This is a genomic window from Clostridium sp. AM25-23AC, from assembly GCF_003435125.1.
GTDB classification, from domain to species: domain Bacteria; phylum Bacillota; class Clostridia; order Lachnospirales; family Lachnospiraceae; genus Pilosibacter; species Pilosibacter fragilis.
In genome coordinates, this window is sequence record NZ_QWGI01000001.1 from 57,672 (window position 1) to 102,914 (window position 45,243).

Sequence of the window (45,243 nt, forward strand, 5' to 3'; positions counted from 1 at the left end):
TGGATTCGGATCCGTCTCCTGCAGCCACAGTTCTTCGTATGTCCGTTTTTCAGGTGTGAATCTTCTACGGTGCATGTATTCCCGCAGTCACACTGACACCGCCAATAGGTTTTCGGTTTCCCTGAAATCTTCACTTTTTCAATTACCACGAGACTTCCGTATCGTTTTCCGATCATACATTTTTTCATTCAAAAAAGCCGTCCATGACATAATGTGTATTATGTCATGGACGGCTTGTCTTAGACGATCCTTCATCGTTCTTATATGAAATTTTCATACTTTTTACGCTTTCTAAAGTTAATTTAAAAAAGTATCCGATCTGCGAGTCTGCTTCCAGGACCGCATGTTTTTTTGAAAATCACTCGTCTAATCTGCCTGCAAAAGCTGCTCGCAAGATTTTTTCAAGATTCATGCATTCCACGAATACATTTCTCAATTCCAAAATTCCAGAAATTCTTGTATTTCCGACGAAATCCGACTTTTTCTCCAGGCAAGAAGGACCTCTGTTGTAAAATCGGCATCACAGACCTCACATGATTTCAGCTTATCCGAAAGTTCCAGCATCGAAGTCGGCAGGATCGCGATCCCCATTCCCCGTTCCGCCATCGTGATCGCGGTCCTTGCATCCTCACAGGCAAGGTAGATATCGCAGACAAGTCCCGCCTCCTCAAACTTCGAGGCGATATATTTCTGAAACCGGTGGGACAGGATCAGGGGCTGTTCCGAGAGCTCCTGCAGATGGAGCGATGTGCGTCCTTTTAAAAGAGGGAACTCCGGAACTGCCATGGCGAGAAGGCGTTCCTCCGCCAGAGTTCTCGTCTCACAGCCCCTTAACGTAATTGGCGTGCGCAGGGTCGTGAGGTCAAGGATCCGGTTCTCAAGCTGATCCCTCATCGTGAATGTGGATCCCTCGTGGATATCAAAATGGATATTGGGATGGCTTTTTGCAAAACGCATCAGGTAATGGGACATCATGGACACGGTGGACGGAGTCATTCCGATATGGATCGTCGCCGCCTGACTTGATTTTATGACCTCACGCTTCGTTACCTCCGAGAGCATCAGGATCTTTCCCGCCTGTTCGTAGAGCGTTTTTCCTGCCTCCGTCAGTGTGATATGCTTCATGCCGCGGATAAAAAGCGGCACCTGAAGTTCCTCCTCCAATATTTTCATCTGGTAGCTTAGCGGCGGCTGTGTCATATGAAGCTCTCTCGCCGCACCGCTGATGGTTCTGGCGTCAACGATGGCCCGGAAGTATTCCAACTGTCTGATCTCCATCATCTCTCCTGTCTGACCGGCGATCTGCGGACCTCCACTCTCGCAGCGGTGCGAATTGTGGAGTCCGGATCCCGGATCGTAAAAATCATAGTCTGAATGCAAAGAATCTTCTTGTATTATATAAATTTTATTTTATTTCTATACAAAAACAATAATTTACATATATTATAGGGGATGCTATACTTGAAACGCAAGAGAAAATTTAGAAAGGATCGAATCGAATCTACCATGCATATGAAACGGATTGATTTTGAAAACGGAACCATAACGGGCAATATCCTCGGAGCCGCGCTCCCCATGCTGATTGCCCAGATCTTAAACCTTCTATATAATATCGTGGACCGCATCTACATCGCGCGGATCCCGGAGATCGGAACAGCCGCTCTCGGCGCGGTCGGCTTATGCTTTCCGATCATTGTCATCATCACAGCCTTCAGCAATCTCTTTGGAACCGGCGGTGCACCGCTCTTCTCGATCTTCCGCGGGAAAAAGGACCCTGACACAGCAAGGCGCATTATGAACACTTCTTTTACAATGCTCTGTGTCTGCGCGGTGATCCTGATGGCGGTCGGCTTCCTCTTCGCCCGCCCGATCCTGATCCTCTTCGGCGCTTCCGCTGAGGCCATCGTTTACGCCTATCCGTATATGATGCTCTATCTGATCGGAACCCTGCCGTCGATGATCGCGGTCGGCATGAACCCGTTTATCAACGCCCAGGGCTACTCCAGCATCGGCATGTTATCCGTCGCGATCGGTGCCGGAACGAACCTTGTGCTTGATCCGCTCTTTATTTTTGCCCTCGGACTCGGCGTCCGCGGCGCAGCCATCGCCACCGTGATCTCCCAGTGCCTATCTGCCGCCTTCGTCGTGTTTTTCCTCACGAAAAAATCCGAGTTGAAGCTGCGGTTCCTTCATAAGAATGAGATCCCGGAATGTACCGGACACGCGAAAAATATCCTCAGCCTCGGTGCAGCCGGATTTATCATGCAGCTCACCAACAGCCTCGTAACGATCTGCTGCAACAATATTCTTTCCGTCGCCGGCGGTGATATCTATATCTCCGTCATGACCATCATCTCCAGTGTGCGCCAGCTTGTTGAGACTCCGATCCACGCCATGGTAGAGGGAACCTCCCCAATCCTGAGCTACAACTACGGTGCCCGCAGACCGGGACGCGTGCGGAAATCCATTCTGATCATGAGTCTCCTCGTTTTCGGTTACACGGCCGTCATGTGGAGCATGATCATCCTCATCCCGGAAACGCTGATCCGTATTTTCAGCTCGGACGCGGCGCTGATCCAGGATGCAGTTCCGGCGCTGAACATGTATTTTGCGGCTTTTATCTTTATGGACCTCCAGTACATCGGTCAGGCGGTATTTAAATCCCTGAACAAGAAGGTCTTTGCGATCTTCTTCTCCCTGCTCCGCAAGGTATTCATCGTTGTACCGCTGACCTACTTTCTCCCCTACGCCATGCATATGGGAACCGACGGCGTATTCCTCGCTGAGCCGGTCTCCAATGTCATCGGCGGAACCGCCTGCATTCTCACGATGCTGATCACGATCATGCCTGAGCTGAAACGGATCGAGGTTGAGAACCGCAGGGCGGCATAAAAACTTAAAGCGTTTTTTGCAAAAAAATAGAAGCTCTCCTCTGAGCTTCTATTTTTTTCTGATCTTCGCCACAAAGAATCCCTCAAACAGGTCATCCGGTCCCACGAGGAGCGTCCCCGGCATCGCGTTCGGAAGTAACGGAAGTTCCTTCGTCCACTCTTCCCCGATCGGTACAAGCTCTCCGCCTGCACTCTTTAACACGCGCTTTAAGAGGACTTCGTTCTCCTCTTTTAAGATCGAGCAGGTGGAGTAGACCATCTCATGTCCGGATTTTAAAAGCTTCAGCGCCTTTTTTAACAGTTCTTCCTGGGTTCTCGCGGATCTTTCCACAAGTTCCTTTGAGATCTTTGTCCGGCAGACGCCGTCCCGCACTTCTACGGTTCCGCTTCCGCTGCAGGGCGCGTCTAAGAGGATCCGGTCGAAGGAAAAGAAATCGTCAAGCTTTCTTGCGTCCTCCACCATCACGTAGGTTCCGGATGCCCCCTGCTTTTCCAGATTGTATTTTAACTTTTCCGACCGCGCCTTATTCTTCTCGCAGGCCGTGATCTGCGCCTGATTTCCCGTCATCGCCGCCATCTGGGTCGTCTTTCCGCCCGGAGCGGCAGCCATATCGAGGACGGACTCTCCCGCCTTTGGACCGAGAAACAGCGGCGGCAGCATGGAGGAAAGGCTCTGGAGATAGATTCCGCCTTCCTTATAGATCGGAAGTTCCTGGATCTCCGGCTCCCTTGCACCCTCGATGATCATCGCGTCCTCATACCATGATACATTTTTAAACGCGATCCCGGCACCGGTAAGTGCCTGCTCCACCGAGTTCCGGTCCGCCTTTAGGGGATTGACCCGGAGTGTCACCGGGCGTCTCGCCTGATATCCCGCGAGGATCTTCGCGAAAGCTTCCTCTCCATACTGTTTTTTCAACATCTCTTCCAGAAATCCCGGAATCATCTGTTCCATAACCTGCTCCTTATCGATCTTTTCTTATCTCTTATCACAATTCACAAAAATATGTAACGATTCAGTACCTTCACAGTTACGCGCAGACCTGCTGAGCAGTTACCTTTCTGCACTTTAACACTTAAAGTTAAAGACATTGAGTCCTGTCTCCTCATCTTTTACACGATCCACAACTCCGTCAATCACCGTAATCACCATCTCGCAGGTCGCTCCGATAATGCCATGACTTAAATGCCCGCCGTACACATTGCCCTTCGCGTCGGCTGCCGCCGCGTGGATGTGGCTGTAATACTTGCCGTCCATCGTGTTGATGGTTCCTGTGAAGGAGACAATCTCAAACATTCCCTCGAAATCATTTCCCATAAACTGACGCCTTTCCAGATCATAAATTCCTACGGTCATGGAAGAAAATGTACCTAATGCGCTGACGCTCGCAAGCTTCACATCCTCAAGCATCGCGATGCGCTTCATCTTCTCAAGAACGTCCTCACCCTGATCGATCCTTGCTACGATCGTATTTCCAAATCTACGGTATTCCATCATTACCTCCTTCTATGCGCACCTACACCTCCCTGCCAACAAACCTTCGCCCTGCTGCAGAATTGTGTTCTCCGGTGTGCAAAACAACATTCATTTTTTATTGTCTGATTTCTATTATAAGACAAATTTTGTATACACGCAACACTCACAGAGCTTACAACTTCTATCTGAAACTCACCTCTGAAACTCTTATCGAATTCCACAATCAGCTTCTACCCGGCACACATGCTGCAAAAGAACCATATCCCCGGCATTACACTCTCTTATAATCCGGTGCCACCGCGCACCCGATTCCCATTCCGCCCGGTCCGATATGGCAGGATACGCCGAGGGACAGATTATCATAGAGAAGCGGAACGCCCGGAAATGCCTCCCTGATCTCCTCGACCCATGCCGCATTCTCCTCGTCCGTTCCGCTGGAGGCCGCCAGAAGGTGAAGGGCGCCGTCATTTAACGCGTCCTGAAAGTTATCCCGGATCTCTGCCTGCATGGCCTCGATGGCCGCCTTCTTTGCTTTTACGATCCCGTGACATTTCTTAAAGGAGTCCAGCTTTCCTGTCTGCAGCTTCAGGATCGGCTTAATATGAAACACAGATCCCAACGCCGCTGCCGCCGGTGTCACTCTTCCGCCTTTCTTTAAGCACTCCAGCGTCTGGAGCGCGATATAGATCATCATCCGGTCTCCCGCCCTTTCAAGAAGATCACGGATCTGTTCCGCCTCATATCCTTTTTTGATCATATCCAAGGTATCTAATACCATCTGGTGGAGCGGAGCCGCAACCTGTCCGTCATCGACAACGAGAACGCGCCCCTCATACGCTTCATCCTTCGCCAACATCATCGCTGTCTCGTAGGAACCGCTGAGACCGCTGCTGATCGGTAAATAGAGGATCTTCTCAAACTGCTCCAGCGCCTTATCCCAGATTTCCATCACCGCAGTCGGGGATGGCTGGGACGTCGTAATATCCGCTCCGGCCGCCAGCTTCTCAAAAAAAAGTTCGCGGGACAGGGTCACGCTCTCGTAATAGCACTCCCCATCGATGTAAAACGGCATCGGCAGGACAAAAATCCCAAGCTTTTCCGCCTCTTCCTGACTGATACTGCTGTGACTGTCTGTTACGATTCCAATCTTTTTCATATAGGTATTTCCTCTTTCATTCTCTGATCCGACGCAGCCGGATTTCTGTAAAATCAAATCATTTTTGTCTAAAATATTTTGAACATCTAAATATCGTAACATTTTCATTCTTTCCAGTCAATAGGGTGGACGCAAAAAATGACAGATTGTCACTATTGTAAATCGTAAACAACTGAAAACACGCTTCGCGAGTTTCCCCTTGTTATCGCGACAGTCGCCAAGGTCTCGCGCAAGCGCGGACTTTGGCTCGTTGTTCGCGTAAATAAAAGGCGCTGTGTCACATCTTATTTTCCATGACACAGCGCTCAAAATTTTTCCTGGTATTTCCCTTGCAGTTTTATGTAAACTGCATATTCATACAGCCGGGAATCTCTTCCTGCATATATGATACTTATTTGGTAACTGTTCAGTAGGTCTGCGCACTTGCTGCGCTGACCGTAAGAAAACATAGGCTGGAAGGCAAAAATCCCATCAGCGAAGCTGATCTGGAATGGATTTTTGCACGTAACTATGAAGGTACTGAATAGTTACCTTATTTGTAATTTACGATCTTTCCGAAATCAGCCTTTAAGGATGCGCCGCCGACAAGTCCTCCGTCGATATCCGGCTGTGCGAAGAGCTCAGCAGCATTTCCGGCGTTTACAGATCCACCGTACTGGATGCGGATCGCTTCCTTTGTTGCCTCGTCGTAGATCTCACCGATGCACGCACGGATCGCTCCGCAGACTTCCTCAGCCTGCTCTGTGGTAGCTGTCTTTCCGGTTCCGATCGCCCAGATCGGCTCGTAAGCGATCACAGCAGTCTTTGCCTGATCTGCTGTCACGTTCTGGAACGCGATCTTCACCTGTTTGCGGATCCAATCCAGAGTGATTCCCTGTTCTCTCTGAGTAAGAGTCTCACCGCAGCAGATGATCGGGGTCAGTCCATGCTCGAATGCCTTTAAGACTTTCTTATTGACAGTCTCATCTGTCTCAGCAAAGTACTCTCTTCTCTCGGAATGTCCGATGATCACATATTTTACGCCGGCATCTGTCAGCATGTTCGGGGAGATCTCGCCTGTGTATGCGCCCTTCTCCTCGAAATACATATTCTCAGCACCAACCTCAATGTTTGTTCCCTCGCATGCCTTTACGACAGGAATGATGTCGATAGCCGGTACGCAGAATACAACGTCCGCTTCCTCCGTCTTAACAAGCGGCTTTAATGTCTCAACGAGTGCCACTGCCTCGGACGGAGTCATGTTCATTTTCCAGTTTCCAGCGATAATTTTCTTTCTTGCCATGATTATCTACCCCCATATATACCAATTTTATATCACAAAATCCGGGACGGGATCGCCGTCCCGGATCTGGAATCTCGGACACTATAATATTTACAGCCAGGAAAGTAAATGCGTACATTTGCTCCCCACCGTGCATCTTCTTGTTTTTATTTCATAAAAACAAGAAGCCGGGGGCGCGCCCCCTATGCCTGAAAAGACCTGAAAAGGCTTATGCAAGCGAGCTTGCAGCGCCTTTTCATGCCTTTTCAGGCGCACTGTGTACTGGTTTCATTCATTATTTGTCATCCGCTGCGGCAACGCCCGGAAGCTCTTTTCCTTCCAGGAACTCTAAGGATGCGCCGCCGCCTGTGGAGATATGGCTCATCTTGTCACCGAAGCCGAGCTGGTTGACTGCTGCCGCGGAATCACCGCCGCCGATGATCGTTGTAGCATCTGTCTCAGCAAGTGCTTTCGCAACCGCGATCGTACCTGCAGCGAGAGTCGGGTTCTCGAATACACCCATCGGTCCGTTCCATACAACCGTCTTTGCGTTCTTTACAGCTTCTGTGTAGAGCTTGCAGGTCTCCGGTCCGATATCAACGCCCTCTTTGTCTGCCGGGATCGCATCTACGGAAACGTACTCAACCTCAACCGGTGCGTCGATCGGGTTCGGGAACTCAGCAACAACGGTTGTATCAACCGGAAGGAGAAGCTTCTTTCCAAGCTTTTCTGCCTTCTCCATCATCTCCTTGCAGTAGTCGATCTTTGTATCGTCAACTAAGGACTTACCGATCTCCTTGCCCTGTGCCTTTAAGAAGGTATAAGCCATACCACCGCCGATGATGAGGGTATCACACTTCTCAAGCAGGTTGGAGATCACATTTAACTTATCAGCAACCTTTGCACCGCCGAGGATCGCTACGAACGGACGAACCGGATTCTCAACCGCGTTTCCAAGGAACGCGATCTCTTTCTCCATCAGGTAGCCGACTACGTTGGAGCCGCCCTTTGCGGAGATGAATTTTGTAACACCTGCTACGGAAGCGTGTGCTCTGTGGGAGGAACCGAACGCGTCGCATACATAATCGTCTGCGAGATCCGCGAGCTCTTTGCTGAACTTCTCGCCGTTCTTTGTCTCCTCAGCGCCGCGGAAACGTGTATTCTGAAGAAGGACTACGTCCCCTTCTTTCATAGCATCCACTGCCTTTGTTGCAGCTTCGCCGGTTACATTGTAATCAGAAACGAATACAACTTCCTTGCCAAGCTTTGCGGAAAGGCTCTTTGCAACCGGTGCAAGGGATTCTCCCTCGTTCGGTCCGTTTTTAACTTTTCCGAGGTGGGAGCAAAGAATTACCTTGCCGCCATCGTTGATCAGCTTCTGGATCGTCGGGAGAGCCGCGTTGATACGTGTCTCATCTGTGATCTCGCCGTTCTTAAGCGGTACATTGAAATCGCAGCGGACTAAAACTCTTTTACCTTTTACGTTGATATCATCAACTGTTTTCTTATTTAAAGACATGTCGGAATTCCTCCTTGATATTTTCTGACAGACATCTGCCTGTCTTCCGCCCCACGGCAGCCGCCGGAGTCTTTCGCGGGAGGCGGGCTTTCGCGCGCTTTCCGTGTAAAAAAGAATGTGCCTTGGCACATTCTCGCGCCTCGTGCGGTCGCTTGCGACAGTCTACATCTTCGCGCGAGTGCGCATCTTTGGCACGTCAGTGCCTTTTTATGCAACAGGGAATTCCTCGTAATTTCCTGTTACATAAAAAAGGGATCCGGTCCTCAACAGACCGGACCCCTCAGTGAGTCTAATTTGTCACAATTTCTGTGGACCGATTAAGCATTTAACAGTTTTCCGAAGTGCTTAATTGTACGAACCATCTGGCTTGTGTAGGAGTTCTCGTTATCGTACCAGGATACAACCTGAACCTCAGATGTGTTCTCGTCGATCGGGAGAACCATTGTCTGTGTTGCATCGAAGAGAGAACCGTATCTCATACCAACGATATCGCTGGAAACGATCTCATCTGTGTTGTAGCCGAAGGACTCGTTGGAAGCTGCTTTCATTGCTGCGTTGATGGATTCCTTTGTCGGCTGGCCCTTAACAACAGCTGTTAAGATCGTTGTGGAACCTGTCGGTGTAGGAACACGCTGAGCAGAACCGATGAGCTTGCCGTTTAATTCCGGAATTACAAGGCCGATTGCCTTTGCAGCGCCTGTGCTGTTCGGAACAATGTTGATCGCTGCTGCACGGCTTCTTCTCTTATCGCCCTTTCTCTGCGGTCCGTCAAGTGTCATCTGGTCGCCTGTGTAAGCGTGGATCGTGCACATGATACCGGACTGGATCGGGTAAGAGTCGTTTAATGCCTTTGCCATCGGAGCGAGGCAGTTTGTTGTACAGGAAGCAGCGGAGATGATGTGGTCATCTTTGCTTAATGTCTCGTGGTTTACGTTGTAAACGATCGTCGGAAGATCGTTTCCTGCCGGAGCGGAAATGATAACGTGCTTAGCGCCTGCATCGATATGAGCCTGTGCTTTTGCTTTGGATGTGTAGAAGCCTGTGCACTCAAGAACAACGTCTACACCGATCTCGCCCCACGGAAGCTCAGCTGCGTTTGCTTTCGCGTAGATCTTGATCTCTTTGCCATCAACAGTGATAGAATCCTCACCGTAGGATACTGTATCCGCAAGAGCATATCTGCCCTGTGTGGAATCATATTTTAAAAGGTGTGCGAGCATCTCCGGAGAAGTTAAGTCGTTGATCGCAACGATCTCGAATCCTTCTGCGCCAAACATCTGTCTGAATGCAAGACGGCCAATACGGCCAAAACCATTAATCGCAACTTTAACTGCCATTTTTCTTTTCCTCCTAGAAAATGATGTGTGGTCGTTTCATAACCATTCAGCATGTCCGCACGTTTCACGGAACATAAAGGATACTCTGAAACGCCAAACAGTTATGATTGTTAAATATTAATCAACCTTGGTTTTATTGTACATAATTCTGCCAGAAATAGCAAGTCCTTTTTACAAACTTTTCCCAATATGAATCGAAGATTTTCTCCTTTTTTCGGCAAAAGCCGGGAATCCCTCTTTTTTTCGTCATCTTTCCTCTTGAAACTCCTTCTTTTTTTTTTTATACTAAGGCATAAATATCAATACCCTGTATTCCACTATGGAGGACACGTTTCATGATGCAGAAATTTCGAAAACTATCCCTGGAGAGCCAGTTGTTTTTCAGCTTTATGGCAGTGTCCGTCTGCCTGCTGCTCCTCTCCTTAAGTATAACCCTTTTTTCGACGATTACACGTCAGCGTCAGGAGATCGATAAAAACATCAGCGCCCTCGCCGCCTATGTCGCCTCCATGGACAATGTTGTCTCCATGCTGGAAAACGGTTATCCGGACGGATCCGCCAATGAAGCTCTGGATTCCCTGTCTGAAAATTTTCCCGATCTCAATGTCATAGCCATTTATAATACGACCGGGCTGCGGTTCTACCACACAAACCGGAAGGAGACGGGGGAAACCTTCGTCGGCGGCGAGGAGGAGGCAATATTAAAAGGAAGCCAGCCCTATATCACCATCGGCTACGGTACAAACGGTTCCCAGCGGCGGGCTTTCCATTCGATCCGGAACAGCGACGGAGCGATCATCGGATTCGTTATAGCGTCGGTCTTCAACACTTATATCTCCGAGCAGATCCACGAGGTCTTTCCTACCTATTTATTAGCAGCGATGGTCATGCTGCTCGTCAGCATCCTTCTGTCTCACGGACTCGTCTCCCTTCTCCGGGATTCCCTGATGGGACATCATCCGACGGAGCTTCTCGACCTGTATCTGCGTCAGGATACCGTGCTGAATGCACTGGAGGAGGGGCTTGTCGCCACGGATTCCACCGGTTCCGTGGTCTACGCAAATCAGGCGGCAGAAAATCTCTTTCATGTCCTGCCTGAAAAACCGGAGGATCCGCCTTCTGTCTCCCCGGACGATGGGACTTCCGGACAGGAACGGACTGAACCTCTTATGGAAGGACGCACTTTCAGGGATTTCTTCCCGGAATCCCAGGCAGACCGGGTCCTCGCGTCCGGCACACCGTCCTACCACCGTGCCTGCACCTGTGAGAACCGAAGACTTCTGGTCAGTGAGATTCCGGCAGACACCCAGACGGAGCATCCGGTGATCCTCACGATCATCAATGACCAGACGGAGATGGAGACGGTCATGGACGAGCTCACCGGAGCAAAGGCGATGCTTGACACACTGCGCGCCTTCAACCACGAATTTTTAAATAAGCTCCACGTGATCCTGGGCTACCTCCAGACCGGTCAGACGGAGGAGGCCATCAACTTCATTATCAACAGCAACCTTGTCTCCAGCCAGTCGATCCGCCAGACTGCGGACTGTCTGCGCGTATCAAAGATCTGCGCCCTTGTGATCGGAAAAATGATGCATGCCGCGGAGCTCGGCATCCTGCTCACCGTCTCCCCGGACAGCCGCTGTCTGGAAAAGGATCTCCTTCTTCCGGTCGAAAACTATATCACGATCGTCGGAAATCTTCTCGAAAATGCCATCGAGGAGCTTTCCGCAGGCAGTCCTGAGATCCGGGAGATCACACTCGGGATCTACTGTGACCCTGGCTGCAATATCATCACCTGTGAGGACACCGGGCGCGGGATCCGTCCGGATCTGATCGACAGGATCTATGAAAAGGGCGTCTCGTCCAAGGGCACAAACCGCGGGACCGGACTTTTCCTGATCAAACAGCTTGTAGACAGCGGGAACGGCGAGATCTCCATCGAGACAGAACCGGGAGAGGGCACCTGCTTTACCATCACATTTACGGAAAGGAAGCATACACCATGTACCATGTAATCATCATCGAGGACGATCCGATGGTCGCCTCCATCAATAAACAGTATGTCGAGGTCACTCCGGAATTCCGGGTGGACCGGATCTTTAAAAACGGGTCGGAGGCGCTCCCCTACCTGAAGACGAATCCCACTGACCTGATCATTCTCGATTACTATACTCCTGTCATGAACGGCGGTGAATTTCTTGATGCCCTCCACAATGCCGGCCTCACACCATCCGTCATTATGGTCACCTCCGCGAACGATACGGATATCGTCCGCTCCCTGTTAAATCGCGGGATCACCGACTATCTCGTGAAACCCTTCGAATATACGCGTTTTAAGACAGCTCTTGACCGTTTTACCGAGACAAAGAAGTATCTGGAGCACAGCCACGGGGGACTCGGCCAGCACGATATCGACCGTCTTTTTTCCGTGAATGACCAGAGGGCAGACGCAAAGCCGTCACTCGCAAAGGGATTGAACGAGACAACCCTTGCCATGATCCGGGAATATCTGCAGAACAACCGGAATGGCTTCTTTACCAGCGAGCAGATCGCCGAGCAGATCCACCTCTCCCGCATCACGATCCGCAGATACATGAACTATATGGTAGACACTGGCGAGATCATCAGCACGATCGATTACAAGACCGGCGGCCGCCCTTCGATCAAATATGGATTCGGGCAAAGATGATTTGCCCTCCGGCGGCAGTTACGATATTTACAAAACCTGTTACTTACTTACTTAAATTGACACCATGCACAAAATCTTTTATTCTTTTTATAAAGTTTTTACACATTTTCATCAATGTAAACGGGGTATAAACAGATGGAGCGCTTTTCTTTTCATCTGTGAGCTGTTTCCGGATTCCCGGGACAGGAAAAGAAGAGCGGAATGTGTAAGGCAAAAAAAGGATAGGAGGATATTTTATGGAAAATATCATCAGCTATTTCGGCACCTACACACCAGCTGCCGATGGCGCAATCGCAAATTTTAAATTTGAGTATTTATGTACTCTCGGCTTTGCAGCAATCGTAATCTTCCTCGGACGCGCAATCGTCGCACATTCCGCGGCATTAAGAAAATATGCGATTCCAGCTCCGGTTGTTTCCGGTATCATCTTTTCACTCCTGATTTCCGCGATCAAGATGACCGGCACAGTCAGTATCAGTTTTGACGCAAAGGTCATGAAAGACCTCTGTCAGAACCTCTTCTTCCTCTGCGTAGGCTTCGGCTTCAGCGCAAAGATGTTAAGACATGCAGGCGGAAAGCTCTGCGTCATGATCGCATTTGCTGCCTGCCTCCTGATCACCTGTCAGGATGTTCTCGGTGTTGCGATCGCTCACCTGATCAACTTAAATCCGCTCCTCGCTCTTCAGTGTTCTTCCTCAGCGATGTCCGGTGGTGTTGGTACCGCATCTGCCTTTGGTCCGATCTTCGAGGGCTGGGGTGCACAGGATGCTACAACGATCGGTGTTGCGGCAGGTACTCTTGGTAACGTTATGGGCTCCCTCATCGGTGGTCCGGTTGCGGCTTTCCTGATCGCAAAGCACGGTTTAAAGGCTGACCCGAACGATAAGCCGGAAGCAAAGGCAACCGGCAAGGCACCGGAGCTTGACAACACAAAGATGATCATGATGTTCGCAATGTGCTTACTTCTCGCAGCTCTCGGCATGCCGATTTACTGCTTACTCGACAATATCCCGATGATTGAGATGCCGAAATTCATCGGCTGCCTCTTCGCAGGTGCCATCGCAAGAAACGTCATGGAAGCTGCAAACATCAAGTTCTATGTTCCGGAGGTTGACGCCATCGAGCATATGTTCCTGGAGCTTTACCTTGCACTTGTTCTTATGACAACAGACTTCACAAAGCTTGCCCCGGTTGCAGGCCAGATGGGTATCATCCTCGTAGCACAGGCGATCCTCATGGCTCTGTTCGGTATCTTCGTTTCCTTCAACCTCTTTGGCCGTGACTACGGCGCAGCCGTTATGACAGCCGGCAACATCGGTTGGGGCTGCGGTTCCGGTCCGAACGCAGTAGCGAACGAAAAGGCTGTTATGGATCAGTACGGATGGCATAACATCGCATGGGTTCTTTACCCGTCCTTCGCTGTTATCATCGATGATATCTATAACCCGATCTTCCTTTCCATCTTTGGTGGCTTATTCAAAGGCTGATCGCAAGTCGTATCCCATATACAGTTTTTGATCTTGAAACATACCCCTCTTATATCCGCCCGGAGAGATTCCCACTCTTCCGGGCGGATTTTTTGCGCAAAGATACCGGCTGCGCGGGACGCTCAAAGATGTCAAGTCCTTTCCCGCTAATTTTCCGTATAGCTTTATATTCTCTCTGTATCCGTTTTTGTAAGTTTTTTACTGTATTTTTGTTACTTAAGTTACAATTATTGGTTAATACTTATTAAAATTGCATTTTATTTGAAAATATTTTATTCTTTTTTCATAAAGATTTTACCTTCCCAAACACCTCCGGCAGATTCCTCTGTGGGGAAATAAAACAGTTCCATTCACTGTTTTATTTTCGGGAGTCTATCGGAACACACCTACTAAAAAAGGATTGGAGGAACTCTTATGGAAAGTATCATCAGTTATTTCGGCACCTACAAACCGGCAGCCGACGGAGCAGTCGCCTCTTTCAAGTTTGAGTACCTGTGTACTCTCGGTTTCGCGGCCATCGTGATCTTCCTTGGCAGGGCCATCGTTGCCCGTTCTGAGGCGCTCAGAAAATACGCGATCCCGGCGCCTGTTATTTCCGGTCTGATCTTCTCGATCATCGTATCCTGCATCAAGGGTGCCGGAATCGTCGGAATCTCCTTCGACGCGACGATCATGAAGGATCTCTGCCAGAACTTATTCTTCCTCTGCGTAGGCTTCGGCTTCAGCGCGAAGATGTTAAAGCACGCAGGCGGAAAGCTCTGTATCCTCATCGCATTTGCAGCATGTCTTCTGATCACCTGTCAGGACCTCTTAGGATACGCACTGAGCCAGCTCATCGGAATGCACCCGCTCTTAGCGCTCCAGTGTTCTTCCGCGGCGATGTCCGGCGGTGTCGGCACCGCGTCTGCGTTCGGCCCGATCTTTGAGGAATGGGGCGCGCCGGATGCCACCGTTGTTGGTGTCGCGGCAGGTACCATGGGAAATATCATGGGTTCCCTGATCGGCGGTCCGGTTGCAGCCTTCCTGATCGCAAAGCATGGCTTAAAGTCTGATCCGAACGACAAACCGGAAGCACACGCAACCGGCAAGGTTCCGGAGCTTAACAACACGAAAATGATCATGATGTTCGCGATGTGTCTTCTTCTCGCAGCGCTCGGAATGCCGATCTACTGTCTGCTTGACAACATCCCGATGATCGAGATGCCGAAATTCATCGGCTGCCTCTTCGCAGGTGCCATCGCGAGAAACGTCATGGAAGCAACCGGAATCAAGTTCTATGTGCCGGAGGTTGACGCTATTGAGCATATGTTCTTAGAGCTCTACCTTGCCCTCGTACTTATGACCACCGATTTCACGAAGCTTGCTCCTCTTGCAGGACAGATGGGCATTATCCTCGTAGCACAGGGCATTTTCATGGCACTCTTTGGAATCTTTGTATCCTTCAACCTCTTTGGACGCGATTACGGTGCAGCTGTCATGACAGCCGGAAACATCGGCTGGGGCTGCGGTTCCGGTTCCAACGCCGTCGCAAACGAGAAAGCGATCATGGACCAGTACGGCTGGCACACTATCGCCTGGGTTTTATATCCATCCTTTGCCGTTATCATCGACGATATCTACAACCCGATCTTCCTCTCCATCTTCGGAAGTCTGTTCCGGAGTTGACAGAGCCTTACAATATTTATTGGTTTCTCATTTGTATAACCCTCTTTTCCGGTCGGAGATCCCCCCTCTCCGACCGGTTTTTGTTTGTTTTTCTAAAATACATTGTATCTGCCACAGATTTTATGTTATACTCTAAAGATGTAAAGTTACAAAAGCTGTCCGGAGCTTTTTCCGGTTTTACAGCCTGAACACACAAGGAATAGGATATCTTCATGCATAAATTTTCACACATAATTTCTTTGTTCCTCCTCTGCACCGGTCTCGCGCTTGGCGGATGCGGAAAGGCTTCCGCGCCCCCGCAGGGCCAGACAGGGGCAGCATCAGATTCATTAAAAATCCTGACGATCGGAACTGCCGACAGCGGCGGGACCATGTACCCGGTCGGAAAAGCGATCTCCGGGGTCGTTGAGGATTCTGACTCCACCCTCAAACTGAATGTCAGCGCTTCCACGGGCTCCGCCGGGAATGTCCGTTCCCTCGAACAGGGAAGCATCGATCTCGGACTCGTCAGCGGTGATGTGGCCTTTGCCGCAGTAAACGGAAGCGGGGAATTCAAAGATGCCCCGTTTAAAGGACTCAAGGTCATCGCAGCCCTCTATCCAAGCATCTCGAACTGGATGGCCCGGGATGATTCCGGTATTTTTTACGTGCATGATCTGAAGGGGAATAAACTTGGGGTCGGTCCTCATGATTCCACCACGGAGCTCGCCGCAAAGGTTTCCCTGAGTGTTCTCGGTGTCACAGAACAGAATTCTACCCTTGTCAACTGCGGCCTCGGCTCGGGCGCTGAGGAGGTTAAAAACAGGACCCTCGACGCAATTCACGGGTTTACCGGTGTGCCAATTTCCGGACTCGCAAAGCTGGCGGACGCGGTTCCGTGCCATCTTTTAAAATACACGGATTCTGAGCTCCGCTCCATCATCCGCTCCAATCCATTCTATTATATGGAGGAGATCCCCGCCGGTACCTACAACGGTCAGGACGAGAATGTTGCGACCTTTGGGATCAAATGTCTCCTCTGCGTCAGCGAGAACATGAGCGACGATCTCGTCTATGAGATCACCTCGATCCTCTACGAGAACCGTGACCGCTTAAAGGATCTCCATCCCGCCCTCTCCTATGCCTCACAGACGGGATTCATGTACGAGGATCTTCCGATCGAGCTTCATCCGGGAGCTGAACGGTATTATGCGGAACAGGGACTGCTGCAGGAGCATAGCAGATAACTCTTTTCAGTATAAAAGTATAAACAGTCGAAAGCGCACCATCCGGGATATCGTCCCCGGATGATGCGCTTTTTGTTTAAAATCATCTTTGCCCCTTGTCATATAGTTTTTAATACTATATAATAGATGGATGAAAGGAGTTTCACCATGAGAACGAATGAAGAACGACTGAATGAGCTGCTTGCCCACCTGGACAGCCTCGACCACATTCATGTGGATGAGATCCCGCAGATCGACCTCTATATGGATCAGGTGACGACCTTTATGGAGAAGCACCTCGGTGAGTTAAAGCGCTACCCGGAAGACAAGGTTCTGACAAAGACTATGATCAACAACTATGCGAAAAACAACCTGCTTCCATCCCCGGTACGGAAAAAATATACCCAGGAACATATCCTGCTTCTGGTATTTATCTATTATTTTAAAAATCTGCTGAGCTTCACGGATATCGAGACAGTTCTTTCCTATATTACAGAGAACCATTTCGGCACATCGGAATCCTCCCTGGCGGAGATCTACACAAAGGTCTTCTCCATGGAACATGATCAGATGGACCGGCTGAAGGAAGATGTGAAGGAGAAATTCGAGAAAGCGAAGGAGACCTTCCCCACTGCCGCGGAGGGATCGGAGGATCCTGAGAATGCAGAATCGCTGCAGCTCTTCGCATTTATCTGCGAGCTGGCTTTCGACGTGTTCTTAAAGAAGCAGATGATCGAGCGTCTGGCCGACGAACTGCGGGATGCGAATCCGCCGAAGAAAAAGAAATAATTCAAAAAGACCTTCCTTCAGAAGCAATCCCCATTTTGCTTCTGTCAGAAGGCCTTTTTTTACATATTAAAAATACTTTCTCTTATTTCTCCGCGCCGTTCTCATCATCGAGTTTCTCGAATCCAAGGCGCTTGAATACCATATCGTATCCGTCACTTCCGTAATTTAAAGACCGGTTTACACGGCTGATCGTTGCGGTGGAAGCACCTGTGCTCTCCGCGATATCGAGATATGTCCGTTTCTCTCTCAGCATCTTCGCGACTTCATAGCGCTGGGACAGGGACAGGAGTTCATTTACCGTGCAGACATCCTCGAAGAATGCGTAGCACTCTTCCGGCGTCTTCAATGTCAGAATCGCCTCAAAAAGGTGATCAACTGCATCTGTCTTGATTTTCTTATTCATGTTTACTATTACCCCTTCTGCTTCATATTTGCAGCAAACTCAGAGCAATATTTTTGCTGCATCTTTATGGATCATTTCATTCAACGCACTAATCACAGTTTAGCACGTTAGATTCAAAAAGTCCAGTATTTCTGTGCAAAAAAGCAAAAAGAGTTATGGCTGCCATATCCCGTTGGAATATAAGCAGCCATTTTCTATGCCAACATAAATTTCTCCACAACCAGCCCAACACCGTCATCATTGTTGGACGCCGTGATATAATCCGCCGCACTCCGCACCGGCAGGACCGCATTTTCCATGGCAACACCGAGGCCCGCATACTTGATCATCGTGAGGTCATTGTAACCGTCCCCGCAGGCGATCATCTGCTCTTTCGTGAGTCCCAGGACTTCCAGCAGGCGCTCCAGACTCTGAGCCTTATCGATTCCCTTCGGCAGGACCTCAAGAAAGAACGGATCTGAGCGGTAAATGCTGAAATTTTTTCCCATGGCCGCCTTCACCTTCGGCTCCACCATCGCAAGGTAATCGCCGTCCTCCATCATAAGAAATTTCGGGACCTCAAAGTTTACATATTCCTTCATGTCCTCCGGTTTCCAGAGCTCCATCCCGTTGATCCGGCTCTCCAGCCTTCCGTACGGGGACTCCGGATTTGAGGAAATGATCCTGCTGCCCTCGTATGTGGCGATGTCCACCTGATGTTCCTCTGCAAGCCCGATGATCTTCTTATTGGCAGAAACCGGCAGAGATCTCGCAAACACGGTCTCCCCGGTCTTGCAGTTGATGATCCGTCCGCCGTTGAAGGAGAGAATATACCCGCTGTACTCGTCCAGGCGCAGCTCTTTCGCAAGCGGCATCACGCCCTGGGTCGGGCGTCCCGACGCGAGAACCACCTTTTTTCCGCGCTCCTGCGCCTTCATAAGTGCCGCCTTCGTCCGCGGTGTGACCACCTTGTCCCGGTTTGTCAGCGTACCGTCCAGGTCCAGTACGATGATCTCGTATGGACCTGCCATATTTTTTTCTGTCTGCATTTATGACTCCTCTATGCGCAGGATGCGCTCGATTTTATTTTGTAAGATCCGTCTGTCTGATCTTCTCCCGCACTTTTAACAGGAAGGACGGGGACACCGACAGTTCATCGATTCCCATCTTCAAAAAATCTTCCGTGAGATCCGTCTCCGCGCCAAGTTCACCGCAGATTCCAACCATACAGCCGTACTTATGGCCACTCTCCGCCACAAAGCGGATCAGCCGCAGCACCGCCGGATGTTTCGGATCGTAGAATTCATCCAATTTCTCGTTTTGTCTGTCGATGGCTAACGTGTACTGGACAAGGTCATTGGTTCCGATACTGAAGAAATCCACCTCTTTTGCCAGATCCTCGCTGATGATCGCCGCCGCCGGGGTCTCGATCATGATGCCGATGGCCACATTGCCGAATGGAACGCCCTGTTCCTTTAGTTCATCACGGACAGAGGCCGCGATCTCCTTCGCCTTCTGGACTTCCCAAAGGGATGCGATCATTGGGAACATGATGGAAATCTTTCCGAATGCGCTGGCGCGATAGATCGCCCGAAGCTGGGTTCGGAAGATTTCTGGTCTTGTGAGGCAGATCCGGATCGCGCGGTAGCCCATCGCCGGGTTTTCTTCCTTCTTCAATTTAAAGTAGTCCGCCTGCTTGTCGGCGCCGATGTCCAGAGTGCGGATAATGACCTCTTTTCCCGCCATCATCTCCGCCACCTGACGGTATGCTGCAAACTGCTCTTCCTCCGTCGGGTATGTCTTCTTCTCAAGATATAAAAACTCACTCCGGAACAGGCCGATGCCCGCCGCGTTGCTCTTTAAGACCTCCGCAACATCGGAAACATCCCCGATATTGGCGTAGAGCTTCACCTTCGTTCCGTCCAGGGTGACATCCTCTTTGTCCTTTAATTCCTGCAGCAGACGCTCTTTTTCTTCCTCCGCCTGCTTCTTCTTCTCCATGGCAGCCAGCATCTCCTCGTCCGGATCCACATAGAGCATTCCCGTCTCGCCGTCGATGACCGCCATCTTTCCGTCCCAAGCTTCCTTGACATCCACGGACACAAGAGCCGGGATGTTCATGCTGCGGGCCAGGATCGCCGTGTGGGAGTTCGGGGAACCCTGCTCGGTGATAAATCCAAGCAGCATGTTCTTTTCCAACTGTACTGTCTCACTGGGGGCCAGGTCCTCCGCCATCAGGATCACTGGCTGGGTTAGGAAGCCCGACTCCACCGCGTCACCGGAGAGTATCTTTACAAGGCGGTTCGTGATATCCTTCACATCCGCCGCCCGTGCGCGGAAATATTCATCCGACATATCCGCGAAGAGACGATAAAAGTTGTCACCGGTCACCGCCGCCGCGTACTCCGCATTCGTCTTCTGGTTTCTTATAATGTTCAGCACAGAATCACGGTAGTCCGCGTCCTCCAGCATCATCATATGGACCTCAAACACCGCCGCCCCCGTCTCTCCTACCTGTTCGCAGGCTTTCTCATGGAGTGTCTTTAATTCGTCCTCCGCGCACGCCACAGCCATCTCGTACCGTTTTACCTCCGCCTCGGTATCCTCCACCGTCCGGCGCTTTACCTGGCTTTCCGTCTTTCTGTGGTAGAGGATCGGCCCGATCGCTACCTTATTTAAGATTGATTTTCCTTTTATGATCTCCATACTCATATATCCGCCTTACAGTTTTGCCTGAAAAAAGTCCTGTACCGCCTCTGCCGCCTCTTTTTCGTCCGGACCGACGGTCTCCACGGTGATCGTCTGACCGTGACGGATCCCGAGGGCCATCACCGCCATGAGCCTTTCGGCATCTGCCTGTTTTGTCTCTGTCTTTATCGTGATCTTCGACTGGAATTCCTTTGCAAGCTTCGCAAGCTCTCCCGCCGGTCTCGCGTGAATTCCGATCTCGTCTGTAATTGTATACTGAAATGTCTCCATAATCAACCCACTTCCTATTTTTCTTTATTATGCAGCTCTAAAAAAGGTTCCCCGCTCCGGATCTTTCCGCGCTTTAAAATATGAACTTCCAGGCAGTCCGGAAGATCTGTGAAAAGAACCGGGGATGCCAAAGATGGAACTTTATCTTTAATTTCCTGAATATCTGCCTTCAAAAGCTTATCCCCGGTCCGTACATGATCCCCATCGTGCACAAAAGCCTCAAAGCTATCTCCTGATAACGATACTGTATCGATTCCAACATGGATCAACATCTCATGTCCACCATCAGTCTGGAATCCGATTGCATGCTTTGTCGGGAATACAAATGTTACTGTCCCATCCGCCGGTGCGTACACATATTCATCATCCGGAATTACCGCCGCACCGTCTCCCATCATTTTTCCGGCAAATGCTTCATCCGGGACTTCCGAAAGCGGGATTACGGTTCCTGTCATGGGACTTTTTATAAGTTCATGACTATCACCTTCATCACTTTCATCCCCGTACTTTTCCAGATACTCTTCCAGATCCGATTTGATGACCGACACCTGCGGACCATAGATGATCTGAACACCTTTTCCTTTTCTAATGACACCTGACGCCCCGGTCGCTTTTAATACGGACTCGTCTACTTTTTTCTCATCCTTTACGGTGCACCGAAGTCTCGTCGCACAGCAGTCCACATCCGTGATATTGTCCGGCCCGCCAAGCCCCTTAAGGATCTCCCCGGAACGTGTTCCCGTCTTCCCCGCAGATTTTTCCCTGCCGGCCTGTCCGGGACCAGTTCCTTTTCTCTCTTCCTTCCTCTGCTCCACATCGCTTCTCGTATAGAGCTTCGCCGCAGCCCCCACTTCCCGCCCCGGCGTCTTATAGTCAAGTTTCCGGATCAGAACCAGGAACACCGCACAGTACATGAGAAAATAGAAGACTCCGACCACAACGATCCAGAGCCACCCGGTCTTTTTGTTTCCTTGAAGGATTCCAAACAGAAACAGATCGATGAGCCCACCGGAGAATGTCATTCCGACTCCAACGTCGAGCATGTGCATCAGCATGTACGCCAGTCCTGCGAACACGCAGTGGATCCCGTAGAGAAGCGGCGCGGTAAAGAGGAATGTAAACTCCAGCGGCTCTGTGATCCCCGTGAGCATGGAGGTCAGTGCTGCAGAGAGGAGAAGTCCCGAGACCTCCTTTTTCTTTTCCGGCAGCGCCGCCTGGTACATGGCGAGGGCCGCTCCCGGAAGTCCGAAGATCATAAGCGGGAACTTCCCTGCCATAAACCTTGTTGCCTCCACAGAAAATCTCGTATTTCCGGGATCCGCAAGCTCCGCGAAGAAGATGTTCTGAGCACCTTCCACGATTTTTCCGCCGATCTCCATGGTGCCGCCCACTGCGGTCTGCCAGAACGGGATATAAAACACATGGTGCAGGCCGAAGGGGATCAGGGCACGCTCCATAAAGCCGTAAAACCATGTTCCAGGATACCCGGAGCGGAGCACGAAGCCGCCGACTCCTGAGATCGCCGCCTGGACCGGCGGCCAGATAAAGTACATGAGAATGCCCACGAGGACATAGAACAGAGCGCTCACGATGGGGACGAATCTTGTCCCGCCGAAGAAGGACAGCACCTGTGGGAGCTCGATCCTGTAATACCGGTTGTGGAGCCATGCGGTCCCAAGTCCCACCAGGATTCCGCCGAACACCCCCATCTGCAGGGACTGGATCCCCGCCACCATGGCACCGGCCCCCTCTTTTAAGGCATCCGTCCCACCGTTTACCGCGATCATCGCACCGATGGCCGCATGCATGACGAGAAAGGAGATGACCGCCGCCAGCGATGCCACTTCCTTCTCCTTTTTTGCCATGCCGATGGCGATGCCCATGGCAAACAGGATCGGAAGGTTCGCGAACACGATATCCCCCGCCTGACTCATCACCGTGAACAATGCGTTCCAGAAGGTTCCCGGTCCCATGATCCGCGTGAGCCCGTACGTTTCAAGCATCGTGGTATTCGAGAAGGAACCGCCGATGCCAAGCAATAGTCCCGCCACGGGCAGCAGTGCGATCGGCAGCATAAACGACCTCCCGATCCTCTGCAGGACGCCAAAGACCTGATCTTTCATGAATCTCACCCTTTCGTTTCTTTATTAAGAAAAAAGTTCCGGAAAGTGGTACCGGAACTTTCTTACCTGGGTTATTATGGGGAGATTTCTGAAATTCTATCCATGTTTCCCGCCTTTAGTCAGTCGTTGGACCTTCACTCTCCTCCGGCTGTTCTAAATTTTCTGTTCGTTCTGAGCTCTCTGGAATTCCGGGGTCCTTCATATTATAGACTCTCGTCCACTCTTTCGTTCCTTCCACCTTCACCGTCTCACTCTGGTTCATCCGCAGGAATTTCACAATCTCGTAGCAGTTGATCCAGATCTCGTTATTTCCTTCTTTCTGTGACTCATCAAAAATGAGCTGGATCCCGAAGTGAAGGTGCGGTGTCGTGATATTGTTTGTATTCTCCGTGGTGCTGTACCCGGTCCTGCCGAGATATCCGATCACATCGCCCGCCGTCACGATACTGCCCTCTTTTAAATTCGACTGATACGGGTAGTTCTGGCGCAGATGGGCGTAATAGTAATACCTCTTTTTATCAAAACTCCGTATTCCGATCCGCCAGCCGCCGTACTGGTTCCAGCCCAGAGCCTCCACATACCCGGATTCCACCGCGATCACCGGCGTCCCCACCTGTCCCATCATGTCATGGCCCAGGTGCTTCCTCTTAAATCCGTAGGACCGGGACGCGCCGAAATCGTCAAAATCGCTGTAGGGAAAGTTTTTCGCGATCGGTGAGAACACCTTCAGACCATATTTTCTGAGCCAGACCTTATTATTGCCGCTCTCCTGCTCAAAATACCCCACCATGCCATCCAGGACCGCCCCATATGCCTCCCGGTAATAAGCATAATACTTCATGTCCTTTGTGATTTCCTCCATTGCCGCCCCGGACTTCAGTTTCTCCACCACCGCGTCCAGATCCGCCTGCCGGAACCGCTCAAAATCTCCGCCATATTTCGCCCCGAGATATGCCAGCAGCTCCACCCAATTAAAATGCACCTCTTCCTGCACCGTCCCCATGTCCAGCCGGAACGCCTTCTCCATCACGTCCGCCGGAACATTAAATTCCACCCAGTGGATATATTTTTTCTTTTGGCTGTCCCCCGCTTCCCCGGCTTTTTCAGGCTCCCCAGCCCGACTGCCTTCACCGCTCTTCTCCATCACCGCATATGTATTCTCCGCCGCCGCTTTTCTGCTCTGAACGCACAGGGAAACCGTCAAAATAAAAAGGATCACCAGCTGTGCCCCGATCACTGCTGCCGATCCCGAATGCTCTTTTTTCCTCATGGCACACTCTCCTTCCCACATACATCCCAGTGTATGCGGACAGGCAGAGAATTATGCCATGAAACCTATATCTCCCCACGGCGGATCTTCAAAACTTCCTCCACCGCAAGCTTCACATACTCCCCCATAGAAATATCCCTGCAGCCTACAACAAAGTGCTGGCAGCGGTTTACGGGGATCAGAACTTTTTGGGCCAGGCTCTGGCCAATGGCGACGGCCATTTTTGGCGTGATCTCACCCATGAGGGAATCAGCGATGACGATTCCCATGGGACCGACAATGATGTCGGCGGTGCGGCTTGTGACTACCGCCGGGTTTTCCCCTGTGGCGCCGGCATCCGCCCCAGCCTTCAGCATTGCTGCTGTGGCAATGCTGTTCGTTCCGATCGCCAGGATCTCATCTTCCGGGCAAAGCTTCTTTAACTGTTCCACCAGGCCTTTGCCCATCTTTCCGCCCTGACCGTCTATTACCATGATCGTCATGTGTTTCTTGTTCTCCTTTGTCTGAATGATAGCATTGACTCACCGCGCTCAATCCGGAGCGCCTTCTAATTCCTTCAGCTTCTCATATAAAAACGTATTCACAGGAAGAGAAAATCCCTCTTTCTTTGCGATCTTAAGCATCGTTCCCGCGAACAGGTCCACCTCTGTCGGGCGTCCTGCCAGAACATCCTGGCACATGGAGGTATGTCCCTCCGGGTTTAAGGTCGCAAGAAGCTCCAGCCAGTAATCGATGTCCGCCTCCGTAAGATCAATGTCCTGGGTGTCCGCCACACGGAGAACCTCCCGCATGGCCTCGATCATCATGGTACGCGCCTCTCCCTCTTTCTGGATCAGGCTGTATGGCGCACCGTAGACCGCTGTCACCTGATTCACACCGGTGTTTAACATGAGCTTGTTCCACTGTTCCCGAAGAATATCATCCGGAACCTTGTAGGCCAGCCCCGTCCGGTCAAAAAGCTCCGTCACCGCCTTCAGCTTCTCATCATGGCTCCTGTCCTTATTTCCGATGGTGATATAACCCATATTTTTGTAGGTGACCTCATTTCCGTCCTTTCCTGCGTCCATGCCCTGCACGCAGGCGTAGAGCACATGATCCGCGCCGTAGGCTTTCTCGATCATCTCCTCGCTGGAAATTCCATTGAGTACCGACAAGAACAGGGTATGCTCCCCGACAAACGGCTTCACGGTCTCAAGCGCGCTCTCCATTCCCATGAACTTCACCGCAAAGATAATGAGATCCGCCGTCACCGCCTCCGCCGGAGACCGGTAGGAAAATCCACAGGCTTCCCCGTTGCAGACCATATCCGCGCTCCGGTAGCGGTTTACGCGCCCCTCATCCGCGATAAAAAAGACATTCTCATTTCCCATCCGTTTTTTCAGATAATTTCCGTACATGACGCCGAGAGCGCCCTGTCCGACAATTCCGATCTTTTTGATCTCCATAACTTAAAACTTCCTTCCTCCGCCGCCATGGCTGCTTCCTCCATAGCTGTGGGTGGATGATCTTCCGCCGCCGGAAAAGCTTCCTCCGCCTGACCCCGGTCTGTTATTCTTTTGTGTCTGGATCACCTGCTGGGTGATATAGGATGTCAGCAATGCATCTGCCAGGACATTCCCCATGGTGAACCGGCTGTCTCTCCGGTAAGAGAGTTTAAAGTTTGCGGCCATCCGCTTATCTTCCCCGTGAAGACCGTAGCTTCGAAGTACCGATGCCACCGCAGTCCCCCCGCAGACCGCCGCCACGCCGAGGGCGATCAGGATCTCATACCATTCGATATGGTGATAACGGCTGATCTTTCCCGTCTCCGTGTCATAGTTGTACTGATCTCTTGAAATCCCGTTGGAATAGCACTTTTCCGTATCCGTCAGAAACGCCGCCGCTGCCCCGTAGTAATCGGCATCTGCCGCGTAATTATAAACATCGTCCAGAACATCATTGATGCGGCTGTCCGTCATGTAACGGATCATCTGTCCGTTTGTAGATATGTAGAGTTCCCTGTTATCCATATCGATGAGAAACAGGATTCCCGAGTGGTCGGAACCGGTTCCGAAACCGCCTTCCATGTAAAATCCGTCCGCGAACACCTGGGCGGAGTCGGAATTTTCCTCGGTGGTGACGATGACTGCTTCCATCTTCATCGTATCTGAAAGGACCTGTGCCTGCTCAGAAAGCTGTTTTTCTTCCTCATCGGTAAACAGATCCGCCATGTCGTAGACATCCGCATAGCTCTCCGTTCCCTCTGCCATCTGATAGGCATCTTCTCCAGCTGCCGCAAAGGCGGTTCCTGCCAGAAGCACTCCAAGAGCACTCGCTGCAAAGACAGTTCTCGCCGCTGTCTTTACAGCATGAAAAACGTTTTCCACCGCACTTAACTTTCTTCCGTTCTCCAGGCTGTTCCCTGCTGTTTTTCCATTTATCTGCTTTGTTTTCATTACAGGAACCACCCCCCGATCATCAGAATCGCCGCAACCGGCACAAAGATCTCCAGGAACAGTTTCACAAGTTTTCCCTTCGCTACCGGAAGCTTTCCGCAGATCTTCCCTGTCTGTCCGTTCATGGCAAAGTAGTAGAGTTCGTCTTTTCCCGCCTTGTCCCGGTAGGTCAGGATCCACACCGGGAGCAGGGCGTAGTGCCATCTCGCGTCCCGGATATCTGTATCGCTCTGATCCACCTGCACCGAGGAATACTGTCCCATGATGTCAGCCTTCAGCTGCTCCACCGTATACTGTTTTACCTCGCTCTCCACCTCCGGGGTCAGGGACTCTTTCTCCATGTCCCGCTTCTCCGCCTGAAAGCCGGAGAGGTATCCCATATCAAAGGGCTGAAGTTTTTCCATGTCGAAGGGCAGGACTCCTTCCACGAGAGCGCTGTTGTTCTTCTTAAGCGCATTTCTCGTGACATTCTTTACATCAAGCTGTCCCGCACGTTCCATCCGATATTTTTTATGCTCCGTGTAGCGGATATTTCCCGTCACCCAGGTCCGGTTCTTCTCGCCTTCCGCCTGGATCCTTCCGTCGACCCTGCAGCTGTACATCAGGTACGGGAAGTACACACCAGAAAACTTCTCGATCTGGTCCTTCGAGAAGAAGTCGTCCGGGATATATTTTTTCTTCTTGATCCAGTCAAGGAATATCCCCGTTGCTTTCTTCTTGTCCATGGCAAAGGGGATCACATAGTCCGGCAGGAATTCGCCGGAAAGCTTTCCTGAAAGCACTACCGGGTTGTGACAGTAGTAACAGAATGTTGCCGCCGTCGTTGCGTCCGTCACGACCTCCGCGCCGCAGCTCGGGCAGATATAGACCAGGGCATCCTCGTTCTGATTCGTGCTGCCCGCGTTATTATTCTGTGCTGTATCTGCCGCACTGCTTTCCTCCTGCGTGCCGCTGGTCTCCGTAGATTTTAACGCCGCGGCTTCCATCTCTTCCTTCGTAAATTCCGACATGCAGAACTCACAGCAGAACTTCTGCTTCTTCGGATCAAAGACCACCGAGCCGCCGCAGTTGGGGCATTTATAACTTACAAGTGCCATTTTCTTTCCCCCTGTATCTGGCTTAAGCTTCCCATCTGCCCTAAAAGGCAGCCAGGAAGCTTACATTTTTTACTGTCTCGGTTTTCCGCAGTTCGCACAGAAGTTTCCTTTATTTTCCTGTCCGCAGGAGCAGGTCCAAACGGCATCCGGGCGTTTCTTTCCGCAGTTGGAGCAGAAATTGCCTGTATTCTCCTGTCCGCAGCTGCAGGTCCAGGATCCGCTCTCCTCCGGTTTCTTCTTTCCACAGTTGGAGCAAAAGTTTCCGGTATTTCCTTCCTGTCCGCAGGAACAGGTCCATCCGGATAACGGTGCCATCTTCGCCGGACCGCCGGATGCCTGCTGTGCCTGGTCTGCCATAGCAGGATTTCCCTGCTGTCCCTGTCCGGCTGCCATGTTAAACAACCCCTGGGTGTTGAATCCGCCGTTCTGGGCTGCCATATTCATTCCCGCAAATGCCATCATCGGTCCTGTGGAGGTATTCTTTGCCGCGCTCTGCATCGACTCAGCCTGTGCGCTGACTAAATGCGCCGCCGCCATTCCCGGGTTTCTGAATGTGGCATTTCTCTGAAGCTCCTTGATCATCGCCTCATCTTCCTCAGAGGCCTTCACGGAACTCACACCGATCTTGCTCACAGTAATTCCGTATACATCGTCCCAACTGTCGGAGAGGATCTCGCGGAGCGCGTTTGCAAGCTCCACCGTGTGTCCCGGAAGCGCACTGTAGCGGACTCCCATCCCGGAAATCTTCGCGAAGGCCGGCTGCAGAGCTGTCAGAAGCTCGCTGCGGAGCTGGGAATCGATCTTATCTCTCGTGTAATCTTCCTCGATATTTCCACAGATGTTCTTATAGAAGAGGATCGGATCCACCATTCTGTAGGAATATTCGCCGTGGCAGCGGATCGCGATGTCCACGTCGAGGCCGATATTCTGGTCTACAACACGGAACGGGACTGCGTTCGCTGTGCCGTACTTGTTTCCGACGATCTCCTTCGTGTTGAAGAAGTAGACTCTCTGGTCCCTCGCCGTGTCGCCGCCCATGGTGAAACGCTTTCCAAACTGCTTAAAGCTGTCCCCGATGCTCTTTCCAAGGTTTCCGTAGAAAATACTCGGCTCTGCGGAGGTATCATAAACGAACTCACCGGCCTCCGCACATACCTCGACGATAGCGCCCTGGTCAACGATCATCATGCACTGTCCCTCGTTGACTGCGATGATGGAGCCGTTAGAGATCAGGTTGTCGCTGCCCTTTGTGTTATAGCTTCTCTTTGATTTCCGGTTCTCACCTTTCTTTACAAGAACGTCCGCCTCCATGGACGGGCAGTAAAAATACTCGCGCCACTGGTCTTCCAGCACACTCTTTAACGCGCCGGCACCAACTTTTAAAATACCCATATCCCGTTTCCTCCTTTTATCACTCACCGGTCGGATTCCTGGACAGCGGTTTTCGCCGCCTATACCCGCCGGTCCGGATTTTTCTGAAAATTATCCGATCCTATGATCTTTCAAGAACCTGATCTCCGCTGCATACCCCGGAAGCTCATTCGGCGTCTCCAGGCAGAACGGCAGATTCCTCAGCGCCGGATGGTTGATCACCCGCACAATTGCCTCCGCGCCAATTTCACCTTCCCCGATCCGGGCGTGGCGGTCCTTCCCGGCTCCCCGGACATTCATGCTGTCATTTAAATGGACCGCTTTCAGGCGTTCAAGCCCCACAACACGGTCAAATTCCGCCAGCACTCCGTCGAGATCATTCACGATGTCATATCCGGCATCCCATACATGACAGGTATCCATACATACACCCATCTTATCAGAAAGTTCAACTCTGTCAAGAATTTCCCGAAGTTCCTCAAAACTTCTTCCGACCTCGCTGCCCTTTCCCGCCATGGTCTCCAGGAGCACCGTGGTGTGAAGCTCCGGCTTCAGGATCTCATTCAACATCTCCGCGATATAGGTGATTCCAACCTCCACACCCTGCTTCACATGGCTTCCCGGATGGAAATTGTAGAGGTTTCCGGGAACCGCCTCCATGCGCTCCAGGTCATCCGCCATGGTCTGCTTCGCGAAATCCCGGATTTTTTCATCCGCTGAGCAGCCGTTCAGTGTGTATGGCGCATGGGCCACCAGAGTCCCCAGCCCCAGCTCCTCTTTTAGTTTCAGGAACGCTGCGATGTCCTCATGGTCTAACGGCTTCGCGCTTCCGCCCCTGGGATTTCTTGTAAAAAACTGAAACGTCGTCGCGCCGATCTTTTCCGCGTCCTTTCCCATGGCAAGGAATCCCTTCGCCGAGGAAAGATGGCATCCAATATAAAACATTGTCTATGACCTCCGTCCTGTTCCTGTGGGCTTTCCAAAGGAACCTGTTTTTTTCGATCTCTCCGGCTTTAAGAAAAATACCGCTCCCCAGGTAAAAAGCACAGAGAGCACCGCCTGGATCACCAGACTGCAGAATACCCAGTGGTTTGTGATAAAATTTCCGCCGTTGTCACCGAGGAGATGTGTGATCGTAAAGTTTCCGCCGCCACCTGCCACCTGATTCTCCAAAAGCTCCGCGAACATGATTGCCGGATTCAGGAGAAGAAGGTATACCGACGCTCCGGAGCTCGCCTTCGGGATCGTCTCCCCGGAATTGAGCGCCATCGTGCTGATCTCTGTCTCGGAGATATTGAGGAGGAACACATTCAGCATGTATGTTCCAACGACAACAACTAACATGATCCCGTAAGTGATCACATTGGAGAATGTGGACCGCTTCATGAGGGAGGACGCGAAGATTCCGAGGCTTCCACAGTACAGCGCCCCCACCACATAGCTCACAAGAAGGATCATGAGATCCCCTGAGCTGATACTTCCATAGATAAAGGTCAGCATCAGGATCGGCAGACTCGATACCACTAAGATCATAAGCTGGGAGAATGCGGACATGAGCTTCCCGACAACGATCTCCACAGGACGGATCTTCGTGGTAAACATGAGTTCCAATGTGTGCCGCTCCCGCTCCCCGCTGATGCTGGCGGAGGTCAGAGCAGGCATGATAAACATCAGAAGCATAAATTCCAGCGCTGCCACAAAGGCGTAGAGCTGGAGAAAATTTTCATAGCGCACCGAGCCGCTGACCTTCACCTGGGCGATGCTCTGGTACATGTTTAAGAGTGCCACCACAGCCAGGATCCCGTTGAAGATCATGATGATGAGCGGAATCCGGAAGCTTCTCGAACGTACCAGCATTTCCCTCTTATAGACCGGATTATTCTTCACTCGTCATCACCACCTTTTCCATATCATGATCCGTGATCTGCATGAAGATGCTCTCAAGGTCACCAGGCTCTCTCCAGAATCCGCAGATTCCAATATTGTGGGCCACAAGTTTTGCAAGCAGCATCGCCTCAGCGTCTTTTCCGCCGTGGAATCCCACGACGATATCGTTTCCCTCCACCGTGATGGTCTGGACCTCCGGCTCCGTTCGGAGAAACTTCACCGCTTCCCAGACATTCTCCACAACCTGGATCCGGATCGGGTTAGAGTCATTCACCTTCTTTAAGATCTCCCCCATGTTTCCCGATAGGACGACCTTTCCGGCATCGATGATCCCGATATCCGTACACATCTGGGCCAGCTCTGAGAGGATGTGGGAGCTGACCACGATGGTTTTTCCCTCAGCGCAGAGTTCCTTTAAAAGCTCCTTAAACTCGATCCTGGCTCTCGGATCCATGCCGGACGTGGGCTCGTCTAAAACAAGGAGCTTCGGATCGTGGATCATGGCCCGCGCCAGGCAGAGTCTCTGTTTCATTCCCCTGGACAGGCTGTCCACAAAGAATTCCTCTTTTCCCGCGAGTTTTACCTGTTCCAGAAGCTTTGTGCACCGCTCTCTCGCCACAAGGCCGGAGAGTCCGTAGCAGGAGGCGAAAAAGTCCATGTATTCCCAGACTTTTAAGTTGTCGTAAAGTCCGAATTCATCCGGCACATAGCCGAACTCATTTTTCACCTGCCCGCTGTAGAGGAACGCGTCCTTTCCGCCGATCATGACGGTTCCCTCATCTGCTTTCAGGAGTCCCGTGATAATGCGGATCGCCGTGGTCTTTCCGGCTCCGTTCGGTCCGACAAAGCCATAGAGCGCCCCCTCCTCCACTTCCATATCAAGCCCGGAGAGAGCCTCAAAATTTCCGAATTTTTTTTTCAGTCCCTGTATCTTCAACATCAGCTTTCCCTCCCCGTCACCATCAGGAGTGGAAGTGTCTGGCTCACTCCGATTTCCGCATTGCTTCCGGCTGTGTAGCGGACCGTGATCTTTCCGTCGGCAGCGATATAATCTGCCAGCTCTTCCCTTGAGAAATCCTGTTTCCGGATATCCACCGGGTCATAGCTTCCTGTCTTTTCGTTGTAAAAACTCGTCTCCCCGGAGAATGGGCGGATATAGGAATACTGGTTGCCCTGGAAAAAGTCGTCGGACACCGGAAGAAATGAGAATTTCTCGATCACAATGTCCGTTCCCGGGTCATATTCCACCACCACCGGGTCTGTCCCGTAGAGGATCATGGAATTTCCATAATTTGCCCCTATACCGGAGGTCACGGATGGTTCCCGGATCTGACCGCAGCGGTAGACCTCGCCATCTGTTCCCATGGCGCAGTCGATCTTCTGGGTGTAGAAGGTCCTTCCGTCCCAGTTTTTTCCGAAGAGATCGTCGTTTCCCTCATAACCTTCCGGGAGGAACGCGCCGAAGCGCACCTCGCCATTGTAGGACGAGTAGTAACGATCCGTAAAGTATCCGCTGAGGTTGGATTTCTGGACATTTTTAATGTACTCCTCATCGGAGTCTTCCTGACGGTCCGGCGTTCCGGTCAGGGTGTCCGAAAGCATCCATGTCATGCCCAACGGCCATACCTTTAACGGCTCCCGGTTGAATTCCAGATACTGTCCCGGTTCCATGTTTCCAATGATCAGCACCTGGCCATAGAGATAGACTGCCGCGTTCTCAAGCGTCACAGGGAGCTTGTTCTCCACATGCCCCGTGATTGTCCCGTCCGACACAGCAAAGTCCGCCTCCACATTTCCAGCCCCCAGGTCTTTCTGCCGCTCCAGAAGGAAAAATCTGGAATCGAAGGCCTTGGACTTCCGACTCCAAAGCACGGTCTGGTCTGCCTCTTTCCGGATCCCGATGGATGCCTGGCGCTTTTTCGGGTAGTCTTCCAGCTGGTTCATGTCGTAGCGGGCGCTCCTCGTAAGGGGTGTGACCCTGTAATCCGTCGGAAGATCCACGGTAAATCCGCTGCTGTCCGGAGTCCGGACGTTTAAGAAGGTCATCTCCTCCGCGCTGTCCCCGGATGCGTCCAGGATCGTCGCTGTCGTGCAGAATTCACTGGTGAATCTCGTCTTAAAACCCATTCCCCAGATCACGACACAGGAGGCTGCGGAAAAAACAAGCACTGCAGTCCCGTAGTACCGGTTGATCCCACGCTTCTTTAAAAGAAGATACAGCCCGGGTCCCACGATCACCAGATATCCCACAACGATGATCCCGTAGACCGCAAGATTGGGGATCCGTTCCCCGTTTCCCCCGCTGACAAGATTGTAGGCGTTCCAGTAATCAGCATCGCCGCCCTGGGAATAATAATAGATCGTATTCAGTTCATCCTCGTTAAAGATCTCACTGAGAAAATACGACGCGAAGGACGGGTTCTTTTTCGCAAAGCCGGAGAGATCCGACAGGCTTACCCCGTAGACACCGATGGTCCCCTTTCCGTACTTCATGGTCTTAAGAAGCGGCGTTCCATCCGTCACCATCCGCTCTTTGGCCCCGGAGATCACAGGTTCCGTGTAGGTCACGCGGACTTCCGAGTCCTCAGGACTGTTTTTCGTGTATTCCGTTCCCATGCCGACCAAGAGAACCTCCGGATCCCTTAAGCTGACCTTCGGCTCTGCCTCTCCCAGGATATCCAGGGTCTTATCCCTGTCTCTTCCCGTTCCGATAAGCAGTGTTCCGCCATTTTCCACCCATGTGAGGACGGCTTCTTTCTGGACATCATTCAGTGTCCGGCAGTCATATCCGTTTATGAGGAGCACATTAAACATGGAAAATCCCCGGGAATCTTCCGGGAAGTCTTCCCCTGGGATCTCAACGACCCGTGTGGTGAGCATTCCATAATTCAGCCCAATCCCGTCAATCCATGAGAGACTTCCTGACTTGTTCTCCAGGACACCTGCAAACAGACGGTTTTCGTCCTTAGAAACGTCAAATTCCATGGAGGTCTCCCCCATGGTCTTCTTCTTCCCGTCTTTTAATGTCAGGTGGATCGTCCCGCTCTTCTGTCCTAAGGGGACATAGAACTCCATCGTCTTCGTCTCCGCCGGTCCCACCTCTACTTGGTACGAATACTCGTATTCCTCCGTGCCTTCATCGTTATCACTCTCCAAAGTAGAGACAGTAAGTGTGCCGGAAAACGGTGCCTCCGTCTGGCCGTAGATGCTGACCTTTATGGGCACAAAGCTTCCGGGCTTCGCATTTCTTCCGTAAACTGCCGTGATGTCCACCGCCACCGGCACAGAATTCTGCGAGCTGGACTCCATGTTTGTGCTGAAGCTGTCCTGGTCCTGGGCAAAGGCCGGGAATGCCCCCGCGGACAGGACCAGGGCCGCAAGACAGCCAAACAGCAACTGTTTCTTTTTATTTCTCATACATTCTTCCTATCATTGATCAACGGGTATCCCTGTTCAGTATTTTCGTTACAGTTCAGCCATGCGCTGATTTGAATGAGAAAGTGTGTTGCAAGCTTGCTTGCATAAGCACTTTTTCATCCAAATCAGCATATGGTGGAACCACCAAGCTTCTTGTTTTCATGAATATGAAAACAAGAAGATGTAATGGCTGAACTGTAACGTATTTTCAGCTGTTTTTCTGCCGTCAGAGCAGGAACTATGCGTTTTTGCTGAACAGCTGTTATCTCTCTTTACTGGATCATACCAAAATTTTCTTTATTCACATCAAAATCCACCTTCAGCTTCACCGTGAACACCGTTCCGTTCAGGTCGCTGGCCACGGAGATCGTTCCGCCATGCATGTCCACGATATTCTTCGCGATGGCAAGACCGAGACCCGTTCCGCCTGTCTTTGAGGACCTCGACTGCTCTACCCGGTAGAACTTGTTGAAGATCAACGGCAGTTCCTCCGCCGGGATCACATAGCCATAGTTCGTGACAGACACCGTGACGATATCGTTCTTCGCGAATACCTGGATCAGGACCTTCTTTCCCTCGGCACCGTACTTGATGGCGTTGTTGATCAGGTTATCAAAAAGTCTCGCCAGAAGGTTTCCGTCCGCCGTGATGATCTGGGAGGGGACATTGCTCTTGAGCTCATAGGTCAGGTCCTTGTCCGCGAAGCTCGGATAAAATTCTTCCAAAAGCTGCCCTAAGAGCTTTACGATATCCACCTTTCCAACATTCATGGATATCTTTCCGTAATTCATCTTCGTGAATCCGAACAGGTCCTCAATGAGTTTTTCCAGACGCTTTGCCTTCACATAGGCGATATCGATATACTTTTTCTGCATATCCAGGCTGATGGCCGGTCCGGAAGACAGGAGTTCCAGATAACCGATAATGGAAGTCAACGGTGTCCTTAAGTCGTGGGCCACGTTCGTGATCAGCTCATTCTTCGTCCGCTCCGACTCTCGTTCCTTATCCATGAGCTTCCGGATATCCGCTTCCATCCGGTTCAGGTTCGATGCCATGGCGGAGAACTCGTTGTCCCCCACCACCTCGATCTGGGTGTTTAAGTCGCCCTCGGAGATATTCTGGATCGCCACCGCGATCTTCCCTATATACTTCATATTTTTCTTCTCGATCATGAGAAACGCCAGCGCAAAGATCCCGATTCCAACGATCACATAGAGGATCGTGGTGATCGTACCCATCTTAAAGATCTGCAGGATCAACAGATTCGCGTATCTGGTCTGGTCCAGGTACGCCAGAAGGAAGTTCATATTCATGATGAGGAACGCGTCCACCAGACATGCGATCAGGGCACTGTAACAGATGTTCACCGCGATCTGCCTGTAAAAGCTTCTGCTCCAATCATTTTTCAATTTTGTATCCTACCCCCCAGACCGTTGTGATGATCTTATCCTGTCTCGTGTCCTCTTTCATTTTTCCGCGGAGTCTCCGGATATGTACCATGACGGTGTTGTTTGCCTCGTATACTTTCTCGTTCCATACCTTCTCAAAGATCTCGTCGGTGCTGAACACCCGGCCGGGATTCGATGCCAGAAGGTACAGGATATCGAACTCGATGGGCGTCAGCTTGATCTCCTCGCCGTAGACAACGACCTTGTGGTTATCTTTATTGATGGAGAGGCCACGGATCGAGATCTCGTTCTTTGCCGCTTTTCCGGTGCTGCTGTTAGGGTTTAACTGGGTGTAGCGGCGGAGCTGGGATTTCACGCGGGCCGTGAGCTCCAGCGGGTTGAACGGCTTTACCACATAATCGTCCGCGCCGGTTCCCAGACCCAGGATCTTGTCGAGATCCGTGGATTTTGCGCTCAGCATGATGATCGGAATGTTATTGGTCTCGCGGATCTTCCTGCACATCTCAAGACCGTCCATTCCCGGCATCATAATGTCTAAGAGTACCAGATGGATCTCCTCCTGATCCAGGATCTCCAGCCCCTCTTTCGCGTTATTTGCCTTAAATACTTTATATCCATCGCTGACCAGATAGATCTCTACAAGGTCCGCGATCTCTTTTTCATCATCCACTACCAGGATATTGATCTGCTCCATGATTTTTCCTCCTTTTAGACTTATTCCTAATACCCCTATCGTATCATATTTCGACCTTTTTTTCCTTACTTTTTTCTGAAAACTAATGAGTAAATGTTACAATTTTTTCCGTTCTCTGGAAGGCTTCCGAAAAACAGCGAACTTTGCTCAATAAATGCCATGTCTCATGTATACGCGCATTTAGGCTCATTATCTGTGTATAAAAGAGGCAGCAGAACTACTCTAAAAAGAATATGTCCCACTGCCTCATTTTAGATTTCATGTAACTGTTCAGTAGGTCTGCGCACTTGCTGCGCTGACCGTAAGAAAACAATTCTGTTTTCTCCCAACAGTACTCTTACAGCCCTAACTCCTCAAACACGCCCTTCAGGATGATCTTCACAGAACCATCCTCCAGCACCTTGTGAAGTCCGCTGTATTTCAGAAGGTCGAAGTATCCCATGGATCCGCCCGCTGCGCAGAGCTTATAATAATCTGCCCAGGCTGCCTTCCGGTCTTCCTTCATCTTTGTGTAGAACTCAAAGGCGCCCATCTGTGCCATCGCGTAATCTACATAGTAGAACGGATACAGGAAGATATGCTGCTGTTTGATCCAGAATGCTCCACTCTCGAGGAACTCATTTCCTGCATAATTTCTCCAGGGCATGTAGATCTTCTCCAGACCGCTCCAGACTGCTCTCCGCTCCATTGTGGTCATTTCCGGATTTTCAAATACCTTATGCTGATATTCGTCTACGCAGAGCATATACGGGATCTTCATAAGAGCGTCTGCCAGATGCTCTCTGCGGTATTCCTCTGCCTTATCTCCAAAGAAATTCTCCATCCACGGATAAGTCCAGAGCTCCATGCTCATGGAATGGATCTCATTGATCTCACTGGTGGAATGACATAATTCCGGGGTCTTCTGGTATTTTGCCGCTGTAAATCCTGCAAACGCGTGACCAGCCTCATGGGTCAGAACATTGACATCTGCGTCGGTTCCGTTAAAGTTTGAAAAAATAAACGGTGCATGATACTGCGGGAGTGTCGTACAGTATCCGCCGGCGCGTTTTCCGTGCTTGGAGTCCAGATCGAAAAGCTCGTACTCCATCATGAAATCAAAGAACTCTCCGCTCTCCTTGGAAAGCTCACGGTACATCTTCTGGGCTTCGCCGACAAGATATTCCTTATCTCCGATCGGAACCGGATTTCCGGACGGAGAAGCGATGGATTCGTCATAATAATAGAGTGTATCGATCCCAAGAGCTTCCTTCTGACGCTCGTACAGCTTTGCCGCTGCCGGAACCACGACCTCGCGGACCTGTTTCCGGAATACCTCCAGCTCCTTTTCCGTATAGTCAAAACGACGGCGGCGCAGATATCCCATCGGAATAAAGCTCTTAAATCCAAGCTTCTTTGCCATACCGGCACGGACCTTTACAAGACCGTCATAAACCTCCTCTAACGTCGGTGCAATTCCCTCATAGAGCTTTGCCCATGCCTCAAACGCCTCTTTTCTCTCCGCACGGTCTGTGCTCTGCATGATCTTTAAGAGTCCGTAGTTTCCGATCTGCTCTCCCTTAAATTCCACGGTAGCGGCCGCCTGCGTTTTCATAAAGCGGCTGACAAGCTCTGCCTCTTTCACCTGATCATCCACGATAGATTCGTCAGAAAGCTGTTTCTGGGCCTCCATATTCTGGATCAGGATCGTGCCGAATTCTTTTTCCATCTCAGCCTTAAACGGAGATGCCACGATCACCTCGCCCATCTCTTTTTTCAGGATTTCATATTTCGGCATCTGGCTGTTGAAATATACCATCTCCGCCTCATAGAATTCATCTAAAAGATTGATCGTATTCCGGATATGGGCGACAGTCTTTGATGTCTCAAGCTCTGTGTCGGCTTCCACATAATCCATATAGGCATTCCGAAATTCCTCGTAGTTCTTTGCTTCCTTCAACACTGCGATATCCCCCGATACGCGCGCGAAGATTTTTTCCATGTCCGGACGGACATACTGAAGCTCTGCAAATTTTTTCATGATAAGTAACCCCTTTCCCCAAGTTTCTCATCCCGTTCCCTGCTGCCCGCAGGGGCGGGTGCCTAACTAAAGACTACCCCGTTCTTTTTTAAGAACTTCTTTACATTCTCATCCCACTCGTTCTCTAACGTCCTGTCCAAGGTAAACTGCTTCATGGACGTCCCCGTAACGCAGATCATCTCGTGGTTCTCATACTGGATATTGATGTAAAGCCCGCCGACCTGATCTGGATAGATTCCCGGGATTTTTCCGGCAACGAACCGGTCTCTGGCGGATGGGGGCATCTGAAATACAATGCGGAAGCTCTCCGGAAGCCGTTTTCCTTTTATTAAGGAGTAGCAGACCGGCTTTAAGGTCTTCCATGAAGAGTACTCTTCGATCCTGTTTTCTTCCAGTTCCTCTTCGGAAAAATAGCCCTGACGGACCTTTCCGTCGATCGTGAACTGGTTGTAGGTCACGATCTCCGCTTCCCGCACCAGAAATTTATCAAAGATCTCCCCGATGAAAAGCCCTGCCGTAAACGCTTTCTGCTCTTCGATCTTTAATGCAACCATTATTTACCTCCGCATGTTGTTTCCCTGATTATGTCTGGAACTTTTTACCTGTTCCATATCTGTCCTGCTTAAAATAGTTACTGTTCACGCTTTGCGCAAACAGTAACTGATTTTGCCGATGCTTCGCATTCCGAATCGGCAAAATCCACTACCACCACTGTATTGTACGGAATTTTCAGTTCAGAAAATTCCTACCCGTGTACAGTAACTTAAAATATACTCTTATGTCATTACAGCTGTGCGGACCTGGTGAATATTTTTAAGCTGTTAACTGTCTGTACCTTTACATACTGTTTCAAATATCTCGAAAAAGTCCGCCGATGTCCTCTCTCCATCTGTTATCGAGAGATTCTTCCACAGGCTGTCATCCTTCGCGAGATGGACCTTCGCCGCGTACTCCGAGTAGGTCTCGTAAAACACCTCATTCCTCTTCTCCCGGACCATCTCTTCCTTCCGGACCTTTGTGGCAGCTTCATCGTAGTCGTTGACGCAGCGCAGGATATAATATTTTCCATCTGCCTCGATCACATCGCTGGTCTCCCCTGTGGCCAGGGCGTAAGCAGCCTTTTCGTAAGCCTCCGGTCTCAAGCCTCTGGAGATCTTCTTCTCGATCTCCTGATCCTCGGAGACCCCCTTTGCGACGGTCATAAAGTCGGTTCCTTCCATCTGGACTTTCTTTAACGCCTCATCCGCCTGATCCTTATCGGAGAGCACGATCTCATCCACGGTGATGACCTTCGCCTCGCTGTCGCTGACTTCCAGGTTGACGCTGCCCGTCAGCGTCTCCACCAGTTTTTCGGTCTTCCAGTAGTCTTCATATAAAGATTCTACCACATCTTTGTCGATTTCGGAACTCTCCCCGGCGTTTTTCAGTTCTTTCATGTACTGAGCCGCTGCCTGTTTTGCCAGTTCCCGCTCTTTTCCGGAGAGCGTGACTTTTTCCTCGTCCGCCATGCGGCTCATGGTCTTTAATTCCTTTAAGAAATCATGGATCTGGGACAGCAATGTCTCCTCGAAGGTAGTTCCAGACTCGTCCACCACCGTATCCCAGATCTTGTCTGTATATAATTCTTCATAACGGAGCCGCTCCGTGGTGACGATCACCATGGTCTCGGCTTTCCCGTACTCTCTTTCACTTTTTCTGCCGGAAAGCAGCGTTTCCTTCACGCCGCATCCGCAGACGACTGCTGCCGCGAGGACGACCGCCGCAAGCGTCCGTCCCCATCGGTTCCATTTTCCCATATTTCTGTCTCCACTTCTACACAGCGCCAAGTTCTTTCAATTTCTGGTACACTAAATGCACCGGAAGTCCCATCACATTCGCGTAGGATCCCTTTAATCCCTCAATATATCTCGCAAAAAATCCCTGGACCGCATAAGATCCCGCCTTGTCCATGGGCTCCTCGGAATCCGCGTACTCACGGATCTCCGCCTCTGTCATCGTGGACACGTTCACGTCCGTCTCATCGTAGAAAGAAACAACGGTATCTTCCTCTCCCGCAGTTCCTTTTTTCACGATGCACACGCCCGTATAGACCTGATGGCTGCGTCCCGCGAGTCTTTTTATCATCTCATATGCCTCTTCATGGCTCTTCGGTTTTCCGAGGATCTTTCCATCTGCCGCAACGACCGTATCAGATCCTAAGACTACCGCGCCTTCCGGCATATCTTCCGCAACATCAACGGCTTTCTGCTCCGCAAGGCTCATAACTACCACCGAGGGCTCATCCGATGTGATCTTCTCCTCCACGTGGCTCACGATGATCTCCGGGACGATTCCGATCTGCAGAAGCAGTTCTTTCCGTCTTGGGGAACCGGATGCCAGGATGATTCTCTTCTTTTCCATCTTGTTTTTCTTTCCTTTATGTCTTTCCTGCACGGACAGTTTCATACTCAAACTATCGCATTTTTCTATTTTATAGAAGAAAGAGGCGGTCTGACATAAGATCCAGCCGCCTCATCCTGTCCTAATCACTGATTTTTCCAGTAATTAGAAGCTTAATTTTTCCTCAAAATAGCTCTTTAACTCTGCGATCGGGATACGAACCTGCTCCATGGTATCTCTGTCACGAACGGTTACAGCTCCGTCTGTCTCAGAATCAAAGTCATAGGTTACGCAGAATGGCGTACCGATCTCATCCTGTCTTCTATAACGTTTACCGATATTTCCTCTGTCATCGAACTCACAGTTATAGTACTTGGAAAGCTCTGCATATACCTTCTCTGCACCCTCGTTTAACTTCTTGGATAACGGAAGGATACCAACCTTCACCGGTGCAATCGCCGGATGGAAGTGCATAACGGTACGCACATCTCCGCCCTCTAATTCTTCTTCGTCGTATGCGGAGCAGAGGAATGCAAGTGTCACACGGTCTGCACCAAGAGACGGCTCGATTACATACGGAATGTATTTCTCATTTACTTCATCATCAAAGTAAGACATATCCTGACCGGATACATTCTGATGCTGCGTCAGGTCATAATCGGTTCTGTCTGCGATTCCCCAAAGCTCTCCCCAGCCGAACGGGAATAAGAACTCAAGGTCTGTGGTTGCCTTACTGTAGAAGCAAAGCTCTTCCGGAGAATGGTCGCGGGCGCGCATCTCGTCCGGCTTGATGCCGAGATCCTGCAGCCACTTGATACAGTACTGTTTCCAGTATGCGAACCAGTCAAGGTCTGTACCCGGTTTGCAGAAGAACTCTAACTCCATCTGCTCGAACTCTCTGGTACGGAATGTGAAGTTACCCGGTGTAATCTCGTTACGGAAGGACTTACCGATCTGTCCGATACCGAACGGAACTTTCTTTCTGGATGTTCTCTGTACGTTCTTGAAGTTTACGAAGATACCCTGTGCTGTCTCCGGTCTCAAGTAAACCGTGTTCTTTGCATCCTCGGTAACGCCCTGGAATGTCTTGAACATTAAGTTGAACTGACGGATATCAGTAAAGTCATGCTTTCCGCAGCTTGGACACGGGATCTGGTTATCATCGATATACTTCTTCATCTGCTCCTGGCTCCAGCCGTCGATCGGAGTCTCCGGCTCAACGCCTTTCTCTGCCATGTAGTCCTCGATGAGCTTGTCGGCACGGAAACGCTCTTTACATGCCTTACAGTCCATTAACGGATCGGAGAAACCGCCGATATGTCCGGATGCTACCCATGTCTGGGAGTTCATTAAGATCGCGCAGTCAACACCTACGTTGTACGGATTCTCCTGAACGAATTTCTTCCACCATGCGCGCTTTACGTTATTCTTAAGCTCTACGCCCAGATTGCCGTAATCCCATGTGTTTGCAAGACCTCCGTAAATCTCGGAACCCGGATATACAAAGCCTCTGGATTTCGCAAGTGCTACAATTTTTTCCATTGTCTTTTCCATTGTGACTCTCCTCTTGATCTCTTTCTGTCCGTGCTGGTCTGCGCGGCAGAGTAATTCTTCTATTGTAACTGTCCAGCCCTTCAAACAGTGTTTTCTTACGGCCGGCGCAGGAAAACGCGCAGACCAGCTGAACAGTTTTTCACTATTTAAATATAATATAGGACGTCTCACCTTCCGGTGTCTCGGCCATACTTCCGTTAAGGGTCACACCCTCAGACACATACCGGACCTGTCCGTCTGTCTGGATCTTTGCGCTGCCCTTCACACATACCACATAGAGCTTTTTCTGTTTTGTTATATCCACAGCGGAGACCTCGGTATTCTCGTCTCCCGCCTTGTAGAACGTGGATCCGACGATATAGCCCTTTTCCACCCCATCCGGAACGGAAACGACATCCAGGCTCTCAATCCGGATCCCACTCTCAGTATCCGGATATTCCTCCGCGAAGCGAAGATATTCCTCCGCATCCGGAAATGTGATGAGAAGCTTTGCGGTTCCGTCTTTCACGGTGCATTCCGCGATCTCAGCCTTTTTTTCGCTGCTTCCGGACTGATTTCCACTCTCAAACACGCCCAGCATTTCTTCTGCGTAAGCTTTTAATTCATCAGCACTGTAGTAATCATTCTCGTAGGACTCCACATCCGCGCTTGTGACGGTGCCTTCCTTTGTGACATAAAGGCTGGACTCCGTCGGGGCAAATGCGGTCGTTCCGTTTCCTCCGCCGCAGCCATTTAAGGCAAGCGAAAGAAGGAGAATGGCTGCTGCCGTCTGTCCTTTTTTCATGAATTCCTCCTTATCCCTAAAAATCCGTAACGCTCCAGTACCTTCATCGTTACGCACGGATATTCCGGTATCTCCGACTGTACGAATAAGCCGCACAGATGTCCGCTATTTTTAAGGATTACCCTATTTATATACAAGAACATCCAAAATGTCAAGTGAATGGAAGGTTTTATCTACGAATCGCCGCTTATTTTCCGCTACGCACTTCGTAAATTCTTCCAGAACTTTCTCTGTGACCGTAAAGGTATAGAGCTTTTCCACCGGCGACGCAAGGACGTACTCCCATGTATAGATCGTGGAATCTTCCAGTCTTCCCAGAGGCTTTTCCATATACTCACCGTTGATCTCCATGAGTTTCAGTTCGAAGACTGCCCGCACAAGGCGATTGGGGATCGCGCTTTTCAAGAGCGCCCTGAGGGACTGATAGAGAAGCTTTAAGGTCTCCACTGCCTCCAGATTTTCTCTCCCGTAGTAGTCCGCAAACTCCAGAAAATAGGAGCCGTAACACGCCGCCTCCATATCCTCCGTGATCTCCCGGAAGTAGTTCTGTACATCCACAGAGACGAGAGAGTAGGCATCCCGGCCCTCATAGAGGGCAAACGTGCCGAATACAAAAGGCGCGGATGCCGCCATCAGCGTGCTTCCCGGTCTTCTTGCGCCTCTGGCGAAAGCCGTGATCTTTCCCCGTTCACAGGTCAGGATCACAAGTCTTCTGTCGTATTCGCCCGCCGGGGCGGATTTGATGACCATCCCGGTCAGAATCACCTGTTCTCTCATATCTTAAATGTCTTTCGAATTATAACCGTAGTTCTTCATGTAGAGCTCGGAATCTCTCCATTCCTTGCGGACCTTGACCCAGAGCTTTAAGTTGACCTTCGTGTCCATAAGGTTTTCGATCTCGATCCTGGCGGAGGTACCGATGCGTTTTAACATCTGGCCGCCTTTTCCGATGACGATTCCCTTATGGGACTCACGTTCGCAGATGATCGTCGCGTCGATATCAAACATGCCGTTATCGCGCTCTGTCATGCGCTCGATGGTGACTGCGATTCCGTGGGGGATCTCGTCAGACATCATGCGGAGTGCCTTCTCGCGGATCAACTCCGCGGCGATCTGGCGCATCGGCTGGTCCGTGACGGTGTCCTCATCGTAATACTGCGGTCCTTCCGGCAAATACTGGAAGATCGTGTGGATCAGGGTATCCGTGTTTGTCTTCTTCATCGCGGATACCGGGATCACCTCTTTAAAGTGGTACGCGTCCTTATAAGTCTCGATAGTCTTTAAGATGTCCTCTTTCTTCACCGTATCGATTTTGTTGATGACGAGGATCACCGGTGTCTTTACCGTCTGCAGCACCTTTAAGATATGCTGCTCACCGGAACCGATGTAGGTCCCCGGCTCCACGAGCCACAGGATCACATCCACCTCGCGGAGTGTGTGCTCCGCAACATTCACCATGTACTCACCGAGTTTGTTTTTTGCCTTGTGGATGCCCGGTGTATCGAGGAAGATAATCTGCCCGTGTTCATCTGTATACACAGTCTGGATCCTATTTCTCGTGGTCTGCGGTTTTTCCGATGTGATCGCGATCTTCTGTCCGATCAGGTGGTTCATCAGCGTGGACTTACCAACGTTCGGGCGTCCGATCAATGTCACAAAACCAGATTTATATCCCTTTTTCATGAAATCTCCTTAATTCTTTTATATGTATCTCTCCCATACCGAATTGCTCCCGCATCTACGCTTCGCTCCGGTCGGTGCTGGACATGTGCCACCGGCACATAGCACCTTCAAAAGCATTCGTAATCCGCTCATTTTTCTTCGAAAAATGGCTACTTACTCATGCTTTTGGCGGGCCAAAAGGTCAAAACTTCTCTTGCAGGCAAGCCTGCGTCGAAGTTCCGGCCTTTTTTCCCTTGGTATTATGCAAACAGCGGCTTGATCTCCTTAAATATCTCGCTGT

The 45,243-nt window shown here is 50.8% G+C and carries 40 protein-coding genes (1 of these 40 cut by a window edge); 7 read left to right on the plus strand and 33 right to left on the minus strand.

What is annotated here, in order from left to right; genetic code table 11:
- Positions 1-188: the beginning of a hypothetical protein gene (locus tag DW677_RS00270; protein ID WP_117484607.1), read on the minus strand. It extends 526 nt beyond the left edge of the window; 188 of the gene's 714 nt are visible here — the first part of the coding sequence; the start codon lies at positions 186-188; its stop codon lies off the left edge, out of view.
- 244 nt (positions 189-432) lie between these two features.
- Positions 433-1,380 carry a LysR family transcriptional regulator gene (locus DW677_RS00275; protein ID WP_242992081.1) on the minus strand — a complete coding sequence of 316 codons (948 nt, stop codon included), beginning with the start codon at positions 1,378-1,380 and terminating at the stop codon, positions 433-435.
- A 132-nt stretch (positions 1,381-1,512) separates the two neighbouring features.
- Here DW677_RS00275 and DW677_RS00280 point away from each other — a divergent pair, with 132 nt between their 5' ends.
- Positions 1,513-2,892, plus strand: a complete 1,380-nt coding sequence (locus DW677_RS00280) for an MATE family efflux transporter (RefSeq protein WP_117566340.1) — start codon at positions 1,513-1,515, stop codon at positions 2,890-2,892.
- Between the two features lie 48 nt (positions 2,893-2,940).
- Here the strand turns inward: DW677_RS00280 and DW677_RS00285 are convergent, their stop codons facing one another.
- The 6 genes from DW677_RS00285 to gap all read right to left on the minus strand — a co-directional run bounded on the left by DW677_RS00285 (position 2,941) and on the right by gap (position 9,641).
- The gene (locus DW677_RS00285; protein ID WP_117566286.1) at positions 2,941-3,846 is read right to left on the minus strand and encodes an RsmB/NOP family class I SAM-dependent RNA methyltransferase; all 906 of its coding nucleotides are present in this window, start codon (positions 3,844-3,846) and stop codon (positions 2,941-2,943) included.
- A gap of 114 nt (positions 3,847-3,960) precedes the next feature.
- Positions 3,961-4,386, minus strand: coding sequence for a PPC domain-containing DNA-binding protein (locus DW677_RS00290; protein ID WP_117470624.1), 426 nt, complete (start codon positions 4,384-4,386; stop codon positions 3,961-3,963).
- 253 nt (positions 4,387-4,639) lie between these two features.
- Positions 4,640-5,524 carry a DegV family protein gene (locus DW677_RS00295; protein WP_117566341.1) on the minus strand — a complete coding sequence of 295 codons (885 nt, stop codon included), beginning with the start codon at positions 5,522-5,524 and terminating at the stop codon, positions 4,640-4,642.
- A gap of 532 nt (positions 5,525-6,056) precedes the next feature.
- Entirely contained in the window at positions 6,057-6,806 is a 750-nt protein-coding gene (gene tpiA / locus DW677_RS00300; RefSeq protein ID WP_015554970.1) for a triose-phosphate isomerase, read from the minus strand.
- Between the two features lie 274 nt (positions 6,807-7,080).
- Entirely contained in the window at positions 7,081-8,304 is a 1,224-nt protein-coding gene (locus DW677_RS00305; protein ID WP_117485057.1) for a phosphoglycerate kinase, read from the minus strand.
- 317 nt (positions 8,305-8,621) lie between these two features.
- On the minus strand, positions 8,622-9,641 hold the full coding sequence (gene gap / locus DW677_RS00310; RefSeq protein ID WP_015554972.1) for a type I glyceraldehyde-3-phosphate dehydrogenase: 1,020 nt from the start codon (positions 9,639-9,641) through the stop codon (positions 8,622-8,624).
- 335 nt (positions 9,642-9,976) lie between these two features.
- Here gap and DW677_RS00315 point away from each other — a divergent pair, with 335 nt between their 5' ends.
- The 6 genes from DW677_RS00315 (at position 9,977) to DW677_RS00345 (ending at position 17,479) form a co-directional block, all read left to right on the plus strand.
- Positions 9,977-11,659, plus strand: a complete 1,683-nt coding sequence (locus tag DW677_RS00315) for an ATP-binding protein (RefSeq protein WP_117485055.1) — start codon at positions 9,977-9,979, stop codon at positions 11,657-11,659.
- Positions 11,647-12,333 carry a response regulator gene (locus DW677_RS00320; protein ID WP_117485053.1) on the plus strand — a complete coding sequence of 229 codons (687 nt, stop codon included), beginning with the start codon at positions 11,647-11,649 and terminating at the stop codon, positions 12,331-12,333. Before DW677_RS00315 ends, DW677_RS00320 begins: the two co-directional genes overlap by 13 nt.
- 236 nt (positions 12,334-12,569) lie before the next feature.
- Complete coding sequence (locus DW677_RS00325; RefSeq protein ID WP_015554975.1) at positions 12,570-13,820, plus strand: sodium/glutamate symporter; 1,251 nt, start codon at positions 12,570-12,572, stop codon at positions 13,818-13,820.
- Positions 13,821-14,234: 414 nt separating this feature from the next.
- A complete protein-coding gene (locus tag DW677_RS00330; RefSeq protein ID WP_117470621.1) occupies positions 14,235-15,485 on the plus strand; it encodes a sodium/glutamate symporter in 1,251 nt (416 codons plus the stop codon).
- Between the two features lie 212 nt (positions 15,486-15,697).
- Complete coding sequence (locus DW677_RS00340) at positions 15,698-16,711, plus strand: TAXI family TRAP transporter solute-binding subunit (protein ID WP_015554978.1); 1,014 nt, start codon at positions 15,698-15,700, stop codon at positions 16,709-16,711.
- A 147-nt stretch (positions 16,712-16,858) separates the two neighbouring features.
- Positions 16,859-17,479, plus strand: a complete 621-nt coding sequence (locus DW677_RS00345; protein WP_117485051.1) for a DUF1836 domain-containing protein — start codon at positions 16,859-16,861, stop codon at positions 17,477-17,479.
- Positions 17,480-17,561: 82 nt separating this feature from the next.
- Here DW677_RS00345 and DW677_RS00350 read toward each other — a convergent pair whose 3' ends face one another.
- From DW677_RS00350 to era, 25 genes are all read right to left on the minus strand, one after another.
- Positions 17,562-17,882: a YerC/YecD family TrpR-related protein gene (locus DW677_RS00350; protein ID WP_021905286.1), complete on the minus strand. Its 321-nt coding sequence runs from the start codon at positions 17,880-17,882 to the stop codon at positions 17,562-17,564.
- A 194-nt stretch (positions 17,883-18,076) separates the two neighbouring features.
- Positions 18,077-18,910: a Cof-type HAD-IIB family hydrolase gene (locus DW677_RS00355; RefSeq protein WP_117470617.1), complete on the minus strand. Its 834-nt coding sequence runs from the start codon at positions 18,908-18,910 to the stop codon at positions 18,077-18,079.
- Between the two features lie 34 nt (positions 18,911-18,944).
- Positions 18,945-20,567, minus strand: coding sequence for a phosphoenolpyruvate--protein phosphotransferase (gene ptsP / locus DW677_RS00360; protein ID WP_117503025.1), 1,623 nt, complete (start codon positions 20,565-20,567; stop codon positions 18,945-18,947).
- A 15-nt stretch (positions 20,568-20,582) separates the two neighbouring features.
- On the minus strand, positions 20,583-20,840 hold the full coding sequence (locus DW677_RS00365; protein ID WP_117503026.1) for an HPr family phosphocarrier protein: 258 nt from the start codon (positions 20,838-20,840) through the stop codon (positions 20,583-20,585).
- A 14-nt stretch (positions 20,841-20,854) separates the two neighbouring features.
- The gene (locus tag DW677_RS00370; protein WP_181968270.1) at positions 20,855-22,963 is read right to left on the minus strand and encodes a PTS transporter subunit IIABC; all 2,109 of its coding nucleotides are present in this window, start codon (positions 22,961-22,963) and stop codon (positions 20,855-20,857) included.
- 115 nt (positions 22,964-23,078) lie between these two features.
- Complete coding sequence (locus DW677_RS00375) at positions 23,079-24,233, minus strand: M23 family metallopeptidase (RefSeq protein ID WP_117503028.1); 1,155 nt, start codon at positions 24,231-24,233, stop codon at positions 23,079-23,081.
- A 65-nt stretch (positions 24,234-24,298) separates the two neighbouring features.
- Positions 24,299-24,715, minus strand: coding sequence for a DUF3842 family protein (locus tag DW677_RS00380; RefSeq protein ID WP_015554986.1), 417 nt, complete (start codon positions 24,713-24,715; stop codon positions 24,299-24,301).
- A gap of 48 nt (positions 24,716-24,763) precedes the next feature.
- Positions 24,764-25,678, minus strand: a complete 915-nt coding sequence (locus DW677_RS00385) for a ketopantoate reductase family protein (RefSeq protein WP_117503029.1) — start codon at positions 25,676-25,678, stop codon at positions 24,764-24,766.
- Positions 25,679-25,681: 3 nt separating this feature from the next.
- A complete protein-coding gene (locus DW677_RS00390) occupies positions 25,682-26,668 on the minus strand; it encodes a TPM domain-containing protein (protein WP_015554988.1) in 987 nt (328 codons plus the stop codon).
- Positions 26,668-27,765 carry a TFIIB-type zinc ribbon-containing protein gene (locus DW677_RS00395; protein ID WP_117470611.1) on the minus strand — a complete coding sequence of 366 codons (1,098 nt, stop codon included), beginning with the start codon at positions 27,763-27,765 and terminating at the stop codon, positions 26,668-26,670. The genes DW677_RS00390 and DW677_RS00395 overlap by 1 nt, the downstream gene beginning before the upstream one ends.
- A 69-nt stretch (positions 27,766-27,834) precedes the next feature.
- Positions 27,835-29,157, minus strand: a complete 1,323-nt coding sequence (locus DW677_RS00400) for an SPFH domain-containing protein (protein WP_117470610.1) — start codon at positions 29,155-29,157, stop codon at positions 27,835-27,837.
- 90 nt (positions 29,158-29,247) lie between these two features.
- Positions 29,248-30,081 carry a deoxyribonuclease IV gene (locus DW677_RS00405; RefSeq protein WP_117503030.1) on the minus strand — a complete coding sequence of 278 codons (834 nt, stop codon included), beginning with the start codon at positions 30,079-30,081 and terminating at the stop codon, positions 29,248-29,250.
- Positions 30,082-30,084: 3 nt separating this feature from the next.
- Positions 30,085-31,023, minus strand: a complete 939-nt coding sequence (locus DW677_RS00410; protein ID WP_117470609.1) for an ABC transporter permease subunit — start codon at positions 31,021-31,023, stop codon at positions 30,085-30,087.
- The gene (locus DW677_RS00415; RefSeq protein ID WP_015554992.1) at positions 31,013-31,963 is read right to left on the minus strand and encodes an ABC transporter ATP-binding protein; all 951 of its coding nucleotides are present in this window, start codon (positions 31,961-31,963) and stop codon (positions 31,013-31,015) included. The genes DW677_RS00410 and DW677_RS00415 overlap by 11 nt, the downstream gene beginning before the upstream one ends.
- Positions 31,963-34,440, minus strand: coding sequence for a hypothetical protein (locus DW677_RS00420; RefSeq protein WP_117512750.1), 2,478 nt, complete (start codon positions 34,438-34,440; stop codon positions 31,963-31,965). The genes DW677_RS00415 and DW677_RS00420 overlap by 1 nt, the downstream gene beginning before the upstream one ends.
- Before the next feature lie 272 nt (positions 34,441-34,712).
- Entirely contained in the window at positions 34,713-35,849 is a 1,137-nt protein-coding gene (locus DW677_RS00425; RefSeq protein WP_117566287.1) for a HAMP domain-containing sensor histidine kinase, read from the minus strand.
- The gene (locus DW677_RS00430) at positions 35,839-36,543 is read right to left on the minus strand and encodes a response regulator transcription factor (RefSeq protein ID WP_015554994.1); all 705 of its coding nucleotides are present in this window, start codon (positions 36,541-36,543) and stop codon (positions 35,839-35,841) included. The genes DW677_RS00425 and DW677_RS00430 overlap by 11 nt, the downstream gene beginning before the upstream one ends.
- Positions 36,544-36,880: 337 nt before the next feature.
- Positions 36,881-38,563 carry a M3 family oligoendopeptidase gene (locus tag DW677_RS00435; protein ID WP_117552022.1) on the minus strand — a complete coding sequence of 561 codons (1,683 nt, stop codon included), beginning with the start codon at positions 38,561-38,563 and terminating at the stop codon, positions 36,881-36,883.
- A 62-nt stretch (positions 38,564-38,625) separates the two neighbouring features.
- Positions 38,626-39,117, minus strand: coding sequence for a DUF5721 family protein (locus tag DW677_RS00440; RefSeq protein WP_015554996.1), 492 nt, complete (start codon positions 39,115-39,117; stop codon positions 38,626-38,628).
- A gap of 267 nt (positions 39,118-39,384) precedes the next feature.
- Positions 39,385-40,359 (minus strand): peptidylprolyl isomerase, encoded by a 975-nt coding sequence (locus tag DW677_RS00445; RefSeq protein WP_117566288.1) that lies wholly within the window; start codon positions 40,357-40,359, stop codon positions 39,385-39,387.
- A 16-nt stretch (positions 40,360-40,375) separates the two neighbouring features.
- Positions 40,376-40,963 (minus strand): Maf family protein, encoded by a 588-nt coding sequence (locus tag DW677_RS00450; RefSeq protein ID WP_165860005.1) that lies wholly within the window; start codon positions 40,961-40,963, stop codon positions 40,376-40,378.
- A gap of 144 nt (positions 40,964-41,107) precedes the next feature.
- Entirely contained in the window at positions 41,108-42,496 is a 1,389-nt protein-coding gene (locus DW677_RS00455) for a glycine--tRNA ligase (RefSeq protein ID WP_117470602.1), read from the minus strand.
- A 142-nt stretch (positions 42,497-42,638) separates the two neighbouring features.
- Positions 42,639-43,280, minus strand: coding sequence for a hypothetical protein (locus DW677_RS00460; protein ID WP_117470601.1), 642 nt, complete (start codon positions 43,278-43,280; stop codon positions 42,639-42,641).
- 123 nt (positions 43,281-43,403) lie between these two features.
- A complete protein-coding gene (gene recO, locus DW677_RS00465) occupies positions 43,404-44,057 on the minus strand; it encodes a DNA repair protein RecO (protein WP_015555001.1) in 654 nt (217 codons plus the stop codon).
- A gap of 3 nt (positions 44,058-44,060) precedes the next feature.
- Entirely contained in the window at positions 44,061-44,963 is a 903-nt protein-coding gene (gene era / locus DW677_RS00470) for a GTPase Era (RefSeq protein WP_015555002.1), read from the minus strand.
- Positions 44,964-45,243 lie beyond the last annotated feature (280 nt).

Bases quoted from the DNA above. Each gene is read 5' to 3' on its own strand.
- DW677_RS00280 (WP_117566340.1), top strand. From the start codon at position 1,513: ATGAAACGGATTGATTTTGAAAACGGAACCATAACGGGCAATATCCTC.
- DW677_RS00285 (WP_117566286.1), bottom strand. From the start codon at position 3,846: ATGGAACAGATGATTCCGGGATTTCTGGAAGAGATGTTGAAAAAACAG.
- DW677_RS00290 (WP_117470624.1), bottom strand. From the start codon at position 4,386: ATGGAATACCGTAGATTTGGAAATACGATCGTAGCAAGGATCGATCAG.
- DW677_RS00295 (WP_117566341.1), bottom strand. From the start codon at position 5,524: ATGAAAAAGATTGGAATCGTAACAGACAGTCACAGCAGTATCAGTCAG.
- tpiA (WP_015554970.1), bottom strand. From the start codon at position 6,806: ATGGCAAGAAAGAAAATTATCGCTGGAAACTGGAAAATGAACATGACT.
- DW677_RS00305 (WP_117485057.1), bottom strand. From the start codon at position 8,304: ATGTCTTTAAATAAGAAAACAGTTGATGATATCAACGTAAAAGGTAAA.
- gap (WP_015554972.1), bottom strand. From the start codon at position 9,641: ATGGCAGTTAAAGTTGCGATTAATGGTTTTGGCCGTATTGGCCGTCTT.
- DW677_RS00315 (WP_117485055.1), top strand. From the start codon at position 9,977: ATGATGCAGAAATTTCGAAAACTATCCCTGGAGAGCCAGTTGTTTTTC.
- DW677_RS00320 (WP_117485053.1), top strand. From the start codon at position 11,647: ATGTACCATGTAATCATCATCGAGGACGATCCGATGGTCGCCTCCATC.
- DW677_RS00325 (WP_015554975.1), top strand. From the start codon at position 12,570: ATGGAAAATATCATCAGCTATTTCGGCACCTACACACCAGCTGCCGAT.
- DW677_RS00330 (WP_117470621.1), top strand. From the start codon at position 14,235: ATGGAAAGTATCATCAGTTATTTCGGCACCTACAAACCGGCAGCCGAC.
- DW677_RS00340 (WP_015554978.1), top strand. From the start codon at position 15,698: ATGCATAAATTTTCACACATAATTTCTTTGTTCCTCCTCTGCACCGGT.
- DW677_RS00345 (WP_117485051.1), top strand. From the start codon at position 16,859: ATGAGAACGAATGAAGAACGACTGAATGAGCTGCTTGCCCACCTGGAC.
- DW677_RS00350 (WP_021905286.1), bottom strand. From the start codon at position 17,882: ATGAATAAGAAAATCAAGACAGATGCAGTTGATCACCTTTTTGAGGCG.
- DW677_RS00355 (WP_117470617.1), bottom strand. From the start codon at position 18,910: ATGCAGACAGAAAAAAATATGGCAGGTCCATACGAGATCATCGTACTG.
- ptsP (WP_117503025.1), bottom strand. From the start codon at position 20,567: ATGGAGATCATAAAAGGAAAATCAATCTTAAATAAGGTAGCGATCGGG.
- DW677_RS00365 (WP_117503026.1), bottom strand. From the start codon at position 20,840: ATGGAGACATTTCAGTATACAATTACAGACGAGATCGGAATTCACGCG.
- DW677_RS00370 (WP_181968270.1), bottom strand. From the start codon at position 22,963: ATGAAAGATCAGGTCTTTGGCGTCCTGCAGAGGATCGGGAGGTCGTTT.
- DW677_RS00375 (WP_117503028.1), bottom strand. From the start codon at position 24,233: ATGAGGAAAAAAGAGCATTCGGGATCGGCAGCAGTGATCGGGGCACAG.
- DW677_RS00380 (WP_015554986.1), bottom strand. From the start codon at position 24,715: ATGACGATCATGGTAATAGACGGTCAGGGCGGAAAGATGGGCAAAGGC.
- DW677_RS00385 (WP_117503029.1), bottom strand. From the start codon at position 25,678: ATGGAGATCAAAAAGATCGGAATTGTCGGACAGGGCGCTCTCGGCGTC.
- DW677_RS00390 (WP_015554988.1), bottom strand. From the start codon at position 26,668: ATGAAAACAAAGCAGATAAATGGAAAAACAGCAGGGAACAGCCTGGAG.
- DW677_RS00395 (WP_117470611.1), bottom strand. From the start codon at position 27,765: ATGGCACTTGTAAGTTATAAATGCCCCAACTGCGGCGGCTCGGTGGTC.
- DW677_RS00400 (WP_117470610.1), bottom strand. From the start codon at position 29,157: ATGGGTATTTTAAAAGTTGGTGCCGGCGCGTTAAAGAGTGTGCTGGAA.
- DW677_RS00405 (WP_117503030.1), bottom strand. From the start codon at position 30,081: ATGTTTTATATTGGATGCCATCTTTCCTCGGCGAAGGGATTCCTTGCC.
- DW677_RS00415 (WP_015554992.1), bottom strand. From the start codon at position 31,963: ATGTTGAAGATACAGGGACTGAAAAAAAAATTCGGAAATTTTGAGGCT.
- DW677_RS00420 (WP_117512750.1), bottom strand. From the start codon at position 34,440: ATGAGAAATAAAAAGAAACAGTTGCTGTTTGGCTGTCTTGCGGCCCTG.
- DW677_RS00430 (WP_015554994.1), bottom strand. From the start codon at position 36,543: ATGGAGCAGATCAATATCCTGGTAGTGGATGATGAAAAAGAGATCGCG.
- DW677_RS00435 (WP_117552022.1), bottom strand. From the start codon at position 38,563: ATGAAAAAATTTGCAGAGCTTCAGTATGTCCGTCCGGACATGGAAAAA.
- DW677_RS00440 (WP_015554996.1), bottom strand. From the start codon at position 39,117: ATGGTTGCATTAAAGATCGAAGAGCAGAAAGCGTTTACGGCAGGGCTT.
- DW677_RS00445 (WP_117566288.1), bottom strand. From the start codon at position 40,359: ATGGGAAAATGGAACCGATGGGGACGGACGCTTGCGGCGGTCGTCCTC.
- DW677_RS00450 (WP_165860005.1), bottom strand. From the start codon at position 40,963: ATGGAAAAGAAGAGAATCATCCTGGCATCCGGTTCCCCAAGACGGAAA.
- DW677_RS00455 (WP_117470602.1), bottom strand. From the start codon at position 42,496: ATGGAAAAGACAATGGAAAAAATTGTAGCACTTGCGAAATCCAGAGGC.
- DW677_RS00460 (WP_117470601.1), bottom strand. From the start codon at position 43,280: ATGAAAAAAGGACAGACGGCAGCAGCCATTCTCCTTCTTTCGCTTGCC.
- recO (WP_015555001.1), bottom strand. From the start codon at position 44,057: ATGAGAGAACAGGTGATTCTGACCGGGATGGTCATCAAATCCGCCCCG.
- era (WP_015555002.1), bottom strand. From the start codon at position 44,963: ATGAAAAAGGGATATAAATCTGGTTTTGTGACATTGATCGGACGCCCG.